This window comes from Xenorhabdus sp. PR6a (assembly GCF_028599065.1).
GTDB classification, from domain to species: Bacteria; Pseudomonadota; Gammaproteobacteria; order Enterobacterales; family Enterobacteriaceae; genus Xenorhabdus; species Xenorhabdus doucetiae.
Window position 1 is genome coordinate 1 of record NZ_JAQRFJ010000013.1, and the last position, 57,671, is coordinate 57,671.

Annotated in this window: 56 protein-coding genes (1 of these 56 running past the window's edge); 47 read left to right on the top strand and 9 right to left on the bottom strand. The window is 44.2% G+C overall.

The window, feature by feature from the left end:
- From PSI15_RS05395 to PSI15_RS05410, 4 genes are all read right to left on the bottom strand, one after another.
- Positions 1-1,683: fatty acyl-AMP ligase (locus PSI15_RS05395; protein ID WP_273582630.1), on the bottom strand; the 1,683-nt coding region annotated here is incomplete at its 3' end.
- On the bottom strand, positions 1,680-2,861 hold the full coding sequence (locus PSI15_RS05400; RefSeq protein ID WP_273582631.1) for a cysteine desulfurase family protein: 1,182 nt from the start codon (positions 2,859-2,861) through the stop codon (positions 1,680-1,682). The genes PSI15_RS05395 and PSI15_RS05400, both read right to left, overlap by 4 nt.
- Positions 2,858-3,214, bottom strand: coding sequence for an iron-sulfur cluster assembly scaffold protein (locus PSI15_RS05405; protein ID WP_273582632.1), 357 nt, complete (start codon positions 3,212-3,214; stop codon positions 2,858-2,860). The genes PSI15_RS05400 and PSI15_RS05405 overlap by 4 nt, the downstream gene beginning before the upstream one ends.
- A gap of 9 nt (positions 3,215-3,223) precedes the next feature.
- The gene (locus tag PSI15_RS05410) at positions 3,224-4,405 is read right to left on the bottom strand and encodes a LuxE/PaaK family acyltransferase (protein ID WP_273582633.1); all 1,182 of its coding nucleotides are present in this window, start codon (positions 4,403-4,405) and stop codon (positions 3,224-3,226) included.
- A gap of 447 nt (positions 4,406-4,852) precedes the next feature.
- Between PSI15_RS05410 and emrA the strand changes: the two genes are divergently transcribed.
- Both emrA and PSI15_RS05420 read left to right on the top strand, forming a co-directional pair.
- On the top strand, positions 4,853-6,040 hold the full coding sequence (gene emrA / locus PSI15_RS05415; protein ID WP_273582634.1) for a multidrug efflux MFS transporter periplasmic adaptor subunit EmrA: 1,188 nt from the start codon (positions 4,853-4,855) through the stop codon (positions 6,038-6,040).
- Complete coding sequence (locus PSI15_RS05420; RefSeq protein ID WP_443256070.1) at positions 6,030-7,562, top strand: DHA2 family efflux MFS transporter permease subunit; 1,533 nt, start codon at positions 6,030-6,032, stop codon at positions 7,560-7,562. Before emrA ends, PSI15_RS05420 begins: the two co-directional genes overlap by 11 nt.
- Here PSI15_RS05420 and PSI15_RS05425 read toward each other — a convergent pair.
- Positions 7,551-8,438, bottom strand: a complete 888-nt coding sequence (locus PSI15_RS05425) for a helix-turn-helix transcriptional regulator (protein WP_273582636.1) — start codon at positions 8,436-8,438, stop codon at positions 7,551-7,553. The two genes, PSI15_RS05420 and PSI15_RS05425, sit on opposite strands and share 12 nt — an antisense overlap.
- Before the next feature lie 389 nt (positions 8,439-8,827).
- On the opposite strand from PSI15_RS05425, the gene PSI15_RS05430 reads away from it, so the two are divergent.
- Positions 8,828-9,271, top strand: coding sequence for an OsmC family protein (locus PSI15_RS05430; protein ID WP_273582637.1), 444 nt, complete (start codon positions 8,828-8,830; stop codon positions 9,269-9,271).
- Between the two features lie 55 nt (positions 9,272-9,326).
- Here the strand turns inward: PSI15_RS05430 and bioH are convergent, their stop codons facing one another.
- Positions 9,327-10,100, bottom strand: a complete 774-nt coding sequence (gene bioH, locus PSI15_RS05435) for a pimeloyl-ACP methyl ester esterase BioH (RefSeq protein ID WP_273582638.1) — start codon at positions 10,098-10,100, stop codon at positions 9,327-9,329.
- A 43-nt stretch (positions 10,101-10,143) separates the two neighbouring features.
- On the opposite strand from bioH, the gene gntX reads away from it, so the two are divergent.
- The 6 genes from gntX to glpD all read left to right on the top strand — a co-directional run bounded on the left by gntX (position 10,144) and on the right by glpD (position 15,482).
- Positions 10,144-10,827 carry a DNA utilization protein GntX gene (gene gntX, locus PSI15_RS05440; protein ID WP_273582639.1) on the top strand — a complete coding sequence of 228 codons (684 nt, stop codon included), beginning with the start codon at positions 10,144-10,146 and terminating at the stop codon, positions 10,825-10,827.
- Between the two features lie 59 nt (positions 10,828-10,886).
- A complete protein-coding gene (gene nfuA / locus PSI15_RS05445) occupies positions 10,887-11,462 on the top strand; it encodes a Fe-S biogenesis protein NfuA (protein WP_273582640.1) in 576 nt (191 codons plus the stop codon).
- A 190-nt stretch (positions 11,463-11,652) separates the two neighbouring features.
- Positions 11,653-11,976, top strand: a complete 324-nt coding sequence (gene glpE, locus PSI15_RS05450; protein WP_273582641.1) for a thiosulfate sulfurtransferase GlpE — start codon at positions 11,653-11,655, stop codon at positions 11,974-11,976.
- A gap of 66 nt (positions 11,977-12,042) precedes the next feature.
- Complete coding sequence (gene glpG / locus PSI15_RS05455) at positions 12,043-12,891, top strand: rhomboid family intramembrane serine protease GlpG (protein ID WP_273582642.1); 849 nt, start codon at positions 12,043-12,045, stop codon at positions 12,889-12,891.
- 85 nt (positions 12,892-12,976) lie between these two features.
- Complete coding sequence (locus tag PSI15_RS05460) at positions 12,977-13,735, top strand: DeoR/GlpR family transcriptional regulator (RefSeq protein WP_273582643.1); 759 nt, start codon at positions 12,977-12,979, stop codon at positions 13,733-13,735.
- Positions 13,736-13,988: 253 nt separating this feature from the next.
- Positions 13,989-15,482 carry a glycerol-3-phosphate dehydrogenase gene (gene glpD / locus PSI15_RS05465; protein WP_273582644.1) on the top strand — a complete coding sequence of 498 codons (1,494 nt, stop codon included), beginning with the start codon at positions 13,989-13,991 and terminating at the stop codon, positions 15,480-15,482.
- 160 nt (positions 15,483-15,642) lie between these two features.
- Here the strand turns inward: glpD and PSI15_RS05470 are convergent, their stop codons facing one another.
- Complete coding sequence (locus tag PSI15_RS05470; RefSeq protein WP_273582645.1) at positions 15,643-17,202, bottom strand: adenosine deaminase family protein; 1,560 nt, start codon at positions 17,200-17,202, stop codon at positions 15,643-15,645.
- A 344-nt stretch (positions 17,203-17,546) separates the two neighbouring features.
- Between PSI15_RS05470 and PSI15_RS05475 the strand changes: the two genes are divergently transcribed.
- The 14 genes from PSI15_RS05475 to PSI15_RS05540 all read left to right on the top strand — a co-directional run bounded on the left by PSI15_RS05475 (position 17,547) and on the right by PSI15_RS05540 (position 28,798).
- Positions 17,547-18,437, top strand: a complete 891-nt coding sequence (locus tag PSI15_RS05475) for a lipase family protein (protein WP_273582646.1) — start codon at positions 17,547-17,549, stop codon at positions 18,435-18,437.
- 532 nt (positions 18,438-18,969) lie between these two features.
- The gene (gene yhfZ, locus PSI15_RS05480) at positions 18,970-19,875 is read left to right on the top strand and encodes a GntR family transcriptional regulator YhfZ (protein ID WP_273582698.1); all 906 of its coding nucleotides are present in this window, start codon (positions 18,970-18,972) and stop codon (positions 19,873-19,875) included.
- A gap of 54 nt (positions 19,876-19,929) precedes the next feature.
- A complete protein-coding gene (locus PSI15_RS05485; RefSeq protein ID WP_273582647.1) occupies positions 19,930-20,292 on the top strand; it encodes a PRD domain-containing protein in 363 nt (120 codons plus the stop codon).
- Positions 20,293-20,393: 101 nt separating this feature from the next.
- Positions 20,394-21,584: a YhfX family PLP-dependent enzyme gene (locus PSI15_RS05490; RefSeq protein ID WP_273582648.1), complete on the top strand. Its 1,191-nt coding sequence runs from the start codon at positions 20,394-20,396 to the stop codon at positions 21,582-21,584.
- 126 nt (positions 21,585-21,710) lie between these two features.
- Positions 21,711-22,661, top strand: coding sequence for a phosphotriesterase-related protein (locus tag PSI15_RS05495; RefSeq protein WP_443256071.1), 951 nt, complete (start codon positions 21,711-21,713; stop codon positions 22,659-22,661).
- 16 nt (positions 22,662-22,677) lie between these two features.
- Complete coding sequence (locus tag PSI15_RS05500) at positions 22,678-23,055, top strand: DUF2620 domain-containing protein (protein WP_273582650.1); 378 nt, start codon at positions 22,678-22,680, stop codon at positions 23,053-23,055.
- 10 nt (positions 23,056-23,065) lie between these two features.
- Positions 23,066-24,415: a YhfT family protein gene (locus PSI15_RS05505; RefSeq protein WP_273582651.1), complete on the top strand. Its 1,350-nt coding sequence runs from the start codon at positions 23,066-23,068 to the stop codon at positions 24,413-24,415.
- A gap of 34 nt (positions 24,416-24,449) precedes the next feature.
- Positions 24,450-25,535 (top strand): aminotransferase class V-fold PLP-dependent enzyme, encoded by a 1,086-nt coding sequence (locus PSI15_RS05510; RefSeq protein WP_273582699.1) that lies wholly within the window; start codon positions 24,450-24,452, stop codon positions 25,533-25,535.
- 339 nt (positions 25,536-25,874) lie between these two features.
- Complete coding sequence (locus tag PSI15_RS05515; RefSeq protein ID WP_273582652.1) at positions 25,875-26,312, top strand: DUF1240 domain-containing protein; 438 nt, start codon at positions 25,875-25,877, stop codon at positions 26,310-26,312.
- A 281-nt stretch (positions 26,313-26,593) separates the two neighbouring features.
- A complete protein-coding gene (locus PSI15_RS18555; RefSeq protein WP_443256072.1) occupies positions 26,594-26,824 on the top strand; it encodes a DUF1240 domain-containing protein in 231 nt (76 codons plus the stop codon).
- Between the two features lie 410 nt (positions 26,825-27,234).
- The gene (locus tag PSI15_RS05525; RefSeq protein ID WP_273582654.1) at positions 27,235-27,435 is read left to right on the top strand and encodes a hypothetical protein; all 201 of its coding nucleotides are present in this window, start codon (positions 27,235-27,237) and stop codon (positions 27,433-27,435) included.
- A gap of 22 nt (positions 27,436-27,457) precedes the next feature.
- Complete coding sequence (locus PSI15_RS05530) at positions 27,458-27,640, top strand: hypothetical protein (protein ID WP_273582655.1); 183 nt, start codon at positions 27,458-27,460, stop codon at positions 27,638-27,640.
- The gene (locus PSI15_RS05535; RefSeq protein ID WP_273582656.1) at positions 27,637-28,350 is read left to right on the top strand and encodes a hypothetical protein; all 714 of its coding nucleotides are present in this window, start codon (positions 27,637-27,639) and stop codon (positions 28,348-28,350) included. The genes PSI15_RS05530 and PSI15_RS05535 overlap by 4 nt, the downstream gene beginning before the upstream one ends.
- Positions 28,351-28,396: 46 nt before the next feature.
- Entirely contained in the window at positions 28,397-28,798 is a 402-nt protein-coding gene (locus tag PSI15_RS05540; RefSeq protein ID WP_273582657.1) for a DUF1240 domain-containing protein, read from the top strand.
- Positions 28,799-28,831: 33 nt separating this feature from the next.
- On the opposite strand, the gene PSI15_RS05545 is transcribed toward PSI15_RS05540, so the two are convergent.
- Positions 28,832-29,311, bottom strand: coding sequence for an Hcp family type VI secretion system effector (locus tag PSI15_RS05545; protein WP_273582658.1), 480 nt, complete (start codon positions 29,309-29,311; stop codon positions 28,832-28,834).
- Positions 29,312-29,697: 386 nt separating this feature from the next.
- On the opposite strand from PSI15_RS05545, the gene PSI15_RS05550 reads away from it, so the two are divergent.
- Entirely contained in the window at positions 29,698-30,849 is a 1,152-nt protein-coding gene (locus PSI15_RS05550; RefSeq protein ID WP_273582659.1) for a glycosyltransferase, read from the top strand.
- Between the two features lie 114 nt (positions 30,850-30,963).
- On the opposite strand, the gene paaZ is transcribed toward PSI15_RS05550, so the two are convergent.
- Entirely contained in the window at positions 30,964-33,036 is a 2,073-nt protein-coding gene (gene paaZ, locus PSI15_RS05555) for a phenylacetic acid degradation bifunctional protein PaaZ (RefSeq protein WP_273582660.1), read from the bottom strand.
- 327 nt (positions 33,037-33,363) lie between these two features.
- On the opposite strand from paaZ, the gene paaA reads away from it, so the two are divergent.
- From paaA to PSI15_RS05670, 23 genes are all read left to right on the top strand, one after another.
- A complete protein-coding gene (paaA, locus tag PSI15_RS05560; RefSeq protein WP_273582661.1) occupies positions 33,364-34,323 on the top strand; it encodes a 1,2-phenylacetyl-CoA epoxidase subunit PaaA in 960 nt (319 codons plus the stop codon).
- A 12-nt stretch (positions 34,324-34,335) separates the two neighbouring features.
- Positions 34,336-34,623: a 1,2-phenylacetyl-CoA epoxidase subunit PaaB gene (paaB, locus tag PSI15_RS05565; protein ID WP_273582662.1), complete on the top strand. Its 288-nt coding sequence runs from the start codon at positions 34,336-34,338 to the stop codon at positions 34,621-34,623.
- An 11-nt stretch (positions 34,624-34,634) separates the two neighbouring features.
- Positions 34,635-35,411, top strand: coding sequence for a 1,2-phenylacetyl-CoA epoxidase subunit PaaC (gene paaC / locus PSI15_RS05570; protein ID WP_273582663.1), 777 nt, complete (start codon positions 34,635-34,637; stop codon positions 35,409-35,411).
- A 28-nt stretch (positions 35,412-35,439) separates the two neighbouring features.
- Positions 35,440-35,973: a 1,2-phenylacetyl-CoA epoxidase subunit PaaD gene (gene paaD, locus PSI15_RS05575; RefSeq protein ID WP_273582664.1), complete on the top strand. Its 534-nt coding sequence runs from the start codon at positions 35,440-35,442 to the stop codon at positions 35,971-35,973.
- A 17-nt stretch (positions 35,974-35,990) separates the two neighbouring features.
- Positions 35,991-37,094 carry a 1,2-phenylacetyl-CoA epoxidase subunit PaaE gene (paaE, locus tag PSI15_RS05580; RefSeq protein WP_273582665.1) on the top strand — a complete coding sequence of 368 codons (1,104 nt, stop codon included), beginning with the start codon at positions 35,991-35,993 and terminating at the stop codon, positions 37,092-37,094.
- Between the two features lie 19 nt (positions 37,095-37,113).
- Positions 37,114-37,887 (top strand): 2,3-dehydroadipyl-CoA hydratase PaaF, encoded by a 774-nt coding sequence (paaF, locus tag PSI15_RS05585; protein WP_273582666.1) that lies wholly within the window; start codon positions 37,114-37,116, stop codon positions 37,885-37,887.
- Positions 37,888-37,890: 3 nt separating this feature from the next.
- The gene (gene paaG / locus PSI15_RS05590) at positions 37,891-38,688 is read left to right on the top strand and encodes a 2-(1,2-epoxy-1,2-dihydrophenyl)acetyl-CoA isomerase PaaG (protein ID WP_273582667.1); all 798 of its coding nucleotides are present in this window, start codon (positions 37,891-37,893) and stop codon (positions 38,686-38,688) included.
- A gap of 2 nt (positions 38,689-38,690) precedes the next feature.
- Positions 38,691-40,334, top strand: a complete 1,644-nt coding sequence (locus PSI15_RS05595) for a 3-hydroxyacyl-CoA dehydrogenase (RefSeq protein WP_273582668.1) — start codon at positions 38,691-38,693, stop codon at positions 40,332-40,334.
- On the top strand, positions 40,324-40,785 hold the full coding sequence (gene paaI / locus PSI15_RS05600) for a hydroxyphenylacetyl-CoA thioesterase PaaI (protein WP_273582669.1): 462 nt from the start codon (positions 40,324-40,326) through the stop codon (positions 40,783-40,785). Before PSI15_RS05595 ends, paaI begins: the two co-directional genes overlap by 11 nt.
- Positions 40,782-41,996 (top strand): 3-oxoadipyl-CoA thiolase, encoded by a 1,215-nt coding sequence (pcaF, locus tag PSI15_RS05605; protein ID WP_273582670.1) that lies wholly within the window; start codon positions 40,782-40,784, stop codon positions 41,994-41,996. Before paaI ends, pcaF begins: the two co-directional genes overlap by 4 nt.
- 118 nt (positions 41,997-42,114) lie before the next feature.
- Entirely contained in the window at positions 42,115-43,443 is a 1,329-nt protein-coding gene (gene paaK, locus PSI15_RS05610; protein WP_273582671.1) for a phenylacetate--CoA ligase PaaK, read from the top strand.
- Between the two features lie 88 nt (positions 43,444-43,531).
- Positions 43,532-44,479 carry a phenylacetic acid degradation operon negative regulatory protein PaaX gene (paaX, locus tag PSI15_RS05615; RefSeq protein ID WP_273582672.1) on the top strand — a complete coding sequence of 316 codons (948 nt, stop codon included), beginning with the start codon at positions 43,532-43,534 and terminating at the stop codon, positions 44,477-44,479.
- Positions 44,480-44,530: 51 nt separating this feature from the next.
- On the top strand, positions 44,531-44,911 hold the full coding sequence (locus PSI15_RS05620; protein ID WP_273582673.1) for a dihydrofolate reductase family protein: 381 nt from the start codon (positions 44,531-44,533) through the stop codon (positions 44,909-44,911).
- A 348-nt stretch (positions 44,912-45,259) separates the two neighbouring features.
- A complete protein-coding gene (gene tssI, locus PSI15_RS05625) occupies positions 45,260-47,272 on the top strand; it encodes a type VI secretion system Vgr family protein (RefSeq protein ID WP_273582674.1) in 2,013 nt (670 codons plus the stop codon).
- On the top strand, positions 47,269-48,099 hold the full coding sequence (locus PSI15_RS05630; RefSeq protein WP_273582675.1) for a DUF4123 domain-containing protein: 831 nt from the start codon (positions 47,269-47,271) through the stop codon (positions 48,097-48,099). Before tssI ends, PSI15_RS05630 begins: the two co-directional genes overlap by 4 nt.
- Positions 48,100-48,116: 17 nt before the next feature.
- The gene (locus PSI15_RS05635; protein ID WP_273582676.1) at positions 48,117-48,386 is read left to right on the top strand and encodes a type VI secretion system PAAR protein; all 270 of its coding nucleotides are present in this window, start codon (positions 48,117-48,119) and stop codon (positions 48,384-48,386) included.
- A 10-nt stretch (positions 48,387-48,396) separates the two neighbouring features.
- Entirely contained in the window at positions 48,397-49,980 is a 1,584-nt protein-coding gene (locus PSI15_RS05640; protein WP_273582677.1) for a hypothetical protein, read from the top strand.
- Positions 49,901-50,872 (top strand): hypothetical protein, encoded by a 972-nt coding sequence (locus tag PSI15_RS05645; RefSeq protein WP_273582678.1) that lies wholly within the window; start codon positions 49,901-49,903, stop codon positions 50,870-50,872. Before PSI15_RS05640 ends, PSI15_RS05645 begins: the two co-directional genes overlap by 80 nt.
- A gap of 98 nt (positions 50,873-50,970) precedes the next feature.
- A complete protein-coding gene (locus PSI15_RS05650; RefSeq protein ID WP_273582679.1) occupies positions 50,971-51,939 on the top strand; it encodes a hypothetical protein in 969 nt (322 codons plus the stop codon).
- A gap of 216 nt (positions 51,940-52,155) precedes the next feature.
- Complete coding sequence (locus PSI15_RS05655; RefSeq protein WP_273582680.1) at positions 52,156-53,007, top strand: hypothetical protein; 852 nt, start codon at positions 52,156-52,158, stop codon at positions 53,005-53,007.
- Between the two features lie 486 nt (positions 53,008-53,493).
- Positions 53,494-54,927 (top strand): PTS trehalose transporter subunit IIBC, encoded by a 1,434-nt coding sequence (gene treB / locus PSI15_RS05660; RefSeq protein ID WP_273582681.1) that lies wholly within the window; start codon positions 53,494-53,496, stop codon positions 54,925-54,927.
- Positions 54,928-54,962: 35 nt separating this feature from the next.
- Complete coding sequence (gene treC / locus PSI15_RS05665) at positions 54,963-56,624, top strand: alpha,alpha-phosphotrehalase (RefSeq protein ID WP_273582700.1); 1,662 nt, start codon at positions 54,963-54,965, stop codon at positions 56,622-56,624.
- A gap of 439 nt (positions 56,625-57,063) precedes the next feature.
- Positions 57,064-57,671: the 5' portion of a hypothetical protein gene (locus PSI15_RS05670; protein WP_273582682.1), read on the top strand. Its footprint extends 529 nt past the window's final position; 608 of the gene's 1,137 nt are visible here — the first part of the coding sequence; it begins with the start codon at positions 57,064-57,066; its stop codon lies beyond the right edge, outside the window.

Genomic DNA, 57,671 nt, shown 5'->3' on the forward strand with positions numbered 1-57,671 from the left:
GGTTTCGGTGGTAGACAGTACATCGGCCAACTGTAATCTGCCCTGCAAGTAGAGTGAATGGCAGAGTTTTCGTTGTACTTTTCCGCTGCTGGTAGTAGGCAATTTATTGGTTTGGATAAAGACTACATCAGCGACATCAATATCGAATGCTGAATTAAGAGCTTGGATGACATTACGCCTTAATTCTCTGAAATCATGTTGCTGCTCTGCATGCTTTTGCAGTTCTATGGCGACGACAATCCGTTGCTCCAACTCAAAAGCGATTGCTTTTCCTGAACGGAAGGCGGTGGACTGCATCGTTGCTGTGTATTCAATGTCTTGCGGGTAGATATTCCGCCCACGGATAATAATCAGATCTTTCAGACGCCCCGTAATCAATAAATGACGTTCATATAGACAACCGAGATCACCCGTACGGAGGAAAGGTCCTTCACCCGTGGTGGTATAGGCCATGAAGTTTTGCTGGGTTTTTTCCGGGTTATTCCAATACCCTATGGCAATACTTGGACCTCGAACCCAAATCTCACCGACTTTATCGGAGTCACACAATTCTTTTGTGTCTGGGTTAACAATCACAACTTGGTGGCCTGGTGCAACTTCACCGCAGGCTTGCATGACAACCCCATCGGGTTTTAAGACAATGTTTCCTTCCTCCAGGCTGCTGCTGCAAAGTGTTAAACTAAATGGCGTATCTTCACTGGTGGATGAACTGATGACTAATGTTGCTTCAGCCATGCCGTAGCAGGGTATTTGGCTTTGATAAATAAACCCGTATTCTTTAACTACTTGATAAAAACGCATCAGCGTTTCATTTCTAACGGGTTCAGCACCATTACCGGCCCAACGCCAGCGAGACAGATCCAAATTAAGCCCAGAGCAATCTTGGTCAGCACAGAGGTCATACGCAAAATTAGGGGCACAGCAGAATTCTGCACCATAATCATGCATTAGTTGTAACCAGCGTAGTGGTTGCTGGATAAATGACAATGGCGACATGAAGTTATATTGTCCTCCTAACGCCATGGTCATTAAGATATGACCTACCAGTCCCATATCATGGAACTGAGGTATCCAGCCCCCGATAATTAATCCTTCATGCAAGCCAAAAGTATCATTCATCGCCCGTAAGCTATGGATTAAGTTATTGTGAGTGACCATCACGCCTTTGGGGATATCCGTAGAACCGGAAGTATATTGCAGGAAGGCCAATTGCTCTGGAGAGATTAAAGGAAGTTCGATATTCTCATCTACTGGCCGATTTTCCACATAGTGCATAATCTCTAGATTGGAGAATTCATGCGATAAAACGCTACTTAATCCCGCTGTCGTCAGTATCACACTGGCTTTTGAGTCATCCAAAATCTGATTTAATCTTTGCAGATGACGACTTCCCCGAACCACATTAGACGGAACAGCAATTGCCCCTGCTTTAAAACAGGCGATTAAACCAACAATAAACTCCAGACCAGCGGGATACATTAAAATAACTGCTTTCTCTTGTTGCCCAGCAGCAACAAGTGCGCAGGCAAGTTGGTGAGAGCGTTGATCCAGTTCCTGCCAAGTCAAAGTGGTAACCGTATCTGAATCTCCCGAAGGTAAAAAACGGTACACAATTTGATTTGGCTGCTGTGAAACATAATGTTTAAAACAACATAATAGTGTTTGTGCATGCTCTAACATCATACTTTTCGTTCTCCCGCAATAGACAACAAATACTGTGTTTCCTGCTGTAAAGCATTAGCCAGAGCGTTGATTGCTTGCCGCTCAGTAACGTGACCAAAACTGATTCGCAGTGTGCTGTCGATATAATCATGAGGAACTTGCATCGCAAGCAAGACATGTGAACGTTTGGGTGCCTGTGAGTTATTGCTGCAAGCAGAACCCAGCGAAACAGAAATACCGTGACACAAGTCCAATCGGCTTGCTAACGCCTCTGCCCTGATACCAGGGAAAGTGATACTTAATGTCCATGGTGCCTGATATTCAGGCGTTTTCTCACCGTTTACATGATAATTCACCCTCAACTTATCCAGTTGAGCAAACAGGTAAGCCCTCATTTCCTGACAGTAGTCAAAGCGTCGTGCCAGTGCTTCATGAGCTTCTGTTGCAGCGGCAGCTAATCCCGCAATTCCTAATGTGTTTTCTGTACCACTGCGTAATCCCTGCTCTTGTCCTCCGCCATGCAACAAAGGGCAAATTTTCACTTGCGGGCTGTAATACAAGCCACCTATCCCTTTAGGAGCATAAAATTTGTGCCCGGAAAAAGAGAGGGTTAACGGGATATCATCAAAGCTGTGTATGGGCCATTTTCCTACTGCTTGTATGGCATCGAAATGAAGATGGATACCTTTCCCTTTCAGCCTAGAAGCCAGTGCATCAAAAGGTTGGACAACACCCGTTTCATTGTTAATCGCCATCAGTGCAATAAAACAAGTTTGGGGTGTAATAGCATTACACAATGTATCCAGATCAATTCTGCCTGTTTTATTAGGTTCAATAATCGTGAGTTGCAAGCCCTTTTCCTGATACCAGCGCAGGGGTTCTAGAATTGAAGAGTGTTCAATTGCAGAACTGATGGCATGGTAACGAGATAACTGGCCAGCTGGGAGCTGGCCGAATACACTGTGCAAGGCGAGGTTGTTACTCTCTGTGCCGCCAGAAGTAAAAATGATCCTTTCTGGTGAACCTCCCACTAACTGAGCCACGGACTCTTTAGCCTGATGAATTAACGTAATTAAGTTATTACTCAAGCGATATCTGCTGGAAGGATTGGCAAATTGATCCAACCCCCCTTGAATTGCCATCTTTGATTTATGACTCAGTGGTGTTGTCGCATTGAAATCAAAGTACAACATCGTCATATGTGCATCCTTACTTGCTGAAAGAGAGCATGCAGCATCTCTAGGCAATGCTTTTGCGAAGGTTGTAGTCTGCCTAACATCGCGTCGATCTCTTGAGTGTCTAATTTACTAAGCTCCGTCAGTGTTCTTCCTTGAATCTGGCGGCAAAACTGATTGGCCATGGCTAAAGAAGTTGTACATCCCCAAGCCTGAAACCGGGCTTTACTGATGCGTCTTTCTTCGTCCAATGACAAATCAATATCCACTTTGTCTCCACATACAGGATTACCCAACTTAAGCTGAATATCTGGATTCGTTAGACTTCCCTGTAAATCAGGATTGCAAAAGTTATCAGTGATAATTTCATTAAACATGATTAAACCTCACTGAGTAACGGGACACGCATCCCTTTGTTCACCAACAGACATCTTACTTTCCAGATTAACGGCACAGCAGCCGAATTCTGTTGCTGAAGGTGCCCGCATAACATATTGCATACGTTGGGAGTTACGGCCTGAAGGATCATTGTCGGTACGCAGATAAATCATATCCTCAGTCAGCAACATGCCTGGTGTTGAACGTGCTATCGGATCAAAAATAACAAGCTGTCCGGTCTCACCGTCCGCAACTTCTTGGGATAAGTTTTCCGGATCGCGCACAGAGAAGTGAATATAAGGAGGGATATGTTTCTGGTTGAATTCATCCTCTATCGCCAAAAAATTCGCTTCAACAAGCCCATACATGTCACGACTCCGACTGGCAGGAATACCTAACCAAGTTTCCAGTTCCTGATTAAACTCAGTACGGGAAATCATGGCACCCGTGAAACGTTTCCACCCACCGAGTGTAATGACCATACTTCCTCTATCCAGCTCTAACTTGGTATTAGTGGCTTTCAAGAAACTGATAAAGCGATGAATAAGGAATGGGGGGCCTATCAAATGACGAGTAAATTTTCCTTCCCATTCTTTTAATTGACTGACGGCGTCTTCTGGAACAAAACGTTCCTCCTTAACCATAAAACGATTCGTATCCAGCAATCCAGACAGCCAATTAAATGCTTTTATCATTCCCATTTCAGGGATTTCCTCCGTTGAAGGACATAAACAGAGTCCTGCACCGCTGGAAAGTTTTAACATGTCGCGAAATGAGTTATAGAGACCGATGGTGGTATAGTTCATTGTTTCATCACATCGACGGGCAACACTCGGGATACCACTCGTACCTGTCGAACGCATCTCATGCTCTATGCTGGAAAGGGGTTTACTTAAAAGGCGATGGCTATTTGCAGATTTAAACGTAGAGACAGGAATAACAGGTATCTTTATCAAATCAGCATAATTTTTAATATCTCTGGGGTTTATCCCTTTGCTTTCACATTGTTCGCGGTAGTAAGCATTATTTTCAAAATGATATTTAAAGGCATCTCGAATAATATGAGTTTTGAGTTCTTGCTGTTCTTCAGTTGAAAGGCTATAGATCAAGTTACTATTTGTAATTAACCATTTTATAGCGTCACCATTTACTTCCTTTATTTTTTCATACAACTCTGTTGATTTGAACATGTAATCCATCCTAATAGTTATTATATATTTTGAAATCACTTTTCTTTCAGGCCATATGTATAAGCAATTCGTGTAAGCACTTTTTGCAAAAACAAATGTAACTTATGGGGTTTTTATTTTGCTTGAATAAACTAGCTATTTTTATTTACTCCATAAATTACTTGTATATATTCTCTGTCCAATCAATGATGACACGTAAATTTTACTTAACATTACATTCCATCTAATCCCCAACCTTAGCCAGATTATTCAATCCAATCACGTCATTAAGTTATACAGTAAAATACTGAACATCTGCGGGGATTAGCAAGCAGACTCCCTGAATATGAAACGCACTTCATATAAGGATAACTTCATGTAAATCATGTAGAAACTATGAAGTTGGAAGATGACAAGCATTGATTTCTCATTAGAGAAACGGGGTAAACCTGAATATTGGAGTCGAACATGGGAAATAATCAAGTTGAAGTAATGCCAGAGAAACCACAAGGAGGAAAAAATAATAAAAAACGGAAGATAATACTTTCTGTCATTGTATTACTTTTTTTGTTTGCTGGTGTAGCTTATTTAACTTACTGGTACATGGTATTGCGCTTCTATCAATCAACAGATAATGCTTATGTTGCAGGTAATCAAGTTCAAGTTATGTCACAAACCCACGGTAGTGTAAAAAATATTTATGTTGATAATACTGATTTTGTTCAACAAGGGGATCTTTTATTAACGTTGGACAGCACTGACGCTGAAAATGCCTTTGAGAAGAGCAAGCATGCGTTAGCTCAAGCCGTGCGTGAAACACAAGAAACCATCCTCAGTAACCCCAAACTTCTAGCCAATGTGGAACTAAAACAACTTACCTTGGACAAGTTAAAAAACGATCTGGCACGACGGGAAAGGCTAAGTAAGGTCAATGTCATTGCTGTTGAAGAGTTAGAACATGCCCGTAAGGCAGTTGATATTGCTAAAGCAGATCTCAAGGTCGCTATACAACAACATAAAATTAATCAGGCTTTGGTTATGGAAACACCTCTGGAGAAGCTGCCTAACATAGAAAAAGCTGCATCCAATTTACGCGAAGCTTGGCTGTCTCTGCAACGTACCAAGATTTACGCTCCGGTAAGTGGGTATATCTCACGTCGCAGTGTTCAAGTCGGAGCCAGAATCAGCCAAACTACACCATTAATGATAATCGTCCCTTCTGATCAGTTATGGGTCGAGGCGAATTTTAAAGAAGTACAGTTCGCTGATATGCGTCTGGGTCAATCCGTCGAATTAGTCAGTGACTTTTATGGTGATAGTATTATTTATCAAGGCCGTATTATTGGCATGGATATGGGAACTGGCAGCGCTTTTTCTATCCTTCCCGCTCAGAATGCGACCGGTAACTGGATTAAAGTGGTGCAGCGCCTCCCTGTACGCATTGAATTAAAACCGGAACAAGTTGCCCTCAATCCGTTACGAATTGGTTTATCTATGCATGCAACAGTTGATACCAGAGATACAGAAGGTACAACTCTGGCGACCAAAGCTCCACAACGGATTATTTATCAAACTGACGTTCTCTCATTCAATAGTAATGAGATAGATGAAATCATTGAGCAGATCATAAAACGCAATACAAGTCATGAAAATTAAGGATCACACAGCTATGGAACCTTTATCAGTCGGCCAGCGCTGGTGGTTAATCCTGGCTCTGGCGGTAATCGCTTTTCTGCAAATATTGGATTTGACGATTGCTAACGTGGCATTGTCAACCATTGCAGGTGATCTTGGATCATCCGTGTCACAAGGCACTTGGGTTATAACATCATTCGGTGTTGCTAATGCGATTTCTATCCCTTTGACGGGTTGGCTGGCAAAACGCATAGGGGAAGTACGGCTGTTTGTGATTTCTACCCTACTTTTTATTATTTCTTCCTGGCTATGTGGTATCTCCAATAGCCTTGAAATGCTCATTATTACCAGAATCATGCAGGGTGCTGTTGCTGGCCCCATCATCCCGTTATCACAAAGTCTGCTGTTGGCAAATTTTCCTAAATCCCAGCACAGTATGGCGTTGGCTATTTGGTCGATGACTGTCATTATTGCCCCTGTTTGTGGCCCAATTCTGGGAGGATGGATTAGCGATAACTTCCACTGGGGATGGATCTTCTTGATCAACGTTCCTATCGGTTTGGTCGCCATTTTTATCACTTATTTACTGTTAAATAAACGCGAAACAAAAACTGAGATTATCCCAGTTGATAAAGTGGGCTTAGTTCTGCTGGTTGTCGGTATTGGTTGCTTACAACTTATGTTGGACAGAGGGAAGGAACTCGATTGGTTTAATTCCAATGAGATCATCGTACTGGCTATCATTGCAACGATAGGTATTGTCCTGTTTGTCATTTGGGAAATGACTGATGATAACCCAATTGTTGATTTATCTCTGTTCAAATCACGTAATTTTACAGTGGGTACGATTTGTATTAGTTTGGCATTTTTATTGCACATTGGTGTCCTAGTCTTACAACCTCAGTTATTACAGACAGTTTTTGGCTATACCGCTACCTGGGCTGGGCTAGCATTAGCTCCTCTTGGCATTCTTCCTATTATTCTGGCTCCAGTTATCGGCCGATTTGGCGCTAAAATTGATATGCGCTATTTAGTGACCATCAGCTTTATTGTCTTCTCTTTCTGCTTCTTTTGGCGGGCATATACTTTTGAGTCTGGAATGGATTTTTCCAGCGCATCATGGCCACAGTTTGTACAAGGGATAGCGATTGCCTGTTTCATCATGCCACTCAATGTGATTATTTTATCTGATATCCCCCAGGAAAAGGTCGCTTCAGCGGGGAGTTTGTTTAATTTCTTTCGAACCTTGGCCATATCGATAGGTACATCGTTAACCAATACATTATGGTCTCAACGTGAAGCAGTCCATCATTCACAACTGACTGAAAATATTACACAAAATAACATCCTTGTTGATTTGGCTTATCAGGATATCAAGCTACTGGGATTATCTGATCTACAGGCAACTGTTTTTCTGGCGAAGAAAATTACCGACCAGAGTTTAATTCTGGCAGCCAATGAAATTTTCTGGCTCTTTGGTTTTATTTTTCTATCACTCATTTTGATTCTTTGGTTAGCCAGATCGAGTTTATCATCTACATAACCTGAGAATTGACCTCTTTTTCATGAGGAAACTGCTCTTGGGTAAAATACCATGTATGTTCTGTTTATTCGTGTTATAGAGGCATTGAGACGCTTCACAGTTGAACTGTAAATTTTGCTGAATGATATGCTTAAGATCGGAAGGACGTATTCCATAGGCCATTTTACATGTCCGGCTAAAATGAGCAGTATCAGAAAAGCCACAGTTATTAGCGATCAACGTTAAGGAGTCAGTCATATGAATTTCCCCAATAGCATCACTTAAGCGTAACCATAACAAGTAAGCACGAAAATTAATCCCCAATTGATCACGGAAAAGATGTAAGAAACGGCTTTCAGAAAGGTAAATTTTATCGGCAACTTGACGGGATGAAATTCGCTTTACTGATAGCGATTCGATAAACGAAACTGCTTTCAAAATACGTTTATCAAACTGACAGTGGCATGGCAGGTATGGTCTAAGCAACAAGTAAACAGTGAAGGTATCCGGTTTTTCACCACAAAGAAACGACTTAACCAGATAATCTGTTATTGCCACAATGTCAGCATGCTCCAACAAAATTACAGCCAGCCCTTCTGTGAGATGGCTAAATAAATGATAGTGTTCATCAATCGGTTCAATGAGCAATGTAATGCTACAGGTATTAGATGAATCCAACTTATGCACTACATTTGAGCGAATCAGAAAACCATGAGTAGAGTGAGCTTCATTCTGTACTGATAAGGTTAACAACTCATGGCTGTGTAAAGATAAGCTGAGTTGAATACAGGGATGTTGATGCCACTCAGTTGATATATTGTAAAGAAAGTTTAATTCACTAGTAGCATGTTTGTATTGCTGGATAAACTTAGGGGTAGTCGGAACATTTGATAGCATAGTTTCAATCCTTATCAACTAAGCAGTAAGTGAATGTAGTCTACCTTAACTTGCAATCGTACCTACATTAATCTCTTAGCTGATACATAGTCAATAAACAACAGTATGAAGATCCAACAATTCTACATCAAATAGAATTAATTTTTGTTTACAATGTGCAATATTATTATGCTAATTATTTAGCAATGAAAACAAATAAAAGTTTCATGCTTTAACCTTGGTAAACCATTTATGTTAGAACAAATTTATTCACTATATTAATATTAATGCAACTCCCATTATTATCTGGAACTAAATTTTATTTCTTTCATTAAAATTGAAAAACAAAAAATAGCTACTTATTATTTGATTTGTACCTCTATCATTATTAATAACATAAGGATACGAATATGTCTAAAGAGTTATTTACCACAACTGTAGAGTCCGTAGGGCCTCTGAAAATGAAATGTTCCTCACGAAATTTTTCCTTCTATCTAGACGAACCAGAGCACTTGGGAGGGAAAAATGAAGCAATGACGCCTGTAGAAGCCCTACTGTCTGCTTTCGGTGCTTGTCAAAGTATGGTGGCAAAATTCTTTGCCAGTGCACATAAAATTAATCTGATTGATATTAAAATAGAACTAGAAGGTGAATTAGATCTTGATGGTATAAAAGGCATAAATAAAAATGCCAAAATTGGTTTTTCCAAAATTACATCCAAATTCTATATCAAAGCAGATAATACTGAACAAGAAATCCGAGACTTTATTGATTTTGTTGAAAGAAACTGCCCAATCCGTGACACTATAGTTAATACACCAGAAATTGTGACTGAGGTTTATTCGGATAAATAAACATTTTTCATTACCCATAACTTGTCATGTTATGGGTAATATTTGGCCTGAATTACTATCTAATAGCAGAAGTAAAACCCGTTAATACCTCAACAAACTCATCGGGATGGGAAATAAAAGGCGCGTGGGCAGCGTTGCGCATCATAACGGAATGTGACTGTGGCCATGCCCTGTCAAGCTGCGAAGCGATCTTACGCGGCACCAAACCATCAAGATGACCATAAAGGCGCAGGAAAGGTAATGGAAGCTGGGACAATTCCGCCCTTAAATCCTCCGTGCGCAGGGTTTCCAAACCGGCATTAAGCACATCGACGGTCGGCATCGGCTGGTTGAGGATGACTGATTTCAGTACACGGGCATCCTGGCGTGCGCTGTCTGTTCCCAAGGTCTGCAAAGCCAGAAAACGTTCGACCGTCTTCTGAAAATCGGCACTCAATTGATGTTCAAATGCTGCCAAAACCTCCGGCTTAATCCCCGGCCAATCACCATCGGCACTAAATTTCGGTGAAGAAGCCACGGTGACCAAACCCGCGACGTGTGCCGAGTGATCCAACGCAATCCGGCTGGCGACCAATCCTCCCAAAGACCAGCCGAGCCACAAGGCATTTTCCGGTGCCTGCTGCCATACAATATCAGCCATGTCCGCCAATGACATGGCCGGATACGGTTGGCTGCGTCCATAGCCCGGTAAGTCCACCAGATGCAAACGAAAATGCGAAGCCAATCGCGTTTCCACTGAACGCCAAACCTCGGCGTTTAACCCCCATCCGTGCAGCATCACAAGATCACGCGGTGCTTCACCAATTGTCTGCCAAAACAACTGATCCATTGTTATTCTCTCTTTTATTTATGTGTCACCAAGGAAGGGAACTATGCTAACAATGGTTGGCTACTGTTGGCTATGCCATCAAAATTTGTATTTTGCCCATCACGGAATCTGCCACATCTGCCTCCGTCACTTAAAGCGGCTGCAACAGGTCTGTCCGCGCTGTGCACTGCCCTCTGAATCCGGCAACCTTCCCTGTGGCCGCTGCGTGAAAAATCCCCCGCCGTGGCAATATTTGATCGCCATTACGGATTACACCCCACCATTAAGTCAGCTTATCCGACGGTATAAATATCACAGTACCCCACAACTTGCGCCAGTGCTGGCGCGCATGTTCCTGCTGCATTGGTTGAAAGGCTATCGTGAAGGCCGCTGGCCTAAGCCGGACAGCATACTAGGCATTCCCCTGCACCGCAGAAAACGCTGGCAACGCGGGTTCGATCAGATTGAGCTGATTACCCGTCCCCTGTCACGTTGGCTGCAATGCCCGTATCAATCCGGTTTTTTGCGCCGTTCACGTGCTACACTCACGCAACGCGGGTTATCCGCCGCCCAAAGGAGAACTAATCTTAAGCAAGCCTTTCAGTTGCAGGGCGATTTTACCGATCAACATGTCGCGATTTTCGATGATGTGATCACCACAGGCACAACGCTGCATGAGGCCTCACAGTTGTTGATTCGTGCTGGCGCCCGCTCTGTACAGGCCTGGGCAATATGCCGAACCTTGTAGTTCCTTTATAAATGGGCGTATTATAACCAACTAGAACAGTCAACTATTGAGCAAATGCCATGATTAATATTACTGAAGCAGCGCAAGCACATTTTGCCAAGCTACTGGCAAATCAAGAACCGGGCACCCAGATCCGCGTTTTTGTCATTAATCCGGGAACCCCGACCGCTGAATGCGGCGTTTCCTATTGCCCACCGGATGCTGTTGAAGCCACTGACACCGAATTGAAGTTCGATCAACTCTCTGCCTATGTTGATGAAATGAGTGCCCCTTTTCTGGAAGAAGCCGTTATTGATTTTGTCACCGATCAACTGGGTTCTCAACTGACCCTTAAAGCCCCGAACGCCAAGATGCGTAAAGTGGAGGATGATGCACCACTGATTGATCGTGTTGAATATGTCCTGCAATCGCAGATCAATCCACAGTTGGCCGGGCATGGTGGCCGTGTCAGCTTGATGGAAATCACCGATAATGGTTATGCTATTTTGCAATTCGGAGGCGGATGCAACGGCTGTTCAATGGTCGATGTCACGCTGAAAGAAGGAATTGAAAAGCAGTTATTACAGCTATTCCCTGAATTAAAAGGCGTGAAAGATCTGACTGAACACCAGCGCGGTGAGCATTCATATTACTGATTTTTATTCTTGTTTTAACAATTGTTTAATCGTAATAATTTTTTAACCTTTTTTCTGTTTCCAACATTTTCTATCTGTATTTCTACGCCTTCCCAATGCTGATATTGGGAAGGCAGTCAGGTATGACCTGACTGCGATTAAGAAATGAATAGATTGAAAATGAAAATTTGAGAAACGACGTTGAGTATTTATGGATCATTTTCAAACAATAACGCCTGAACAAGCTTACCAACATTGGCTCGATAAAACCGCAGTCATGGTTGATATCCGCGACCCACAAAGTTTCCATGCCGGGCACGTAACCGGGGCGTTTCATCTCACCAATGAAACGCTCAATGGTTTTCTACAGGGGGCAGATTTTGACCAACCCGTTATGGTGATGTGCTACCACGGGCATAGCAGTCAGGGAGCGGCACAATACCTGATCAATATGGGTTTTGAGACGGTTTACAGTGTCAATGGCGGTTTTGACGTCTGGCAAAGGGACTATCCTCACGCTGTCCATGCTCAATGAATATTTAATATACTGAATTTAACCCTGTGCAATTCATTTCAACTTAAGGCAGAGATAAGACGAGTCATGATCCATATAACCTCAGTATCTAACCCTCGACTGGCTCAGGCCTTTATTGATTATATGGCGACGCAGGGCATTCATTTGACCATGCGCCCCACCAATGAACCTCCCTTAGTTGAACTCTGGTTAGAAGATGCCAGCCAACTCAGTCTGGTCGAACTGGAACTTCGCTACTTTGCCCATGACCCGCTCAATAAACGCTATCAGGCTGCCAGTTGGCAAACGGGTAAATCTGTCAGTCCCTTCAACTATCGCAACAACCTTAACTTAAGTACGCTCAAAAACCAGTCTGGTCCGCTGACGATTGCCACAACCCTGCTGTGTATCCTCGTTTATCTGTGGATAGCGATGACGGATGCACTAGATGTCATGAAATGGCTGGCGTGGCCGGCTCACAGCGATCAGTATCTGGAGTTATGGCGCTACTTAAGCCCTGCCCTGCTGCATTTCTCCCTGACCCATCTCCTGTTTAATCTTGCATTGTGGTGGTATTTCGGCAGTCAGGTTGAGCGGAAGATTGGCGGAGGCAAACTGTTTGAAATCACGATAGTCTCCGCCATTTTCAGCGGTTGGGCGCAATCCTTGTTCAGTGGCTCTCATTTCGGCGGGCTGTCCGGTGTCGTCTACGCCCTGATCGGGTATGTTTGGCTAACCGGTGAAATATCACCCAAACGCGGGATCAGCGCGCCCAGAGGATTAATCGCTATCTCTGTCATTTGGTTATTGGTGGGTCATTTCAATCTATTTTCATTAAAGATCGCCAATGCTGCCCACGTTTCAGGATTAATTCTCGGGTTATTAATGGGGTTATGGGATAATTTGCGTAAACAAAAAAGCAATAAATACCAATAGATTTCAAGTTTCGGCATCGGCTTGAAATAGAAAGGGATAATTTTGGTCAACGATAATCCATCTATGCAAATATTAGGGGAATTTTGTGAAGCAAACTCAGCGACATGATGCAATAATCGAGCTAGTGCGCCTTCAAGGTTATGTCAGCACGGAGGAGTTGGTTGAACATTTTGATGTTAGCCCGCAAACTATCCGACGTGACTTAAATGATCTCGCCGATAAGAATAAAATCCAGCGTCATCACGGCGGTGCCACGTTGCCCTCCAGCTCCGTCAACACCGCTTACCATGACCGTAAAATCATGTGGTCGGATGAAAAAGCCCGCATTGCACAACAAGTTGCCAGCCAGATTCCAAACGGCGCAACCCTATTTATCGATATTGGAACCACGCCAGAGGCCGTGGCACATGCCCTGCTCAACCATAGCGATTTACGGATTGTCACCAACAATCTCAATGTCGCCACGCTGTTTATGGGCAAAGAAGACTTCCGTCTGATTTTAGCTGGTGGTGAAGTACGTTCCCGCGATGGCGGTATCATTGGTGAGGCTACACTGGATTTCATTTCCCAGTTCCGCCTTGATTTTGGCATCCTTGGGATCAGCGGCATCGATAATGATGGCTCACTGCTGGAATTCGATTACCACGAAGTGCGTACCAAACGCGCCATTATCGAAAACTCCCGCTGTGTCATGTTGGTTGCCGACCATTCAAAATTCGGCCGCAGTGCCATGGTTAATCTCGGTAACATGAACCTGATTGATTTTTTATTCACCGATAAAGCACCACCTGCCGGCATCCAGAAAATTATCGAGCAGCACAGCGTTAAGCTGGAGTTGTGCTAAACGCTTTTAACGTAATCGTTACGTATCATGCCCCATCGAAGATTCAGTTGGGGCTCTTTCTCATCAATATTCCCGCTCAAATTTGTATCCTACAAAATCCTTATTAATCTTATAGATAAAATAATATTTTGTTACCTATATCACATGAAGATGTTTTTTCTGCGTTAATAGTTGGCGATTGATGAATTTTTGATTACAATCCTTGAGCGAAAACGAACATTAAAGAACTATTTCGAACATTTCAGAGGGTGCGATGGAAACCAAAGACTTGATTATCATCGGCGGCGGCATTAACGGCGCTGGTATTGCAGCAGATGCTGCTGGACGGGGACTTTCTGTCCTTTTGTTGGAAGGTCAAGATTTGGCCAGCGCAACTTCGTCTGCCAGCTCCAAGCTGATCCACGGTGGCTTACGCTATCTGGAACATTATGAATTTCGTTTGGTCAGTGAAGCACTGGCAGAGCGTGAAGTGCTTTTGAAACTGGCTCCCCATATTGCATTCCCGATGCGTTTTCGTCTGCCACATCAACCTCACCTGCGCCCAGCCTGGATGATCCGCATTGGCCTGTTCCTGTACGATAACTTAGGCAAACGCGTCAGCTTGCCAGGCAGTAAGGGGCTGAAATTTGGTGCCAACTCAGTATTGAACCCTTCTATCACCCGTGGTTTTGAATACTCCGACTGTTGGGTTGACGATGCGCGTCTGGTTGTTCTGAATGCACAGGAAGTGCAAAAACACGGCGGCGAAGTCCGAACCCGCACCCAAGTCACCCGCGCATGGCGTGAAAATGGTCACTGGATGGTTGAAGCCAGAGACCTTAAGACCGGTGAAACCCACACCTGGCGCGCCAAAGGTTTAGTCAATGCAACGGGTCCGTGGGTGAAAAATTTCTTTGATAACGGCCTGCAACTAAAATCACCTTACGGCATCCGTCTGATCAAAGGCAGCCATATTGTTGTGCCGCGTGTTCACGATGAACCGCAGGCGTATATTCTGCAAAATGAAGATCATCGCATTGTGTTTGTGATCCCATGGAATGACGAATTTTCCATCATCGGCACGACGGATGTTGAATATGAAGGCGATCCAAAAGAAGTCCGAATCGACGATAACGAGATAGGCTATTTACTGAAAGTCTATAACGACCACTTCAAGAAACAACTTACCCGCAATGATGTTGTCTGGACTTACTCTGGTGTCCGTCCTCTGTGTGATGATGAATCTGATTCACCACAAGCGATCACCCGTGACTACACACTGGATGTGCAGGATGAACAAGGTCAGACACCATTGCTGTCTGTATTTGGCGGTAAGCTAACGACTTATCGTAAATTGGCTGAACACGCCATGGATAAACTGACCCAGTACTACCCCAATGCGGGCAAGGCATGGACTAAAAATGGCAAATTACCGGGTGGTGAGCTGGAAGGCTGTGATCGCGATGGTTATGCGCGTCTGCTGCGTCAGTATCACAACTGGTTGCCAGAAGGTACGGCACGGCGTTACGCCCGTACTTACGGCAGCAATAGCCAAATCATCCTGAAAAACGCCGAAGCATTGACCGATCTCGGCGAATGCTTCGGCCACGGCTTGTATGAAGCTGAACTACGTTATTTGGTTGAGCACGAATGGGTGACGCAGTTAGATGATGCTATCTGGCGCCGTACCAAACTGGGCATGTGGCTCACCGATGAACAGAAACAGCGTGTAACGGACTGGCTGGCACAAAACGTCAAGGCCGCTTAATCGTAAAATTCATTTCGTGAAAAACGGCGATAGAAATTATCGTCGTTTTCCATTTCGCTTTATTCCTGCCATAAATTTTCGAAATCAACCATCCCTATTTTCTATTAAAATTTGCTTATTTTTTCCCAAAAAAAACAGCCAGGCACAAGGCATATCCTGTCTAAGGACTTATCCGATTAAGCGATGGTTCCTGCTTTGCCAGCGTATGTGCACTCCCGTGCACCGTTTTTTCTATTCTCGCCATCTCTGATTCGTAAATCAAAAATCGAGACCGTAGATCCTGTAATGCTGCCCATTTATCTTCTGGAGATAGAAACGCGTATCGGATGCTATTAAACACCGTTTTTTTGATATCTGTATATGATGGCTTGTAGTTTGTGACAAAAATTAAAAATTCATGCGTTAAGTCACTACGAGAAACACCTGGATCATCACTTGATATCACAAAAGGCACGCCATAACGTTGATAAAGTTTTATCGGGTGCGCGTTCCCTCTAACGCCCAGAATAAAGTCATTACTCGTCAGGTTAATTTCAATAGGGATGTCCTTTTCTCTCAATTCTTGCAGTAAGGTTAATGCGTTCACTTCCATAGCAATATCAACACCGTGGCCGATTCGATTTGCCCCTGCGATATCTACCGCATATCGAATATGATTTGCCAGATTTTCTGGCGGAACCATGCCGCTAGCCAATTCCCCCGCATGCAAAGATAAGTGAACATCCGGGAAAAGCCTTTTTAGATAGCGAAACATCAGCATGTACAGCTTATAGTCACGAATTGCAATATCACCGTTTTCCGGCCCGACAATATTCACACCGACAATTTTTTTGCTGCCGTGCGATGCAGAAAATGCCGAATATAAACTTGAGAATACCGCAGCGCGGGGCGTATTACGAACGGCATAGGATTGGAGCCGAATACGAAATTTATCATCGTCCATCCCTGAGATTGCAGCTTCTTCAGTTTGGATATAATCAGAGATGCCCTTCGTAACAAATGGATCCTTAGCCATAAAGTCCGCATAAGGTGCCAGTGCTGCGAAAACGCGATTTTCATCAGCATCCGAATCTAACGCATCAAGTGCTTTAGCCAGATTGGGATACTCAAAAGAAGGAGCCTTTTTTAACATTATTTCCAGGTACTGAACATTTTCATGTTTGGCACGATTTTTTAATTTCGCAAGCCCATCCTTTAAAATTTGATGCGATAACGGTCTGAAATAATTAAAGGTATCAAAAAACTGCTGATCCGGCGCCTTTTGCGGGTGATAATGGTTATGGAAGTCTTTGTCTGACCACGCTTTCAACCATTTTCGATAGAAAGCATTATTTGCGATGACCGCACGCTTATCGAGACAAAATGGCTGATTTTTCTGGGGAAGCTGATTTTTCTGACGTGTTTCTATTTGATAAATTTCGATGTCAAGTGTTGGATCAGATCGATCATAAATGCAGTATCCCTTATCACCAACCCAGTCAAGATAGGTTTCTGCATATATTGCACCAGAATAATGAATATGGATATCTCCGCCTTTGGGCATCATTTTCAATGCCATCGTTAACTCTGCAATATCCGGATCCTTACTTTCAACCAGCCGATTAAAGAAGTGTGCAGTCGCTGTCTCATTTTCCTTGGCTAAAGCGGTAGTTAATTCACCAGTATTGAGCTGACAAGGAAATAACATCAACAAAATGATGACAATAGGTAAAGCGTTCATAACCTTTTTCCTGATCTTAATATTTGTTGAACATTATGCGGATCCAGGCACTTTAAATTCCAGCTCGCATGTTGTGCGAAACGTTTACTCTATGTTAATTTCATTATGGCCTGATACGAAATATTCCCTCACTCAATTATACATTAATATCCATGATAACTACCTTAACCAATTTATTATATTAGCTAAATAAAACCAAGCTACCACACTTAACTAAATACAGTAATATATAAACAAATAAAAACAAAAAATAGCCACCTGAATTTCAGGCAAATTTTAAAATACAAAATATACTTTAATTATCTCTTTAATTTTTAACAACACCAAGAAAAAGGAGATATAAAATGTTCACATTAAATTATTTTGATACGTTTGCAGCATTAGATCTATACGCAGCAACTATGTATGACCAATATCCGAATGACATTATGCCGCCGCCAGATCCACGCATAGAAAGAGATGGTTGGAAACTGAAATGTTATATTTCTTGTAATTATTATTACACCTTTATGAATACCAAAACAAATAAGAAAGAATTAATATTCTCTGATGATAGAGTGAATCATGGATATATCGTTGAGAGAATACGAAATCCTGGCGAATACGTCCTTGCCCTCCGAGGAACCAAAACCTTTGAAGAAGCTCTAGAGGACATCAATGTAGGATATATACAGCCTTGGCCTGATACACCGGATCAATCAGTCATTGAAGGTTTTTATTCTATGTATAAATCGCTGGATCTGATTGTTCCTGAAAATACAACTGGTGTTGATTACTCCCAACTCGAACTCGCAGATGCCATCGCACAATTTATCGGCGTAGATGGCTATTGTACGCTATCAGGTCATAGCCTTGGCGCTGCGATGGTAGCTTATCTCATGAGAGATATCTACAATAAAGTCCCTCATTGTCGAGCTTGCTCATTTGCCAGCCCAAGAGTAGGAAATTATGAATTTGTCAGATATGTTGCTGAACACTTTAAGGATTATAACGTTATTAATTATATAAATGATCTCATTCCTGCACTCCCAATTTTTTCTGAACAACTACCCAATGTCGTTACCTTGTATCCGAGAGACGATGTGATAATTAATGATTCAATAAGTTGCAAACACACTATACTGACGTACCTTGCTTTAATAAATAAATCCAAATTTTTCGACGTGCTTGATGGCGATTACCCGATAGAGCATAAAACATGGAATGAGTGTCTACAGGTGTCATTACAGGACTGAATATTAAAAGATAGTGAATATAATCTTTATTTATGAGGCCTACTTACTCCTCGAGTTGCGAGGAGTAAGTGAACCATGATGTTGAAATGTGATATATAAATAAGTAATTGAAAATATAAACCAGATTTATTATTAGGTATGACAACTAAAAACCCAAAATTGATCCTTTTAAATAAGATCCACCCTATAATATATTTTATTGATTTAAGTAATAGTAAGGGTCAAAATGTAGCCTAATGATTGTATAGCGTGATAAATAGCACAGAAAAAATCACTAATAATACAGAAAAATACAGTGAGCAAACAGAGATAATCCCTCCAGCTTCCCTATACTCTCCCATAACAGCAAATTTTATATATTCAATAAAAAATTGAAATATATATTCAAAATATTGATAATATTAGACTTTATTATTTTTTAAATTTTCATTTTTTTCTCAATTGTGATATTAATCCCCTTTCTTTAATTCGCTTATTGCGATTTATGTTCAAATTTATGAAAATAAACAGCAATGGATAAATACTTGTAATGATGAGTCAAACATTCATTAAGAAAGAGGGGATCGCACAGTCGTTTCTGGCACGTTATCTCCTCTCGGAACAATGTGGTAACCGCCTAAAAACCATAGAATTACTCTCTAAAGAATGTGGATTGTCGGTGGGCTTAATGCAAGCAGCATTAAAATCTCTTGAACAAGCACAGGCGGTTGGTATTAAGCGTCGTGGCCGTAATGGTAGCTTTCTTGCGCAGATAAACCACAAATTACTCTTGGCGTATGCCGATATTGGCAACGTGGTCTGTGCAATGCCGCTCCCTTATACCCGCGCTTATGAAGGGCTGGCAAGTGGTTTAAAAGCATTGTGTGCAAGTATTCCTTTTTACTTTGCACATATGCGAGGCTCGGATATCCGCATAGAATGTTTACTGAAAGGCGTTTACGACCTGGCAGTCACATCAAGGCTTGCCGCAGAGCAGCACCCAGAACATAAAGATCTATATATTGCGCTTTCACTAGGGACACAAAGTTATACAGACAGGCATCGGTTAATCTTTCGTCATGGCGAAATGAACACTATTCGCCGCGTTGGGTTAGATAGTACCTCAGCAGACCAAAAAATAATGACAAAGCAATATTTTGCGGGAAAAGAGATTGAAATGGTCGAGGTCTCCTATCATGAATGCCTAAATCAAATTATAAAAGGCCACATTGATGCAGCCATCTGGAACGTTGGACAAGGCCATGAACTCATCGCACAGGGTCTGATGACCCAGCTTCCCGATGACAATGAATGTTTTATTAAAGCATCTGAAGCCGTTATCCTTGTCCGCAAGGACAATATTCCTATCCAGCAACTCCTGCATACTATGGTTGATCGGGATCTGTTGCTGACTCATCAACAAAACGTCGTAGCTGGTATTATCGAGCCTGTTTATTGACACTCGATCAGCCAAAAAAACTTATTGATTAACACCGACACATAACAAAAAGCAATGATAGAACAACGGTTAACTATCCTGCTACAAGGTGGCGTTATCGATCAAGATATCTACGATAGCATGCTGGATGTTGTGCATGTTTTGGAAGATATCTGGCTTATCCCTGTCCGTCATCCGCAAGGTGAAATGGCGCTTACCCATATGGCAAGTGCTTTTATGCGCTCACGCCGTGGCGAAATAGTTTTTCCGTTGGATAAAGAAATATTGGCAAGACTTAAGCAATCTGAATACTACGATCAATTACTCACCGCTCATCGCTCCCTCATCGAAAAATTTACCGTTGCTTTACATCCCAATGAAGAAGGCTATCTGTTAGCCAATTTATATGGTTTAATGTTTTCACTCGAAAGAGATTAGTTTTTGATTCTTATATAAATATTCAAAAAAATGAAGATTTATACCAGCAAAATTTTGCGTTTCACACAGCCTTGCTGCTTTGCAGACATGAAGGGAGCCCTATGTTTATTGAGGCATTAAAGAAACAAAACCCCAAATTGATTGAAGTTGCAAAAGATCTTTGGCAACAAGGTGCCATCTTACCAGATACCTACCTCATTGATGTCGATCAGGTTTTGAATAATGGTCGGCGTTTGCTGCAAACCGCAAAACAGTACGGCATTGAGCTCTATTTGATGACCAAACAATTTGGTCGTAACCCGTGGCTGACACAAAAATTGATTGAACTAGGTTATCGCGGCGTTGTAGCGGTCGATTTCAGGGAAGCCTATAGTTTGAGTCAGCAGGGTATACCACTGTGCCATATCGGTCACCTGGTGCAAACCCCAACCCATTTAATCGAGACCATGCTCAAGCGGGAGCCGAACATCATCACCGTATTTTCCCTTGAAAAAGCCCAGGCGATTTCAGATATCGCGGAGAAATTGGGGCAAATTCAGCCCATCATGCTGAAAATATTTGATAAACGAGACATCGCCTTTCCCGGCCAGGAAGCAGGAATTCCCTTTCATGAACTCGATACCGTCGTGGATGCCTTAAAGAAAATGCCAGGCATCCAATTGAGCGGACTGACGCATTTTCCTTGTCTGTCATGGGATCCTCGCTACCAGATAACCTTACCCACTATCAATTTGCTCACTCTCATTCGTGCGCGAAACCGACTGGAACAGCTCGGCATCAAACTTTCGCAAATCAATGCGCCGGCCGCCTCAAGCTGCAATACCATACCGTTATTAGCCAAATACGGCGCCACCCATCTGGAACCCGGCCATGCTTTGAGCGGAACCATTCCCGCCAACTTCTGCGGTCGGGAGCCGGAACAAATTGCGATGGTCTATCTCACCGAGATATCTCATCACCACGATGGCAATAGTTACTGCTATGGTGGCGGCTACTATAAACGCGGGCATATGAAACATGCGTTGGTTTTTCCTGAACGTCCTCTATCTTCTGTCATCATCCCCGCTAAAAAAGCACGCATACTGCGCTTGGGTGAGTCCTGCATTGACTACCACCTCCCATTGTCAGGCATTCATCCTATTGGCAGCCCAGTACTCATGTGTTTTCGTGCCCAAATTTTCACAACGCGCAGTGATGTAGCCCTTGTTTCAGGTATTCAGTCTGGATCTCCAAAACTTGAAGGTATTTATGACAGTCAAGGCAATTGGAAAATTGCGAGCTATGTTAAATAATCCCTCAACAAGGGTATTACAAATAATATTATTCCAGCATTAAATAATGTTATTTTCGCTATCGTGGATTTACCGCATTATCCGGTGAACCCTATTTTATGGAATACTAAACCTCATCCGGCATTGATGCCGTTGAAGGTGAATTATCACTTGAACGTAAAAGCAAATAACTTGATTGACGTTTCAGGCTACACCTATGTTCATGAACATTTGCATATCGATCTCTCTGATGCGAAAGGAAGTCTTGATTGTCGGTTGGATCAATACGAGCTAATCGCAGAAGAGCTTCGTCATCTCTACACCCTTGGGGTAAGAAACATCGTGGAGATGACCAACCGTTATATGGGGCGCAATGCGGCTTTTCTACTGGATCTGATGCGTGATACCCACATTAATATCATTGCCTCGACCGGCTACTATAAACAACCCTTCTTCCCTGCCCATTTCAGCGAATTAAGTGTACAGGCCATCGCCGATGACATGATCGCGGAAATCGAAACGGGTATTGATGGCACCGAATTAAAAGCCGGGGTGATTGCAGAAATTGGCTCCAGCCTCGATCAAATCACGGAAGATGAGCAGAAAGTGTTTGCGGCAGCCGCATTGGCACATCAGACGACAGGCTGTCCCATCTCCACCCATACCACATTAAGCACCATGGGGCGTGAACAGTTGGCACTGTTGAAAGCGTTTGGCGTTTCCCCCGAATATGTGGCGATCGGCCACTGTGATCTGAGAGATAACCTGAACACCATTATTCCGCTGCTGGAAGCCGGAGCATGGGTGCAATTCGATACGATCGGCAAGAATAATTACTATCCCGATAGCCGACGCATTACCATGTTACAAGAAGTCGCCAGGCGTGGGTTGCTCGATCGGGTGATGCTTTCCCAAGATATCACCCGCCGATCACATCTGAAAAGCAATGGGGGCAATGGCTTCGATTATCTGTTAACCGTATTCGTTCCCAGGTTACTGGAAGCGGGTTTTTCCCAAAAACAGACAGACCAAATGCTGCGTGATAATCCTGCCCGATTTTTCCAAATTTTCAAAAAGCAATCCGATATGAAGAGATAAAAAGAGGGATAACAACATGAAATTTGTCGTTGGTGGACAAATAGAAAAAGAGGCAATAGCCGGGGAAATTCGGCGATTGGCAGGCAACAAAGCCACTTCTGTGACAATAATGAATGACACTGAAGCGGCAATGGCAATCAAAAATGGCGAAGCAGATTATTATCTCGGTGCCTGCAATACCGGTGGCGGAGGTGCTCTGGCCATGGCCATTGCCCTTATCGGATTAGATCAATGTGCGACCATCGGCATGCCGGGAAAAATCCTGTCTAATGATGAGATCATTGCCCATGTGAAAGCCGGTAAGAAGGCATTTGGTTTCACCGGTCAGGATATTGATATCGTCCTGCCGGTGATCATCAACACAATCCTCTCACAGACCATCATCTCACGGTAAGGAGGCTGTCATGCAACATTTCCATGATTTCCTGCTGAGATTGGTGGAAGTCGATCCGTTTAAAGCCGGATTATTGGCCGTCATTGGCGCCATTGCCGCGATGATGGCAAACCGTGGGATCGCCGTTTTCCATGATGGACTGCGCCCACTGTTGCCGGAATACCTTGAAGGCCGCATGAGCCGCAAAGCACTCGCCGCCACCAGTTTCGCCCTGAGCATCGGCTTGGTGGTCGGTTTCGGCATTCCCTTTTCACTTACCGCCCCCATTGTCTTGGTTCACAGCCTGTTACTCGGCACAGACATGATCGGGATTTGGTGTGCCAACAGCCGGAGAGGCTTTATCGCCTCCGGCATCATTGGTGCCCTCTATGCCATCGCCTTGCTGGCCGGCCTGCGTTCCGTGGTAGAACTGTTTGCCATGCTGCCCGTCAATTTCACTGATGACCTCAAGAAAGTCGGCGATCCGATTGTGGCCTGTTTTGCCCTGTTTCCTGCGATGGTCGTCGGCTACCAATATGGCTATCGCAAAGGGCTTTTGGTCATGTTCACCGCGCTGGCCGGCTATCTGGCAACTAAAGCCATTGGCCCATTGAGCTTTGGCGGCATGATCGAAAAACCCGTCAGCGTTGACCCTAACGGTGCCGCACTCTTGCTGTCGATGATTGCCATGTTCTATTTTGCCATGCGTGAACGCCCAACGCAGCCAGCGGAGCAAAAAGGCGCCAATGAAGTCTTAGTCGGCCTGTTTTCCACCCGCATAGAACGCATCCAGAAAAACAAATGGTTGCTGATCCTGTGCGGCGGCCTGACCGCCAGTGCGGCAACCATGTCTTTTAGCTTGCTGGCGGAAGGCCCTGTCTCCCTCCAACTGATGGCGCAAGGTGAGCAGACCAATGCCTTACTGGTTGCACTGGCACGTGCCATCAGCTTTATCCCATTAGTGGGTACGACGGCGATAGCCACCGGCGTTTATAGCCCAAATGGCATGAAATTTGTGTTTGTGGCCGGGCTGGCAACTCACAACCCGTGGATTGCCTTTGTCGCGGGCGGTATCACCATGTTTATTGAAATTCAGCTACTGGCAAAAATCGCCATCTGGCTGGATAAATACCCTGGAGTGAAGGCGTGCAGCGGGCATATTCGTACTGCTATCACCAAAATGCTCGAAGTTGCCTTGCTGGTTGGTGCCATGATTGCTTCCAACGCGATCCTGCCGGGGATGGGCTTTATGATCGTGGCGGGTATCTACCTGCTTAACCGTACATCCAAGCGTCCTTTAGTCAAAATGGCGATCAGCCCAATCGCAACCATCATGGTGGGCATTCTTGCCAACATGCTCTTTTTGCTGGGAATCAAATAAGAAAATGCAAATCGGTCCATTGCAAAGCTATTCATTGCAAACCTATCCATTGCAAAGTATGACGATGGCACAAGCGCAGCAGCAACAGTTTAAGCTGGTGGATATCATCTGTCGTCACTTTCCGGGGGCTGATTTTCTTTCGCAAGGTGATCTGGGCTTGGTCCCAGATCTACACCAACCGCGAATGACCCGACGCATTGAGGCGGTAATTGCAGAATTTTTTGGCGCTGAAACCGCCGCTTTTGTCAATGGAGCCGGAACAGGCGCATTGCGCGCGGGGCTGGCCGCTTTGGTCAGTCCCACTGCAACATTACTGGTGCATAACGCACCGATTTATCCCACAACCAAAACATCCATTGAACAAATGGGACTTCGTGTCATTCGGGCAGATTTCAACCATCCAGAACAAATGGTGGCAGCCATTCAGCAATACCAACCCGCCGCCAGCCTAGTGCAACACACACGCCAACAGATCTCTGACCGCTATTCCCTGCAAGCCGTGATCGACACCCTGACTCAACATGGCATTCCTTCATTGATCGATGACAACTACGCCGCCATGAAAGTGGCACACATTGGCTGTCAGTACGGCGCGACCCTTTCCACCTTCTCGTGTTTCAAGCTATTGGGGCCACAAGGCGTTGGAATGGTGGTGGGAAAACAAGCCGCCATTGATAACCTGCGCCACAGCATGTACTCCGGCGGCTGTCAGATACAAGGTTATCAGGCAATGGAAGCCTTGCGGGGGATGGTATTCGCGCCGGTTATGCACGCCGTACAAGCGCAAGTGGCTGACGAACTGATGACCCGTTTAAATCAAGGGGAGTTACCCCCCGTAAAACATGCTTTTCTCGCTAATGCGCAATCAAAAGTGTTATTAGTCGAATTTCACGAACCGATTGCAGAAAAAGTTCTCACCACAGCCCATATACTGGGAGCACTGCCTTATCCGGTTGGTGCAGAATCAAAGTTTGAAATCCCTCCGCTGTTTTACCGCATTTCCGGCACCTTCCGCCAAACCGATCCCACTCTGGAACAACGTATGATCCGCATCAACCCCAACCGTAGCGGCGCAGATACTGTTATGCGTATTTTACGGGAAAGTTGTTTGCCGGAATAAAAACGGTCAAGTCGAAATATAAATAATTAAATAGATAAATTATCTATTCACGTTACTTAATTTCTGTTGTTTTCTGGTAGGTAAGATTAAAGGTCTTTTTATTTAAAATTACGCGTTATTGATGAGTTATTAGGGATTTATGCTTTTTATTATGTGATTGAGATGGACATTTTTTATGTAAAATTGTCATATAATAACCTAATGATTAACAATAAGGTTTTTTCGTATGGATGACAAAGTTGTAGAGAAATTTAAAAATGAAGAAAATCAAAAAAAGATAAAAGATAATTTAATCAAAGGTTTTAGCATGGGTATTTTTAGATAAATTAAGGTTTATATATGTCAAATAAAATTAAAAACAATGGAATTACTTTAATTCCTTTCTGGAAGAAAATACTTTATTCATTAATATCATTACTTTGTTTGTTTATCATGATGTTTGTGGTTTTTCTTTCATGGCGTGATTTTATGTCACTAGTTAATTTAAAAGAAAAAGTGTATTTTTCTTGGCGAGTGTTTTTTATTTCCTTTGGATTTCCGATAAGTTTTCATTTGTTGTTTTCTATTATGTATGCTTGTTTTTCAGATAGTCCTCGTCCATATAGGGGTCGTGTCGTTAATTTTTTGGCATGGATATTTTTTGTGGCTTTATTATTGAGTGTTCCTGTGTCTTTATATGTTGATAATAAATTAAAATATTCTGGCTATATAACGTGCAGTAAAAAGTCTTTAATTGCACCAAATGAATATGTAAAAAACTCAAAATTATGTAACTAAAATATATATTTAGTTTTCAACTTGAAATAGCGTTTGTAGATTAACATGATATTTATAATTTTTTGTAATATTACTATGAATGTAGAAAAAACCGTTGTTAAAGAGGTAAGTGTGGACAATAAAAACAAATTCATTATCACAATAAGTTCATTGTTTTTATTTTTAATAATGAATGCGGTGCTCTTTTTCGTTATTGATGATTTTTTATCTGTGTATAATCTTTCGGATGTTGTTGTATTTTCATGGAGGATGTTTGCAATATTGTTTGCTTATCCTTTGATATGTTATTTTTGCATTGCCCCAATTTATTATTTGTTTTTTTAAAAATGCCAAAAAACAATAATTCAATTTTTAAGATCCTCACTTTTATTGGAATTTTAGGTTTTGTCATTAGTTTCCCTGTGTCTTGGCATGCTGATTATAAATTAAAAATCATAGGATATTCAACCTGTTATAAATTATCATGGAATGCACCGAGTAAATATGTAAAAAAACCAAGGTTATGTCACTAATTATATATATGCTTGGTAATATTTCTTAATAAACCCGGCCTTCCCATATACTATATGCGGAAATTCCCGCTGTTACATGATTCCATGAAATGGATTTATAATTAAGGACAACTTTTTCATAAGGCATCATATCATGATCATTGATAGAATTCTGATAGATACAAGACATATTAATGATAGTTTTCTATGTTATTTTTACTTGATAAAATAGTTCTAGCAATGGATTAATGCCATTATAAATCCATATCTGGGAGTGTGTTGCTTATTAGTTGAATCCAACCTTAGTTCCTTTCCTAAACGAAGTTCAGGTTAATTATGGATTTATGCTTTTTATTATGTGATTGAGATAGACATTTTTTGTGTAAAATTGTCATATAATAACCCAATGATTAACAATAAGGTTTTTTCGTATGGATGACAAAGAAGAATTTATGCAGAAAATAAGTAACGTATTAACCAATAGCCCGACCAGATCAGAAGATAAACTGGCTGTGATGATGATGTTTTGTTTTCAACTATTGTCATCAGCTCAGGCTGACGGGATAAATATGCGGGTTTCGGATGGCAGGGTTTTATCATTAAAGTTTGAATCAGGTAATTTAACACATTAAATTTAGCTTATAGGAAAGTGAAATGGATAAATTTTCAAATATGTTTGTTGATGGGGTCATGGTTTATGATGGAGAATTAAAACCATTATCTCAAACGGATGAGTACAGAAGAAAAAAATATTCTGACATTGAAAGAAAATACTTTAATATGACATCTGTTATTGAAAAAAATTATGTGAAGATGAAGAGCTTTATGTTCTATTGACTCATGAGGAAGCTATTGATGCCGTAAAAAATTATTGTGGCACTAATCCTAACTCATCATGGAAAGATAAATTTTTTTCATTTTCAGATTTTGCAACATCGTTTACAGGTAATATATTAGATGCCTATGCCTTTGGTCGATTGGCAAATGAGTTAAGTAGTAATTTTGGTGTAAGAGTAACTGAATATGTCGATAGATATGGGAATAGAAGTATAAGGTTGACAGGACGTCCAGGGGTTAGACGATTCTTAACCGCTGCAAAATATGGGGTGAATCATTGGAAAATGATAGATATGGGAATAGGAACACAAGGAATCCATGATGGAATAATGACTGTATCCAGAAGAGTTGTTGTTGTTTCAGCGGCGTACAGATTATTTGAATTAGCATTTAAAGATGAATATGATGTTTATGATTTTTTTGGCAATATTACTATGGATGCAGCAAAAACAGCCGTTGGGATTCTTGCAGGAATGGCCGCGGGCGCTATTGCTGGAGTGGTTTTAACTGCTGGTACCTATGCCCTCGCTGTAGCCGTTGGGGTTGTTCTGGTTGGCGTTATTGTCAGTGGTGTATTATATTATCTTGATAATAAATATGATGTAAGTAAAAATCTGATAGCATATATGCGCGAAAAAGAGCTAAGTGAAGCCGATAAGTTGGATTATCATAAGCATTCACATGGTTACCCTTATCCGTGGATAAAGTAGTTATTTCATCTATTCTGTTGGTTTTTGATATAACAAAGGAGTTAATGTGGATAATAAAAAAAGATTTATTGTTATAATAAGCTCATTGTTTTTGATTTTAATTATGTCGCTAGGTATGTTTTTTATTTTTGAGGATATAATATCAATTATAAAGATGGGAGACGAGATAATTTTTTCTTGGAAATTATTTTTATTTTTCTTTGCATCCCCTTTACCTTTTTATATGTGTGTCTATGCCATTTATTTTTGCGTCACACAAAAACCAGCAAAGATTAATAATAAGATAATAAAATACCTTACCATAAACTTTTTTGTTTTTTTGTTTTTTTGTTTCCCTTTGTCTTGGTACTTAGATTCAAAACTTAAAATGGAAGGATATTTTGTTTGTGAAAAAATATCATTTAGCTCACCAACCAAATATGTTAAATACCCTAATTTATGTCACTAAGCATATATTAGATATATGCTTAGAAATATTTTTTTAATAAACTCGGTCTTCCCATATGCTATAGGCAGATGTACCTGCCGTCACATGGTTCCATGAGATTGATTTATAGTTAAGTATAACTCTTTCATATGGCATGGCATCAAAATCATTTATAGAGTTCGGATAAGTACAGGAAATTTCCGTGATAGTTGCTTCCGTAATTTTTACTTCATAAAATAGTTCTAACTGTCCTGTTTGACTGGTTCTGTAAAAAACAAATTTACCATCTAGCGATTCATTAGAATCAATGGCCATTTCTAATAGTGGAGAAGATTTGTCTACAGGTTTGATAAACTGTATGGGTTGATGGCTTACATTCTGCTGACGCGATATTGAGTGATTTAGACTAAGTACCTGTATTTGGTCTTCGTGTCCTTTTTGGTATCGGTTTCCTATCGAATCGAGAGTTGAACACCCTGCTGATATTAAACCTTGCTTCTTACCATTTAACGATAAATAAATCATATATGACATAATATCACCATCCTAGTTTTTATTTAAACGCAACGGCTTAAGTCTCTAAGCCAGAAAAAGCAATTTATCATATAAAAAATATATTAATAGCATTAATAAGATAAAAAATAGCTAGTTAAATCATCTTTTAACCCTGACCGTGGTCACACCGATGCCACACCCACTCACCAGTGTCAGAATGCGATAATGCGCAGATTTTCCATACCGTAGTTGTACTGAAAGTTGTATTGAAAAATGAAACATACAAGTTTTGATGACAATTTTGTCATAAAGCATCAATAACATTGATAATTTATAATGTGATAAATATCACAATAATATAATGACATTACAATAATATGCATCATGGGATTTTTCCTAAACTTAGGATAATTAGGAGGTAACTTATGGATATCCCTAAAAAAATCCATTATTTCTGGGCTGGTAATAACATACCAGAAGAAGATTTGAAAAAGATTATCACCATCAAATGTGCCAATCCAGGTTTTGAAGTCAATATTTGGGGAGAAAACGATAGCAACGCATTAATCATTAATACATTAAGGAAAATAAAACTTGGATATCATGGAACTGAATTTGATATTGGTGAAATACCCATTAATTTCAATTATAAAAATGTTGACGTTGCTTTCAAATTTCTATCCAGGCAAGCCCATCACTTGGGTTCCATTCAAGATCCCATGTTAAACTGTTTCAGTTATTTTACTAAAATGAAGAAGAAAAGTGATAACGCCAGGCGCTATGGGGAATATGTTGATTTAATGAATTATCTGCAACATATATATCGTATTAATCTGAAAGGTAATTATCATAATTATGCCTCATCCAGTGATATTGCCCGCTTAGTTATCTTATATATGGAAGGAGGAATATATCTGGATGCTGATGTCGAATTGAGTGATACAAGCATAAAAAATATGCTTGACAGAGGAAGCGCTAGATTTGCCGATTTACGCCTTAAGTCTGATATAGGAATTGGTGATTGTAGTGGGCAAGGCTGGCAGTTTTTTGGTGCGCCATATAATAGGTTTGGCAATGCCATTATTGCCTCCCTTGCTCAATCAAAAGAGATTTTTAAAATTTTATTAAAAATGGCGATTCAGATAAAAAAACATCATCTGTCTATTCAAATGTATGAATCACCTAAAGCGGATGAAATCTGTAGAGTCAAAAGATTCAATAAATATCATGAGGTCGATAAGAGGGTCGATTTGGCACTGAAATTAAACAACGCTAACCAAATCAATCTGGATACAAGATGCGGTATACAAGATCCTGTATGGAGAACAGGCATTGATCCTCATCAACGTAATGTTGTATATAGTCGTGAGATTAGGCGAATTGATTATACGACTGACATGACAGGGCCTGATTTTATTGATAATCATCTTAACCCTCAACAAAACATAAACTTTCCCGGAAAATATCAACTAAGATCTAAAAATAAAAACGATGGCATGTTTAAAAATGTCAAGGATGATGCAGATTGGTCTTCTATTATAAAGAAAAAATACTCAGATGAAGATCCATTCACTTAGCATCTGATGGGAGTAAACAGCCTGAGGATTACCGCAACCCTTAATATCCCCAGGCTCTTCTGTTCCTTCGGCTTAACAAATCTCAATGGGTTTATCCTAAACCTATGACCGTAGTTACACCGACGCCACAAAATCCCCCTGTTGCCGCTCCACCAGTGTCAGAATGCTGTAAAGCGCCACCGGCTGTTGCTCCTGATTCAATACCTGTACATCCCACATGACAACACCATGTGGCTTATCTTCCGGGGTTTTCTGAACTTTCTTGACCTTCTTCTTGCACGTCAAACGAACCTGAATGGTATCACCGATTTTGACCGGCTCAATAAAGCGCAGATTCTCCATCCCATAGTTGGCAAGCACCGGCCCAACCGCACCATCAACAAACAAGCCCGCCGCTGCCGATACGATAAAATAACCATGTGCGACACGTTCACCAAACAGGGATTGCGCCGCACCGATTTTATCCATATGGGCATAAAAATGATCGCCACTCAGGCAGGCGAAATTCACAATATCCGCTTCCGTCACCGTCCGGCGGGCAGTCAGCAAACTTTCACCAATGTCAATCTGTTCAAAATATTTGCGGAATGGGTGTATCGGCTCTTCTTTCACTTTTGCGCCACGAACCCACTCACGGCCAATCGCAGCCAGCATACTTGGGCTGCCCTGGATCGCGGTGCGCTGCATATAATGTTTCACGGCACGCAAGCCACCCAACTCTTCTCCGCCACCGGCACGCCCCGGCCCACCATGTACCAGCATAGGCAGCGGAGAACCGTGCCCCGTGGACTCCGCAGACGCCGCTTCATCCAACACCAACATACGTCCATGAGCGCACGCTGTCGCACGGATCACCTGTAGCGCAATCTGCTCATCTGCCGTCACCAATGAACCCACCAAACTCCCCTGTCCCATCATCGCCAAGGCAATCGCCTGCCCGGTATCCTGATACGCCATTAATGTGGAAACCGGCCCAAAGGCTTCCGTGCTGTGTACCGCCTGATTTGTCATGGGATCAGCACAATAGAGCAACGTGGGCGGGTAAAATGCCCCATTGCGGTTGCTATTGCCTGTCAGCACCAATTTATCCAGTGAACCGCCACACAAAACCTCGCAGCCACTATCGCGCAACTCGTTAACCCTCGCCTGCACCTCATCACGCTGTTCTACATTAATCAACGCCCCCATGCGCACTTCCGGCAAGGTGGGATCACCGACTGTCACGCCTGCCAGTCGTTTGAGCAGCGCTTGTTTGACCGCTTCCATTTGGTTCGCGGGCACAATAATACGCCGGATAGCGGTACATTTCTGACCCGCCTTCACGGTCATTTCGCGGGTAACTTCCTTGATGAAAACACCAAATTCCGGCATATCAGGCGTCACATCCTCGCCTAAAATGCAGCAGTTGAGCGAATCCGCTTCCATCGTAAAAGAGATGGATTTTTCTATCAGCCGGGGATGGGCACGCAACTTTAATCCTGTCTGTGCCGAGCCGGTAAATGTCACGGCGTCCTGATAATCGAGATGATCGAACAGATCACCAATACCCCCGCAGATCAATTGCAATGCCCCTTCCGGTACCAGACCGCTGTCGATGATCATTTTCACCATCGCCTGTGTCAGTTGGGCGGATGCCGTCGCGGGTTTGATAATCGCCGGCATACCGGCCATCCACGTGGGCGCCAATTTTTCCAGCATCCCCCAACACGGAAAGTTAAACGCATTGATATGCAGTGCCACACCGGGACGGGAAGTCAGCACATGACGCGCCACAAACTGAGACTGCTTAGACAGCGGAATCATCTCATCCTCCGGCCACAGAGTATCATCCGGCAATTCACGCCCAGCTAATCCGGCATAAGAGAACAGTGTCGCGACGCCTCCCTCAATATCCACCCAACTATCCGCACGGGTTGCGCCCGTTTCTGTAGAAAGGGCATACAGCACTTCTTTGTTGGCGAGCAAGTGCTTTGCCACTGCTTTCATCATCTGTGCGCGTTGCTGGAATGTCATCGCAGCCAGCGCTTTTCCCCCCTTTTTACGGGCGTATTCTAAACTTTCGACCAAGGGTAAGCCTTCCGAAGAGACCTGATACAAGGCTTCTCCGCTGACTGCATGATGGATCGTTCTGGTATTGCCTTGCCCATCAGCCCAAGCGCCACAAAGGTAACTCGTTAACTGTTGCATTTTCTTCTCCATCGATTTAACCAATGAAACAATTTTGAAGTAACAGAATGCCATTTATGTATCACATATAGGATTGACAAAACCACTCATAAAATTAACAAAATAAAAACATCTTCGGCTGATCACTCATTAATATTCTTCCCATCATCCAATAAAAATAATTAACTCATTGTTTTTAAACGTAAATACATTCATATTGTGACATAAACAACAAATACACAGTTTTAATGTTTGCTATTTTTGTTACTAATTTGTAGATTTATGGTTACATAAGTGATTCGTTTTTATTTTTCATATCAATAATTAAGAATCATAATGGAGCCACCCATGACAACTGTTCCACTTCAGGAAGACCTTAATACAAAGAGCCTTGATGCACAGCGTTTTGACGCCAAAATAGCCGCAGATCTTTCGATTGAAGCCAAAGATTGGATGCCGGAAGCCTATCGCCAAAATCTGATACGCCAGATCGGCCAACACGCACACTCGGAAGTAGTCGGCATGTTACCGGAAGCCAACTGGATCACCCGCGCCCCGACACTGCGCCGCAAGGCGGTATTGCTGGCGAAAGTACAAGATGAAGCCGGGCACGGGCTGTATCTCTATAGCGCCGCCGAAACACTCGGCTGTTCCCGACAGGATCTCTACCAAAACCTGTTAGATGGCAAGATGAAATATTCCTCAATCTTTAACTATCCCACCCTCAGTTGGGCGGATGTTGGGGTGATTGGCTGGCTGGTGGATGGCGCCGCGATTGTTAATCAGGTTGCTTTGTGCCGTGCCTCTTACGGTCCCTACGCCCGCGCGATGGTAAAAATCTGCAAGGAAGAAAGTTTCCACCAGCGGCAAGGTTATGAGGCGGTAACCGTGCTGGCAAAAGGCAGTGAAGCCCAACGCGCCATGTTGCAGGATGCCATTAACCGCTTCTGGTGGCCGACCTTGATGATGTTTGGCCCCAATGACAGTGATTCCCCCAACAGCGTCCAGAGCATGGCATGGAAAATCAAGCGATCCAGCAATGATGAACTGCGGCAAAAATTCATCGATAACACCGTACCTCAGTTGGAAACCTTGGGCATGACAGCTCCCGATCCGGATCTGGCCTGGGATGAAGCAACGGGGCATTACCGTTTTGGTGAAATCAATTGGGACGAATTTTATCACGTGCTGAAAGGACAAGGGATCTGCAATCACGAACGTCTGGAATCCAAACGCCGAGCCTGGGAAAACGGGAGTTGGGTACGTGAAGCGGCTTTTGTTCACGCCCTGAAACGGCGTCGGAATTAGGAGAGTCATCCAATGAACGATACCAATTGGCCACTGTATGAAGTGTTTGTCCGTAGTAAACAAGGACTAGCGCACCGTCATGTCGGCAGTCTTCATGCGGCAGATGATCGAATGGCGCTGGAAAACGCACGCGATGCCTACACCCGGCGCAATGAAGGCTGCTCCATTTGGGTAGTGAAATCCCGCTATCTGGTGGCTTCACAACCGGAAGATCGCGGCGCTTTTTTCGAACCCTCGGAGGACAAGATTTACCGTCATCCGACTTTCTACGCCATTCCTGACAGCATCAAGAATATGTAGGGGGTGAGAATATGAAGATACTCAGCGTTTCATCCCCCAAACAGGCTCTGTTCAACTATGTTCTCCGTCAGGGAGATACGCCGCTGGTTCTGGCACAACGTCTGTGTGAGTGGTGTGGACATGCGCCAGAGCTGGAAATTGACCTCGCCCTGTCCAATATCGGCCTCGACCTGTTGGGGCAAGCCCGCCATTTCCTCAGCTACGCCGCCACCCTTGCTGGAACCGGGCGGGATGAAGATCATCTGGCGTTTGGGCGTAATGAGCGCGAATTCCTCAACCTGCTGCTGGTGGAACAGCCCAATGGCGGCTTTAACGACACACTGGTACGCCAGTTTTTTATCGATGCCTATCACGTCCTGCTGCATCAGGCGCTAAGCCAAAGCCGTGATCCCCAGTTGGCGGCGATCAGCGCCAAGTCGTTGAAGGAAGTGGAATATCACCTGAGATTCAGCCGGGGCTGGATGATCAGATTGGGGGATGGCACCGTACTGAGCCACGAAAAAATCCAGCAATCTGTCAATCAACTGTGGCGCTTTACCGGTGAACTCTTCCAGTGCGACGAAATTGAGCAACAACTGGCAGAAGAAGGGGTTGCCGTTGATCCCGGCACCCTGCATGAACCGTGGCGGCAAATCATCAACGAAACGTTCGCCGCAGCCGCGTTAGCCGTGCCACAGGCATCGCCCTATCGACAAGGCGGCAAACAAGGGTTGCATACGGAACATTTTGGCTACCTGTTGGCGGAAATGCAGTACCTGCAACGCACCTACCCCAACTGCAATTGGTGACAAAAACAGAGACTAATGGGAGGCGATCATGGCACAGCAAGGCAACACACGCTTTCATTCGGCAATTTTGCATTCAGCAATACAGCCGCCGGAAATTCATCAAATCTGGCAATGTCTCCAGCAAATTGCTGATCCTGAACTGCCTGCGCTCTCCATTACCGATCTCGGCATGATACGGGCGGTGACGCCGTTACAAAACGGCTGGCAGGTGACCTTGACTCCAACCTATTCCGGCTGTCCCGCGACGGAATACCTGATCGGGATCATTCAGGAAACCCTGGCGCAAGCCGGCTTTTCTCCGGTGCGTATTGAAGTCAGCCTAACCCCTGCGTGGACCACAGACTGGATAAATGCAGAGGCCAAACAACGCTTGCGTGTATCCGGCATAGCCCCGCCTCAGGGGTTGGTTTGTGAAAAAACGGCGGACATAGAACCTATCACCTGTCCGTACTGTGGCAGCCATGTAACAGAAAAAATCAGCGAATTCAGTTCCACAGCCTGCAAAGCGCTCTATCGCTGTCGCGATTGTTTGGAACCGTTTGATTATTTCAAATGTCTCTAACGAAGGAGTAGAGGAAAATGTCTGTTTTTCATAGACACAGATTTCATCGATTAACGATTGCTGCCATCGAACGAGAAACACCGGATGCCGTGACCGTCACCCTGTATGTTCCCGATGCGTTGAAAAACCATTTCTGCTACCACGCCGGCCAACACCTGACACTCAAGGCGACCGTCAATAACGAAGAACTACGCCGTTGCTACTCCATCTGTAGCTCACCGCTGGAGGGCGTATTACAAATTGGCGTCAAGGCTATCTCTCAGGGCCGTTTTTCAACCTTTATCAACCAGCAACTCAAAGTCGGGGATGAGCTGGACGTCATGCCGCCACAGGGCAGTTTCGGCCATCACCCCCATAGCCATCCCCCCAACACAGGCCAACCGGGGCATTATCTGGCTGTCGCCGCCGGTTCGGGTATCACCCCTATTTTATCAATCATCAAAAGTACGCTGGCACTGAAACCCGATAGCACTTTTACCCTGATTTATGGCAATCGCACCAGCCGCTCCGTGATGTTCAAAGAAGCGCTGGCCGATCTCAAAAATCGCTACCTGTGCCGTTTTCAGGTGCTGTACCTATTCAGTCAGGAAGCCACCGACAGCCCGCTGTTTAACGGACGCATTGATACGGAACACCTGAACCGCATCGGCAAAACCTTGCTCAATTTTGCCCAATTTGATCAGGCTTTTCTTTGTGGGCCAGAAGCCATGTTAGACCATGCCCATTCTGCGCTGGAGCTGGCGGGAATACCTGCCGGACACATTCATAGTGAACGTTTCAATACCGAACAAGCCCAAAAAACCGCGATGGGTTCCCCTCCTGCCAATCTTGCAGGACGCAGTGAAACCTGCGTTGAGATCCATCTGGATGGCCGCACCCTCAACATTGTCATGCACGCTGACGACGACAGCATTCTTGATGCCGCACTGCGCCAGGGGGCAGACTTGCCCTACGCCTGCAAAGGAGGAGTATGCGCAACCTGTAAATGCCAACTTAAATCCGGCGAAGTGAACATGAGAGTGAACTACAGCCTTGAGCCAGAACAATTGGCGGCTGGCTATATCTTAAGTTGCCAGTCATGGCCGAAAGGTGATGGCGTCATTGTGGATTTCGATGTCTAGTCAAAAGTGAGGAGCCACCATGAATCAGGAATGGATTTTATGCCACCAGCAGCAAAGAGTACGTACATTAACCCTAAACCGGCCAGAAGTCCGCAATGCCCTCAGCAATGACTGCCTGGAACAACTCGTGCAGCAATTGGAACACACGGAGGCGGATAACGAAACAGGCGCCATTGTTATCACGGGATCATCACACTGTTTTGCGGCAGGTGCCGATCTGAGAGAACTGCAACAACAAAGCGTTGCAACCACCATGACGGATCGCCGTCCCCAGCTCTGGCAACGCTTAAACAATATCAGCAAACCGCTGATTGCCGCCGTCAATGGCTACGCACTGGGCGCTGGCTGCGAACTGGCGTTGGCGTGTGATCTGGTGATTTGTGGCGAAAACGCCCGCTTTGGCCTGCCAGAAATCACTCTGGGGCTGATACCGGGGGCGGGGGGAACGCAGCGCCTCATTCGCAGCGTCGGTAAGGCACTGGCTTACCAGATGGTACTGACTGGCGAGGCTATCCAGGCTCAACTGGCCCAAGAGGCGGGGCTGGTCAGCGAAGTGTGCCCTGATGCCCTGACATTAGAACGTGCAGAACAGATTGCCCAACGCATCAGTGAATTTTCCCCTCTGGCACTGCGGGCGGCCAAAGCTGCCCTCAAAACCGCACACGAAACCAGCCTGTCACAAGGGCTACTCACCGAACGCCAACATTTTGTTGCCCTCGCGGGCACAACCGATCGTCAGGAAGGCATCACCGCTTTTCTGGAAAAACGTAAACCAACATTCAAAGGGTTCTGACCGATGGAAAACATGTCAATGGTACTCACTGATATTACAGCAGGTGTCCTGAGCATTACTCTCAACCGTCCAGAATGCCTCAATAGCTTTAACGAGGAACTGCATCAACAATTAAGTCAGGCCATGAACATTGCCGAACAGGATGAATCAGTACGCGGTGTCCTGCTCACCGGCGCCGGACGCGGCTTCTGTGCCGGACAAGATTTAAATGATCGCAATGCTATCATTTCGGATGGGGGTATCCCCGATCTCAGCCAATCCATTGAACGCTACTACAATCCGCTCATCCGGCGCATGACTTCCTTACCTAAGCCCATTATCTGCGCCGTCAACGGCGTAGCCGCCGGTGCCGGTGTCTCCCTTGCTCTGGCCTGTGACATTGTCATCGCCTCCCGTACAGCCAGCTTTATTCAAGCTTTCTGTCGCATTGGCCTGATGCCCGATTCTGGCGGTAGCTGGTTCCTGCCTCATAAGATTGGGCACGCACGGGCAATGGGAATGGCGCTCCTGAGCGACAAAATCAGCGCCGAACAGGCACTGGACTGGGGGATGATCTGGCAGGTCGTTGAGCCGGAAGAGTTGGAAGATAAAAGCCGGCAACTGGCACAACACCTTGCCACCCAACCGACCATCGCTCTTGGCTGCATCAAGCAAGCCACTTATGCTGCGGCAACGCATTCACTGGAACAACAGCTTAATCTCGAACGTGATTTACAACAGCTGTGCGGGCATAGCGAAGATTTCCGCGAAGGGGTGAATGCGTTCATTGAAAAACGCCAGCCAACGTTCAAGGGGAAATGATCATGAACACGCCTCACCTCCACGGCCCCATCGCCGTCATTGGGGCGGGCACAATGGGTATCGGCATTGCTCAGGTCGCCGCGCAAGCAGGACATTCCATCCTGCTGTTTGATGCCAATCGCGAGGCGGCAGATCAGGCACTGGATAATTTGCGCGACCGACTGCATCACCGCGTGGAAGCAGGCAAAGCAGACGCCAGTGCAACAAAAGCCCTGTTACGGCGCATCACACCGGTGAATTCGTTACATGCACTGGCACCGAGTGATCTGGTCATTGAAGCGATTGTCGAACAATTGGACGCCAAACAGCATCTTTTCCAACAACTGGAAGCTATCTGTTCACATCAAACCCTGTTTACCAGCAACACCTCATCATTATCGATTACCGCCATTGCCGGTGTTCTGTCGGCACCACAGCGCATGGCAGGGCTACACTTTTTCAACCCCGCCCCACTGATGAAGCTGGTGGAAATTGTGCAGGGGCTGGAAACCTCGCTGCAAACCGTGGCGACGCTTACTACCCTCATGGCCGACTGGCAAAAACAGCCCGTGATTTGCCGTTCTACACCCGGGTTTATCGTCAACCGTATCGCCCGCCCATTCTATGCTGAAGCCCTGCGCGCACTGGAAGAGCAGATTGCCGCTCCCGCTACGCTGGATGCTGTTCTCAAAGAATCCGGGGGGTTCGCGATGGGACCATTACAACTGATGGATTTGATAGGCCATGACGTTAATTACACCGTCACGGAATCCCTGTTCCATGCTTTCTATTGCGATCCCCGCTTCCAGCCTTCACTGCGGCAGAAAGAACTGGTGGAGGCCAATCATCTCGGACGAAAACGCGGCCGTGGTTTTTACCGCTATGACATAAAAGGCAACAAAGGAAAAAAAGAGACTCAGCGGCAACCCCAAATAGCACTGAAACATTTTCATGCCAAAGCCGATGTCAAAGAAAGCAAAGCACAAAAGCAGCCCATGCGGATCAAGGCGACCGGCCATTGGACAGTCTTGCCGCACTTCGTTGCCCTGTTACAACAACCTGAGTTGCAGCAGCAATATGGGATCACTTTCGAAGAAAGCCAAAATGACCGATTCCACTCCCCGACGTTGCAGATTGATGACATTCAATTGACACTGACCAAAGGGAGAAGTTGTTCCCAAATTGCGGATGAAGTCAGATCACCCGTGATGCAGTTTGATCTTTCTGCCAATCATCAATCGGCTTCCATCATCACGCTCAGTGCCGCCTGCCAGAATACGCCCCAACAGACAGCAAAGGTGATCAGTTTCCTGCAATCCCTCGGCAAGCAAGTGATCCTCCTGCCGGATTACCCCGCCCTGTTAACAATGCGTACTGTCGCCATGCTGTGCAATGAAGCGCTGGATGCCGTCAACAAAGGCATTGCCAGTGCCGAAGATATCGATCTGGCGATGCGCTACGGTATGAACTATCCCATCGGCCCACTGGCATGGGGAAAACAATTGGGCTGGAAGCACATTCTTACCACACTGGAAAACTTACAAAAATTCTACGGTGAGCCTCGTTACCGCCCTGCGCCCTTGCTGCGCCAGCTCGCGGCGGGACATACCCAACGCCTCCACCAGCAGACCCAAAAACACCAGAAAGGGAGCGACCATGCAAGATAGCGATAATAACGATAACACGGCAAGTCAACGGGCTCGCCGCCATATTGAAGCCATGTATGCCCAAGATGCCTGCGCTCAAGAGATGGGAATGCACATCGAGCGTATCGATGTCGGATTCGCCCAGCTCAGCATGCAGATCATGCCCAACATGCTCAATGGCCATCAAAGTTGTCACGGTGGCATTCTGTTCAGCCTGGCGGATACCGCGTTTGCCTACGCCTGCAACAGCGAGGGGCTGGCCGCCGTCGCGTCCAGTGGCAGCATTGATTTTATTCGTCCGGCCTTAGCGGGCGATCACCTTACGGCTACCGCTTCCGTGCAGTATCAGGGGAAAACCACGGGCTTGTACGATGTGGAAATCACCAATCAAAACGGCAAGCCGGTGGCTTTTTTTCGCGGCCATTCCCATCGCCTCAGTCAGCCTATTTTGACCAAGGGAGCACAATCATGAGCCACGCATTTATCTGTGATGGGATACGCACCCCTATCGGGCGTTATGGCGGGGCGCTGGCCGGCCTGCGGGCTGACGATCTGGCCGCCTTGCCGCTGCGGGCATTGATGGCGCGTTATCCGGCACTGGATTCGGCGCAAATTGATGACGTGATCCTCGGCTGCGCCAATCAGGCCGGGGAAGATAACCGCAACGTCGCACGCATGGCCGTATTGCTGGCGGGATTACCCGATTCGGTCTCCGGCACCACCATCAACCGGTTGTGCGGCTCCGGTTTGGATGCACTGGCTTTCGCCGCGCGCAGCATTAAATCCGGCGATGCCCAATTGATTTTGGCCGGTGGCGTTGAATCCATGACCCGTGCCCCTTTTGTGATGAGCAAAGCAGACAGTGCATTCAGCCGACAGGCTGAGATCTTTGATACCACGCTGGGCTGGCGATTTATTAACCCGTTGATACAGCAGCAATTCGGCACAGACTCCATGCCAGAAACAGCAGAAAACGTCGCTGCCAGGTTTCAAATTAGCCGTGATGACCAGGATGCCTTCGCCCTGCGCAGCCAGCTGCGTGCCACCAGCGCCCAACAGCGCGGTAGACTAGCCGAGGAAATCCTCCCTGTGACTCTGCCATCAATCAACAAAAACAGCGTAGCTACGGTCATCTCACAGGATGAACATCCCCGGCCAGAAACAACGCTCGCACAACTGCAACAACTCAAAACCCCATTCCGAGAGGGCGGCACCATTACCGCCGGCAATGCTTCCGGCGTCAACGATGGCGCGGCGGCACTGATTATCGCCTCAGAAACGGCGGTAGTACGCCAAGGGCTGACACCACGGGCACGCATCGTCGCAACCGCAACCTGTGGCGTAGAACCACGCATCATGGGGATCGGGCCACTGCCTGCGACCCGCAAGGTGCTGGAACTCACCGGCTTAACCCTAAACCAAATGGATATTATTGAGCTGAACGAGGCATTCGCCGCGCAGTCACTGGCGGTCATGCGCCAACTGGGACTGCCGGATGATGCCGAACACGTCAACCCGAACGGAGGCGCAATTGCCTTGGGGCATCCTCTGGGGATGAGCGGCGCCCGCCTCGCACTGACCGCCACCCTTGAACTGGAGCGCCGCGCCGGACGCTACGCCTTGTGCACCATGTGTATTGGCGTAGGGCAAGGCATTGCCATGATTATTGAACGCATTAACTGATACGCACTGATCTGACTTCACCAACACCGGCAATAACGACCTATGACGACCGACAACGACGTGCACATAACGACAAAAGCCACCTGTTACAAACAAATCAACAAAAGGACAGGAAACGATGAGCAACCGCGTACAAAATCTAAAAAAATCCTCTGAACACCCTGATTCCATTGAGTTTGCTTCACGTGATGAGCTTCAGGCATGGCAACTTCAACAAATAAAATGGACTCTCAACCACGCTTACAATAACGTCCCCATGTACCGCCACAAGTTTGATGCGGCGGGTATCCATCCGAGTGATTTCAGGCAACTCGATGACATCAGCCAATTTCCTTACACCACCAAACAAGATCTGCGGGAACATTATCCTTTTGGCACCTTCGCCGTCCCGATGGAGCAAGTAGTACGCATTCACGCCTCATCCGGCACCACAGGAAAACCGACTGTCGTCGGTTATACCCAACGGGATATCGACAATTGGGCGAACATCATCGCCCGTTGCCTGCGCTGTGCCGGTGCCAGTGCCAAAGACAAAGTTCACATCGCCTACGGTTACGGATTGTTCACGGGGGGCTTAGGCGCACACTATGGTGCCGAACGACTGGGAGCGACAGTCATTCCGGTGTCCAGTGGTAACACCGTAAGACAGGCGCAACTGATTATGGATTTCAAGCCTGATGTTATCATGATGACACCCTCTTACTGTCTGACCTTACTGGATGAGCTGGAGCGACAAATGGGTGGAGATGCCAGCCCATGCTCCTTACGGGTGGGTATCTTTGGCGCAGAACCCTGGACAACCGCTCTGCGTACTGAAATTGAAACACGTATGGGCATCAAGGCGCTGGATATCTACGGCCTGTCCGAAGTCATCGGGCCGGGCGTTGCGATGGAATCACAGGAACACGCTGACGGCTCTACGATTTGGGAAGATCATTTCTACCCTGAAGTGATTCATCCTGACCACCTGAGTAATCTGGCGGATGGCGAAACGGGAGAACTGGTTCTCACGACGCTGACCAAAGAAGCCATGCCGATAATCCGTTACCGCACCCGCGATCTGACCCGCTTATTGCCCGGTACGGTACATAATATGCGCCGCATAGCCCGGATCACTGGACGTTCCGATGACATGCTGATTATCCGTGGCATCAACCTATTTCCATCACAGGTAGAAGAACAGATCATGCGCATCAAAGCGCTATCACCGCACTATCAATTAGAAATAAACCGTGTCGGCAATTATGATCAATTATCCATCAAGGTCGAACTGAAAGAACCCGACCGGTTGAACCATCAACAACGCAGCGACATCTGTCAGCAGTTGCGCCATAACATTAAATCCATGACAGGACTCAATACCGACGTCAGCCTTGTCAACCGCGGAGAGATTCCCCGTTCAGAAGGGAAAGCGGTGCGGGTGATTGATAATCGGCCACGCGAATAGCCTTTGTTTTTTCTAAGTGTATCGATTAAGCCCATTTATACCGTTATGCTAATGTCATGACACACTTTATGAGCAAATTACAGAAACTATGGCACACAAACTTGACGACTTTATTCGGCACGCCCTCAATGCACAGCCCATCAGCGGGACATCGCTGATCATCTCCTTATACGGCGATGCACTCAGCCACCGTGGCGGTGAAGTCTGGCTCGGCAGCTTAAGTCGCTTGCTGGAACCGATGGGGTTTAGTGACCGTTTCGTGAGGACATCCGTATTCAGGCTGCAAAAAGAGGGATGGCTTACTGTGGAAAAATTGGGGCGACGCAGTTATTACCATATCGCCGAACGGGGCATAAATCAGTTTCGTCATGCAGAGGACAAAATCTATCTCAGTGAGCAACCGGAATGGGATGGCAAATGGGATCTACTCCTCCTGGAAGGCGTCGCTAAGAACGCGCGTACCCGCCTGAAAAAAGCGCTAGGCTGGCTTGGGTTCGCCCAATTTAACAGTAGCCTGATGGCCGCCCCAGGCAGTCCGCAAAGAGACATTCCCACGCTATTGGGGGAACTCAATGCCAGCGATTCAGTCATCTATTTCCGGGCTGATTATCCTTACCCGCGTTCGGAACAGAGCCTGAAAGAACTTGTCTCTGTCAATTGGTCACTGGAACAGGTATCACAGCACTATCACGAATTTATCGTTTTCTTCCGCCCGTTGATGGCACTGCTGCGGGATTGCCATGAAGGCGACCTGACACCAGAGCGCTGTTTCCAGCTACGCCTGTTACTCATCCACTTTTACCGCCGCATCGTCCTGCGTGATCCCCTGCTGCCGAATGCCCTGCTACCCGCACAATGGGAAGGGCAGATTGCCCGTAATTTGTGTATCAATATTTATCAGCGTATTGACCTTGCCGCGACACGCTATGTCAGTGAATGTTGCGAAACCACCATTGGTCAATTACCTCAGCCCACTGCGGCGTATTATCGACGTTTTGGTGGTTTACACAGTGAAATGAACATCTATTCCCAGTAGATTTCGAGAGGAAAAACCATATCGAAGCTCATCTATTATGTCGCCGCCACAATGGATGGTTATATTGCGACTGAAAACCATGAATTAGATTGGTTATATGATTGTCCACCCGGTGATGATGCCACGCCTTATAATGCGTTTTATCAGAATATCGGTGTCACAATTATGGGAGCTGGCACCTATGAGTGGATAATAAAAAATGCCGCAGCCAAAGGAAAAGATGTTTGGGTGATTGGAGGAGGCAAAACTGCCGCCAGTTTTGCCGATGCAGGAGAGTTACAACAACTGTTTATTACCACCATTCAGGTAGTTTTAGGCTCTGGCCTTCCTGTCCTGCCCGTGAGTCAAACGGTTTATGTAACGCCGAATAAGCAGCGATGTTTACGCAATGGTGCAATTGAAACCATCATGGATATTACAGTAACGAAATAGATAACCACCTGTATTCCAATCCTTATTTTTTGGCGATAACCGTCTGCGGGTTGGAACGCAAATATTTATCAATCTTGTAACGCATTAATTATTTCGCATCCAGTACGGGAATATTATCCGGTCGCGATATTATTTCATTTCCGACAGAATAAAAATTTAAATAACAAGATATATAAAAAATAAAACGGTGAAATAAACAACTTTCTTCAATTAACGGTCTTACATATAGAAGTTGTTTAAATATCGCGCTAAAATTATTAAATTTCTTTAATTATTAACTTATTATCGTTATACCACCCTTGCTAGCCGATATATTCGTCGTTTAGCCAGAACACAGGAAGGAAACGAATGAACAGGGTAATGAATACCATCAATCAATTGTTTGATCGTTCAGGTCTGGTCTTTACACTTATTACCGAAAACTTACCTGAACAAACCTTTGCTGTCGTGGATTTTTCCCTTACCGAATCGCTGTCATCCCCCTTTCGGTTGGAAGCCACGCTAACCTGTCAAACTCCTGAGATTGACTTTGCCGATGTCCTCGACCGGGATGCCGCTTTTGCCGTGCATCGCAATGGGCAAATTGAGCGGCAAGTCACCGGAATGGTGACACAGTTTTCCCTGCTTTCCACGGGACGTCACTGTAGCCACTATCATATGACTATTCAGCCGCCGTTATGGCGTGCCTCCTTACGGGTCAATAGCCGAATTTTCCAAAATCAATCGGTTATGGATATTGTAGAGACGCTGCTCAAGGAAAACGGCATCAGTCGTTTTTTCTTTGCATTCGGCTACAAACATCCACCACGGGAGTTTTGCGTTCAATACGATGAAAGTGATCTGGCCTTTATCCAGCGCTTGCTGGCTGATGAAGGTTTTTTTTACTACTTTGTTTTCGATCAGGATCAACATGAGCAACGCATTGTCTTTCATGACTCCTGCCTGTCCCTGAATCAAGTGATTACCGTTCCCTACCGCCCTGAAACCGATACAACGGGTGAAACAACCTGCATTCGTCAGTTCCAATGGTCGGAAAAAGTCGGCGTTGCCAGTATTACGACCAAAGACCGCACCTTCAAGAATCCACGCTGGAATCGGGAATTTTGGTATGAAGGCCGTAATCTGCAACATCAGCGACGGCTGACCAGCTATCACTATTACGATTTCCCCAGCCGTTTTAAAGATGATGATTTAGGGCAACGGGCGAGCCAATACCGTCTGGAATACCTGCGGCGGGATACCCAGCGTGGCAGCGGTCAGGGCGATTGCTTCGCTATGTGGCCGGGGCAGTTGTTTGTTCTGACTGACCATCCCAGAGACGCCTTTAACGATCAGTGGCAGCTTATCCAAATCACCCATTCAGGACGACAATCACAGGCGGACGCAACCCAGTCCGGCGATAGCGGTACGTGGCTGTCCAATCAATTTACCTTCACCAGCCGGAAAACCTCTTATCGCCCTTCTCCCTATCCTAAGCCTAAGATGGAAGGCCCGCATATCGCAACAGTGGTCGGGCCGGAAGGGGAAGAAATCTTTTGCGACGAATATGGGCGTGTCCGTATTCAGTTTGACTGGGACAGATACGGCGAATTTGATGACCGTAGCTCTTGCTGGGTCAGGGTCAGCCAGGCCTGGGCCGGGCAACTGATGGGCATGATTGCCATTCCCCGTATTGGTCACGAAGTATTGGTGGATTTTGTCCACGGTGATCCTGACCAACCCATTATTGTCGGGCGCGCTTACCACGCGCTCAACATTCCCCCCAATCGCCTGCCAATGGCAAAAACGCAAATGTCGATCCGCTCCAAGACCCACAAAGGAGAAGGATTTAACGAGTTGCGCTTTGAAGATGAAAAAGATCGCGAAGAGATTTTTATCCACGCCCAAAAGAATCTGTCCATTCAGGTACGCAATTCACGTGGGGAACGCATTAACTATGACCGCACCACCAGTATCGGTCATGACGATGAACTGGTCATCGCCAATAACCGTAAAGTCACCGTAGAAGGGCAACAAGATCATAAAACCACGGGCAACTATCTTGAGCAGATAGACGGTGATCGATCACTGCACGTCAAAGGCGACCTGATTGAGAAAATTCAGGGGGTGATCAGTGTGGATGCCCAAGGTGATATCACGCTGCAAAGTGGCAGTAAAATTACGCTGGGCGTCGGCGGGAATTTTATCGTACTGCACGCAGGCGGTATTGATATCAAAGGTGCCGCCATCAACCTCAATTCTGGCGGCAGCCCCGGTGATTTACTGGCACCCGCTAATCCTGCCATCCTGCTTGCGGCGGCAAGCGAAGGTTCGATGTTTGTCGCTCACTGCCCAATGAAAGAGGAGGAGAAACAGGAATGAGTCAGGAAATACTTTACGCCATTATTGATGGTGCAGCAGAAGCGGATCTGTTTTTGACGCTGGAGCGTTATGATCCTCCTTCTGCCTGCCTGTATGGCGAACCGCTCCAGCCAGAACTGGTTAAAATAGCGCCTTATCTGGTACAGGTGGATGAGAAAGTCAAAATCTGGCTGGAATGCCGCAAAACACCGTGGGGAATTTTCGTCCACAGTGCAGCAGATATGAAAACCCTGCGCCAGCATTTAAGGAAATACCTGCAAGTGCTGCTTCCTCAGCAGGAAAAGCCGGTATTTTTTCGCTTTTATGATCCGCGCAATATCTGGGATTTTCTCGGCGTGCTAAGTGATTGGGAAGTGCATTGCTTTTTGGGGCCGATTACGCGTATCACCACACTCTATCTTGAAACAGAGCGCACAGATAACTTTGCCAAGATGAGAGAACCTTTTCCTATCGGTGCAACCAGCAAGCGTAAAATGCTTGCCATTTTGCAGGTTCAATTAGATCAAATCCAGTCACTTTTTACTGAGCGTTATATTGAGAAATTAGCCAACCTGATCCCTGACTGGCTGGAAAAAGCGCCTTTTGATTTTATTCCTCATATCGATACCGTGGAATGCGCCCGGCATTTTTTTGAGTGGTTCAATCAAATTGATATTACGGATGATCGCAACGTGCGCGGATTACTCCAGCTCTTTATCACGCGGCACTACTTTTCTATTGATGACCTGCCGGCGGCCATCTATTCCCGCCTGACCGAATACAACCAGTCAGGGCATATGCGGGCAGAAAGTTTGCTCATTCAGGAACTGGGGCAAGTTCCCCTTTAAAAAACGGAGAAAACAGCATGGGAAATGCAGTCAAAATTGGTGATATCGGTACAGAACATGGGAATTGTTCAGCCACCCCCGTGATTAGCGGTGCCAGCACGGTTAAGGTTGACGGCGCTTATCTGGCAAGGCAGGGCGATGCACTCGCCCCTCATTCATCACACTCAAGATCGATAGCAGGCGGCTCCGGCTCCGTGTTTATCGAGGGAAAACCCGCCGCCAGAACCGGTGATGCGGTTGATTGCGGTGGCGTGGTGATCGGTGGCGGCAGCGTCAATATTGGTTAAGGAGATAAAAATGACGTCAACAAAAGCGGGTTCAGCAATATGTGGTTGTGATAATCCGGATGATTGTACTCATCGGATTGATATTACCTTGGGTGATAAGACGATGAGTTATCAGCAGTTCTTATTTCCATATCAGCTTGATTATGTTATTGATAAGCCGGAGAAAGATAAGGTATCGCAAGTCCCTGTCACATTAAATTCTGTCAGCAAAGGCTGCATATCCAATAATTCAGATTGCCCAATCGGAAACTTATTCGATGAAAAAAATCAGCCAATTGCACAATTTTCCCCCAAAAAATCGTATACAGGGAACTTAATCTACTCAAAGAAAACTGACGCTTTTTCTGTTATTGATAATAGCCCTATCGTTCTTTTACGTCGTTTTCTCGAAAGGGATTTTTACTCGCATACAGAAAAGGAAAGTTATTATGTTCGGGTGGATGAATGTGCCGGAAAGCCCTTAGTCGATAAAACCATCAATATACCTGAAAGTATTCGAAGAATGACTTTGGGAAATAAGACCATCTTAGGCACAAACATTCATTTATATCTTAATGAAAAACAGGAAATTAACGTTACTCTCGGGGCAGCAGAAGAAATTGAAAAATTTACCGACGAACAAAGGAGGCAACAGCAAAAAGAGGTTAATAAACAGAACGGACTGCGGCATAGAGGGTCACATGGATGGCGCAGAAACACCAATCCTTATGAGGTTCGTAATTCATTAACGATTACGGGGGAAATTACGGCCGAAAAAGGGGCAGAAACCCGTAGCTGGTCAAAAGAGCTTGAGTTTGAGTTCAAAAAAGGCACAAAGAAATTAGGTCCAATAGATAGCGCCATTGATGGCATCGGCAAAATTAATAGCATGCTTGCATTTGGACATGATCAAAGTAAGTTTCGGGTGGTTAACTTAGATCTTATCTATCCTGCAATTAACATTCGTGGAAGCTATGAACTTTCACATAGCGATAAATATAAACTCTTCTATAAATTTAATGCTGATATTACTGCTACACCATTAATAGGCTTAGAGCTACGAGCTGATGTTCTGCAAATATTTGCAGCCTATTTTAAACTCGATAAAATTGTTGCTGATATACGCGAAGCAGGAGAAACCTTCGAGCAAGAGGTCAAAAAAGATAAGAATGGTGCATTTTATGGTGTGCAGTTGGATCTGATTCTCAGCGGTGACCTGAGCGTTATGTTTGGTTGGGAGTCTGACGATAAAGGAGAGTGGTCTTTTAAAAAAGACACCGTATTAGAAGCCGGATTTGGTATTAGGGCTGAAACGAATATTCGCGGTGGTGTGCGTTATTATGCTGTTTATGGGTATTTTGATGCATCTGCACAAATTTCAGCTAAAGTCAATGTCGCTCTAGAGTCGACAGAAAAGAGCATGGAGTTAGTATTTTATCATGATGGGATTAAGGCATCGGCGAGTGTGAAATATGGGGCAAGCATTAAACCAGGAAAAGATGATGATGAATGGGAAGTACCTATAGGAAATGAAGATGAACCAATTGAAAAAGACTGGATATTTCAAGAACCACTGCCAAAAGAAAAATCAACTTACAGGATCTCTTTGGAATAGTTTATTATTTTTTTTATTTCTAATGACAATAAAAACAGCATCAGGTAAATCAAACATGGAACATAAATATCTCGTCTCATTTAATACACAGCGTAGCCTGTGTGTTCTAAAGGTAAATGGGATGTTAATGCTAGAAAATACATCTTCACGAACCGGTACAGAATCCAGTGGTTATAATATATCCGCATTTTTGGAAAATGGTTATAATACTTTGGAATTACTAATGGGGCGTATACCCGCTGATAGACATACAGATAAATTTCATCCAGAATCATGGTGTGAAGCAACAATCAGAAAACTTTCTTCACATGATGAAAAAGGAGAAATGATTAGTAATATAAAATTAAATGTGGATGATAATGGAAATGTCGTAACTAAAAACTCAATAAATTCAAATGAGAAATTTGATTACGCAAATATTTCAATGAAGAAAGGAGAAAAAAACATATTCGTAGCTCAAAAAACGTTTTCAGTAAATAACTTACCAAATTGGATGTGGACAAAGGCTACACCTGTTACTGAGAATGACTTACCCTCTATAAAAGCAATATATCAGGAAATCAGTAATACTTTTTCTAGCCGTAATTTGGATAAAATATGGAAAATGAGCCAACCAGCTTGGGAAGAGTGGGCTATAGCAGATAATAGTAGCGCTAAAATATTTTTTGATTCTATGGGTTTTGAAGAAGACATAAGTGGTAATTCTGTTATTAAAGAACCTGATTGGGATAAATATAAATTGGTTAGTTATAAAAATGGCCGATTATTCCGTCTTGAAAAAGGTGTGAGAGGCTCTTCACCCATTATTTTTCACAACAAGAAAAACGGAGGAGATACTACTTATAGTCCTTATTTATCCATTATTAACGGAAAAATTGTTATAGCAAGGTAATTAACTGAGTTGGCTAATTAGGTTCTGTTATTAAATAATCTGATTGGCCAAATATCAAAGTCTCCTGATGATATAGAAATAAAATGGAGAAATAAAAAATGAATAGATACTTTGAAAAGCACAGTATAAAAACAAATCATACTATCAAGTTTCTTTGGGTTAGTGTTTTATTTTTTGCATGTACTTTATCAAATAATGCATTAGGGAAATCTAAAATGGACTATAAATATTTACTCTCAATGAACACAAGTAAGAGTTTTTGCTATTTAAGCGTAAATGGTATGCCGGCTATGGATAATCGCGGTGCGGGTACACATGGTGTTCAATCCAGTGGTCTAAATGCAACTGCTTTTCTGGAAAATGGTAAGAATACCATAGAATTACTTTTTAAGGATAGAACATCTGAAAAATCAAATAAATTTGATCCCAACGCCCGGTGTGAAACCACATTAAAAAAAGTATCCGCTTTCGGTGACGAGGAAATAATCAGTCATATCAAATTGACTGTCGATAAGGAGGGCAACCCCCTAACATCAGAGTCACTTAATCAAATAGAAAGAACAGGATCAGAGTTTGCATTCACGGGGATGGCAACCACTCCTGGTGATGAAGGCTTTTACAAGGCAAGAAAATCATTTAACCTGAATGGATTACCCGACTGGATGTGGACGAAAGCGCGTCCGGTGACAGAAAATGACCTCCCTGAAATTAAAAATTTCTATCAAGAAATTCTCAATACTCTTGCACATAAGGATCTCGATAAATTATGGAAAATAAGTCAACCAGCATGGGAAGAATGGGCAATGGCGGATAATAGCAATCCCAGAGTATTTTTTGATTCAATGAATTTTGAAAGATTGACTGATAGCAAGATATATACCCCAAGACTGTTTCCTAAATGGCAAGATTACAGATTAGTCAAGTATAAAGAAGGGCGGCTATTTCGTTTAGAAAAAGGGAATTTCGGCCGCTCTCCAATAATAATGGATAAGAATGGAACTGAGTATATTTATACATATGACCCATATCTGTCCATTATTGATGGCAAGGTTGTTATAGCAAGATAATTAATTGAGTTGGCTAATTAGGCTATTTCCTTAAACAACTTGATTAGCCAAACATCACCCCCCTGATGATATAGAAATAAAATGGAGAAGTAAAAAATGAATAGATATTTTGAAAATCACAGTATAAAAACAAATCATACTATCAGGTTTCTTTGGGTTGGTTTTTTATTATGTCTATCTATGATATTTACTACCTCGGCATCAGGGAAAACAAACATGGACTATAAATATTTACTTTCACTGAATTCCTATAAAAGCCTTTGTTTCGTAAGAACCAATAGCATGCCTGCGATGGATAATATAAAATCCCATAATGGAACTCAATCCAGCGGTTTAAATTCATCCGCCTTTTTGGAAAATGGTTCCAATACTATGGAGTTACTTTTTAGTGATCTATCTTCTGAACTAGAGTCAAATAAATTTGATCCTCAATCTTGGTGTGAGGCAACCTTAAAGAAGGTTTCAGCTACGGGTAATAGTAAATTAATCAGTCATATAAAACTAACTGTTGATAAAAATGGTAATACAATAACATCAGAATCAATCAACCAAAAAACTGAAGGAAAGCCAGAGTTTGATTTCTCAGGAATGTCCTCAATTCCAGCAGAAAAAGGCTTATTTAAAGCACAAAAAACATTCTATATAAATGGATTACCCGATTGGAAGTGGACAAGTGCACGCCCTGTATCAGAAAATGATACACCTGCAATCAAATTATTCTATCAAGAAGTTATCAATACTTTTTCACATAAGGACTTAGATAAAATATGGCAAATGAGTAAACCAGCTTGGGAAGAATGGGCAATGGCTGATAACAGTAACCCCAGAGTATTTTTCGACTCAATGAGATTTGAAGATAAAATAGATAGCAATAAATTTACAGTTAGAACAATACCAGAATGGAAAAAGTTCAAACTGGTCAGTTATAAGAATGGTCGTCTATTTCGCTTAGAAGCTGGTGCACATGGCCGCTCCCCCATTTTATTCGATAACAAAAAAACTGGAAAAACAGCCACCTATAGCCCTTATTTATCCATTATTAATGGCAAGGTTGTTATTGCCAGATAATAACTATCAAGTTACAGTCAAGGTTAAAAAAATAACTTTAACCTTGGCTTATCCTTTAAATAATATTGGCAAACCCGATTAATAGGTGGAATTTCAAACAAGTTCAATATGAAGCGACGAAATAACGCTCAAAAATCAAACTAAAAACCACTCACCCAAACCGCCGCTCGATAGAACGCAAACCTTTCTTCGCTTTACCAAGTGATGGATGAATTTATAACCCGTACCCATTAATCACCAACGCAACTAAGTCCCCAATAATAATAAGTATCACAAATGTAAAAAATCCTTTAATTTCAAATCAATGGCCTAAAATGTGATCTAAAACTCAAACAAAACATCTTTTCATATTCAAAATATAAAAATCTGTCTAGGATTGAGTTGCTATTATTTCAGTCTATTCATTATCTCATCACGATAGTAATCATTCTGTTAATCGCAAGACCCCGTTTATTTATCACTCCTGCCATACAAAGGAGAACAGGCATGAAGAAAAAACAAATAAATCAAAAGGATATTGATAACCTTATTACCTTGATTGGTGGTAAAGAGAATATCGCTTCCGTCAGTCATTGTATCACCCGCCTCAGATTCGTTCTTAATACACCAGAAAATGCCGATGCCAAAGCCATTGAAGAGTTACCCATGGTTAAGGGGTGCTTCACCAATGCGGGGCAATTTCAGGTGGTGATTGGGACGAATGTGGATGTTTATTATAAAGCGCTGCTTGAAACCACAGGAAAACAATCTGTTAATAAAGAAGAAGTTAAACAAGCTGCTCGCCAAAATATGAAATGGTATGAAAATGCAATTTCACATTTTGCTGAGATCTTCTTCCCACTATTGCCGGCTCTGATCAGCGGCGGTTTAATCCTCGGTTTTCGTAACCTGATCGGGGATATTCCCTTTAGTGACGGGAAATCACTCGCACAACTTCACCCTGTCTGGCAGAGTATCTATGATTTTCTCTGGCTGATCGGTGAAGCGATATTCTTCTACCTGCCTGTGGGGATTTGTTGGTCTGCCGTCAAAAAGATGGGCGGAACCCCTATTCTTGGGATTATTCTGGGGATTACGCTGGTTTCCCCGCAATTGATGAATGCTTATCTGCTTGGGCAACAAACGCCCGAAGTCTGGAATTTCGGCTGGTTTACCATTTCGAAAGTCGGTTATCAGGCTCAGGTCATTCCTTCCTTGTTAGCCGGCCTGACATTGGGATGGATTGAAACCCGGCTGAAAAAATGGGTGCCGGATTACCTCTATCTGGTTATTGTCCCAGTGACTTCTTTGCTGCTGGCGGTTTTCCTTGCCCATGCCCTGATCGGCCCTGCCGGACGCGCTATCGGGGATGGTGTGGCCTGGGCGGTCAAAGGGCTGATGACAGGTAGCTTTGCGCCTGTCGGGGCGGCTTTGTTTGGTTTCTTCTACGCCCCGCTGGTGATCACCGGTGTCCATCAAACCACGCTGGCCATCGACCTGCAAATGATCCAGAGCACCGGCGGAACCCCGATCTGGCCGATTATTGCGCTATCTAATATCGCCCAAGGTTCTGCTGTTGCCGGCATTGTCTGGGCCAGCAAGAAGCAACAAGAACGCGAAGTTTCTATTCCTGCGGCAATTTCAGCCTATCTGGGTGTCACTGAACCCGCCATGTACGGCATCAACCTGAAATATCGTTACCCCATGTTTTGTGCAATGGTGGGTTCTGCTATCGCTGGGCTGATTTGTGGGCTCAATCATGTGACGGCCAATGGCATCGGCGTTGGCGGCATTCCGGGCATTCTCTCTATCAAGCCGCAATTCTGGATGGTTTACTTTATTGCCATGATCGTCGCGATTATTGTGCCGTTACTACTGACCATTCTGGTTTATCGTAGAAATGAACGCAAAGCAATCTTACCCAATGAACTCGCTAATTAATTTTGCAAGTCTCTATTTATGGCGGAACAAAAATGATGACGGAACAAAAACCCTGGTGGATGGATAGCGTTATCTACCAAATTTATCCAAAGAGTTTTCAGGATAGTACCGGTAGCGGCACGGGCGATATCAACGGGATCACCCAACGACTCGATTACCTACAGCGACTCGGTGTTGGAGCCATTTGGATCACCCCCATTTATCCCTCCCCACAAGTTGATAATGGTTATGATGTCGCCGATTACTGCGCTATCAATCCTGATTACGGCACCATGGAGGACTTTGATAATTTGGTGCAAAATGCCCATCGCCGGGGCATTCGCATTATTTTGGATATGGTTTTCAATCATACTTCAACCCAACACCCGTGGTTCCAGGCGGCACAGACGATTGATAGCCCTTACCGCCAGTTTTATATCTGGCGGGATGGTGCTGAAGGTTCTCATCCCAATAACTGGAAATCCAAATTCGGCGGTAATGCGTGGCAATGGCATACAGAGAGCCAACAATATTACCTCCACCTGTTTGCGGTAGAACAAGCTGATTTAAATTGGGAGCATGAGCCAGTTCGTGCCGAATTGAAGAAAATTTGTGAGTTCTGGGCTGACCGTGGTGTTGATGGCTTGCGTTTAGATGTCATTAACCTTGTCTCAAAACAGCAAGATTATCCTAATGATGATCACGGCGATGGCCGCCGATTTTATACTGATGGCCCGCGGATACATGAGTTTTTGCAAGAGATGAGCCGTGATGTTTTTCAGCCCAAGGGATTGATGACTGTGGGTGAAATGTCCTCCACTGGCCTTGAGCACTGCCAACGTTATGGTGCTCTGGACGGAACGGCGCTCTCCATGACGTTTAATTTTCACCACCTTAAAGTTGATTATCCAAATGGCGAAAAATGGACGCTCGCAAAACCAGATTATGTTGAACTGAAAAAGATTTTCTCAACCTGGCAGCAAGGGATGCACCAAAAGGCCTGGAATGCGCTCTTCTGGTGTAATCATGATCAGCCCCGCATTGTTTCCCGATTTGGCGATGAATATCAGTATCACAACATATCCGCTAAAATGCTGGCAATGGTGCTGCATGGTATGCAAGGTACGCCTTATATTTATCAGGGTGAAGAGTTGGGTATGACAAACCCTCACTTTACACGTATTGAAGATTATCGGGATATTGAAAGCCTGAATATGTATCAAGAGCGTATTGAAAAAGGCATGCAACCAGAGGATATACTGGCAATTTTGGCGCAGAAATCCCGCGACAACAGTCGAACACCCATGCAGTGGAATGATTCAGCAAACGCGGGTTTTACCACGGGAACGCCGTGGATTGCACCTTGCCGTAATGACTCAGCGATCAACGCTGAAACTGCCTTGCAGGATGAAGATTCCGTTTTCTATTGCTACCACAATTTGATTAACTTGAGAAAGCAACACCCCATTCTGACATACGGTGACTATCTGGATCTGCTGCCAGAGCACCCGTCACTGTGGTGTTATCTGCGTCGTTGGCAGGAGCAAACCTTACTGGTCATTGCAAACCTGAGCGGTGAAACACAACGTTGGTCTCCGGAATCCTCTCTTTTAAACAAAGAATGGCAGGTATTGATAAGCAATTACCCATCTCCGGCCAAGGCAGAGCATGAAATTAAGCTTAAACCTTATGAGTCAATATACTTAATATCTAAATGACAATGTGATTGATCTATTTTCATTTATCATAATAAGTTGTTTATAAAAGCCGTTTAAGCAACCATACCTCGCTAAAAATCAGGCAAGGTATGGTTGCTTATTTCAAAAGCATAATAAAATTTTATATTTATTCGATATAACAAACATTGTTTAACTCCAACTTGATATTTGATAATCCTTGCTATACTTAAAAGTAACATATAGAAACAATAACATGTTGTTACATTTAATAAGGAGAGATAATCATGTTTCAAATTGCAGATTTCATGTCAGTTAATGGCACAGATTTCGCCTGGAAAAAAATATCCGAAACGTCTCAAAATGTAGATACCACTGTCTTCCCTGATTTAATTAAACCTCATGGGAATAAACATTTTTTATTTTCGGATCTGATGAGAATAACATAGTAAATTGTTATTTTGATGTACAATACCAAATAATGGATTCAAAAAAAAGTTGTTTTAGAATACTTGGGAGGTATCAAATTGAGACTGGAGGATTAGGTTTAGAAATCTATTTGGAAAATATAGAAACACTCAATCATAAAAAAGGGGATACAGTCAGCCTTGATTGGCAATCAAATAAATTAACTTATTTATTTCTTATTGGTGATGCTGGTTATTATATAGGGCCAGATATAAATGCTGAATCTTGGATACAAGACCACCTTCATCTTTTAGGGAATCACTCACTAAAAGAGATCTGTATCCCAGGCTCTCACGATGCAGGCATGAGTGTCGTTACATGGAAAACCCTGTTAGCTTCCGAATGTAACACATTAACTCAAACAAATAATATTTTAGGGCAGTTGAAATCAGGCATAAGATATTTTGATATCAGACCCGCCCTTAGTGATGGGAATTTTTTTACTGAGCATTTTAGTAAAGTGGGTATTTGGGAAGGCGCCCTTGGTGAATCCATTGAATCTATTATTAATGGCATTAATCAATTTACGAAATACAATAATGAATTGATTATGATAAAACTTTCCCATTCCCTTAATTTAGATGTCGGTTTTTTTGAGACATATCGTCATTTTAACAAAGA

Excerpts from the sequence above, each read along its gene's own strand:
- treC (WP_273582700.1), top strand. The coding sequence starts at position 54,963 with ATGACGGAACAAAAACCCTGGTGGATGGATAGCGTTATCTACCAAATT.
- glpG (WP_273582642.1), top strand. The coding sequence starts at position 12,043 with ATGATCCATATAACCTCAGTATCTAACCCTCGACTGGCTCAGGCCTTT.
- PSI15_RS05490 (WP_273582648.1), top strand. The coding sequence starts at position 20,394 with ATGTTTATTGAGGCATTAAAGAAACAAAACCCCAAATTGATTGAAGTT.
- PSI15_RS05495 (WP_443256071.1), top strand. The coding sequence starts at position 21,711 with ATGCCGTTGAAGGTGAATTATCACTTGAACGTAAAAGCAAATAACTTG.
- PSI15_RS05525 (WP_273582654.1), top strand. The coding sequence starts at position 27,235 with ATGGATGACAAAGAAGAATTTATGCAGAAAATAAGTAACGTATTAACC.
- gntX (WP_273582639.1), top strand. The coding sequence starts at position 10,144 with ATGCTAACAATGGTTGGCTACTGTTGGCTATGCCATCAAAATTTGTAT.
- PSI15_RS05505 (WP_273582651.1), top strand. The coding sequence starts at position 23,066 with ATGCAACATTTCCATGATTTCCTGCTGAGATTGGTGGAAGTCGATCCG.
- paaB (WP_273582662.1), top strand. The coding sequence starts at position 34,336 with ATGAACGATACCAATTGGCCACTGTATGAAGTGTTTGTCCGTAGTAAA.
- pcaF (WP_273582670.1), top strand. The coding sequence starts at position 40,782 with ATGAGCCACGCATTTATCTGTGATGGGATACGCACCCCTATCGGGCGT.
- paaF (WP_273582666.1), top strand. The coding sequence starts at position 37,114 with ATGAATCAGGAATGGATTTTATGCCACCAGCAGCAAAGAGTACGTACA.
- bioH (WP_273582638.1), bottom strand. The coding sequence starts at position 10,100 with ATGGATCAGTTGTTTTGGCAGACAATTGGTGAAGCACCGCGTGATCTT.
- PSI15_RS05550 (WP_273582659.1), top strand. The coding sequence starts at position 29,698 with ATGGATATCCCTAAAAAAATCCATTATTTCTGGGCTGGTAATAACATA.
- glpD (WP_273582644.1), top strand. The coding sequence starts at position 13,989 with ATGGAAACCAAAGACTTGATTATCATCGGCGGCGGCATTAACGGCGCT.
- PSI15_RS05470 (WP_273582645.1), bottom strand. The coding sequence starts at position 17,202 with ATGAACGCTTTACCTATTGTCATCATTTTGTTGATGTTATTTCCTTGT.
- glpE (WP_273582641.1), top strand. The coding sequence starts at position 11,653 with ATGGATCATTTTCAAACAATAACGCCTGAACAAGCTTACCAACATTGG.
- PSI15_RS05430 (WP_273582637.1), top strand. The coding sequence starts at position 8,828 with ATGTCTAAAGAGTTATTTACCACAACTGTAGAGTCCGTAGGGCCTCTG.
- PSI15_RS05410 (WP_273582633.1), bottom strand. The coding sequence starts at position 4,405 with ATGTTCAAATCAACAGAGTTGTATGAAAAAATAAAGGAAGTAAATGGT.
- PSI15_RS18555 (WP_443256072.1), top strand. The coding sequence starts at position 26,594 with ATGTTATTTTTGCATTGCCCCAATTTATTATTTGTTTTTTTAAAAATG.
- PSI15_RS05425 (WP_273582636.1), bottom strand. The coding sequence starts at position 8,438 with ATGCTATCAAATGTTCCGACTACCCCTAAGTTTATCCAGCAATACAAA.
- nfuA (WP_273582640.1), top strand. The coding sequence starts at position 10,887 with ATGATTAATATTACTGAAGCAGCGCAAGCACATTTTGCCAAGCTACTG.
- PSI15_RS05640 (WP_273582677.1), top strand. The coding sequence starts at position 48,397 with ATGACGTCAACAAAAGCGGGTTCAGCAATATGTGGTTGTGATAATCCG.
- paaZ (WP_273582660.1), bottom strand. The coding sequence starts at position 33,036 with ATGCAACAGTTAACGAGTTACCTTTGTGGCGCTTGGGCTGATGGGCAA.
- PSI15_RS05635 (WP_273582676.1), top strand. The coding sequence starts at position 48,117 with ATGGGAAATGCAGTCAAAATTGGTGATATCGGTACAGAACATGGGAAT.
- treB (WP_273582681.1), top strand. The coding sequence starts at position 53,494 with ATGAAGAAAAAACAAATAAATCAAAAGGATATTGATAACCTTATTACC.
- PSI15_RS05630 (WP_273582675.1), top strand. The coding sequence starts at position 47,269 with ATGAGTCAGGAAATACTTTACGCCATTATTGATGGTGCAGCAGAAGCG.
- paaC (WP_273582663.1), top strand. The coding sequence starts at position 34,635 with ATGAAGATACTCAGCGTTTCATCCCCCAAACAGGCTCTGTTCAACTAT.
- paaE (WP_273582665.1), top strand. The coding sequence starts at position 35,991 with ATGTCTGTTTTTCATAGACACAGATTTCATCGATTAACGATTGCTGCC.
- PSI15_RS05655 (WP_273582680.1), top strand. The coding sequence starts at position 52,156 with ATGGACTATAAATATTTACTTTCACTGAATTCCTATAAAAGCCTTTGT.
- paaX (WP_273582672.1), top strand. The coding sequence starts at position 43,532 with ATGGCACACAAACTTGACGACTTTATTCGGCACGCCCTCAATGCACAG.
- PSI15_RS05545 (WP_273582658.1), bottom strand. The coding sequence starts at position 29,311 with ATGTCATATATGATTTATTTATCGTTAAATGGTAAGAAGCAAGGTTTA.
- paaK (WP_273582671.1), top strand. The coding sequence starts at position 42,115 with ATGAGCAACCGCGTACAAAATCTAAAAAAATCCTCTGAACACCCTGAT.
- paaD (WP_273582664.1), top strand. The coding sequence starts at position 35,440 with ATGGCACAGCAAGGCAACACACGCTTTCATTCGGCAATTTTGCATTCA.
- yhfZ (WP_273582698.1), top strand. The coding sequence starts at position 18,970 with ATGAGTCAAACATTCATTAAGAAAGAGGGGATCGCACAGTCGTTTCTG.
- PSI15_RS05485 (WP_273582647.1), top strand. The coding sequence starts at position 19,930 with ATGATAGAACAACGGTTAACTATCCTGCTACAAGGTGGCGTTATCGAT.
- PSI15_RS05650 (WP_273582679.1), top strand. The coding sequence starts at position 50,971 with ATGAATAGATACTTTGAAAAGCACAGTATAAAAACAAATCATACTATC.
- paaI (WP_273582669.1), top strand. The coding sequence starts at position 40,324 with ATGCAAGATAGCGATAATAACGATAACACGGCAAGTCAACGGGCTCGC.
- tssI (WP_273582674.1), top strand. The coding sequence starts at position 45,260 with ATGAACAGGGTAATGAATACCATCAATCAATTGTTTGATCGTTCAGGT.
- PSI15_RS05515 (WP_273582652.1), top strand. The coding sequence starts at position 25,875 with ATGTCAAATAAAATTAAAAACAATGGAATTACTTTAATTCCTTTCTGG.
- PSI15_RS05500 (WP_273582650.1), top strand. The coding sequence starts at position 22,678 with ATGAAATTTGTCGTTGGTGGACAAATAGAAAAAGAGGCAATAGCCGGG.
- PSI15_RS05530 (WP_273582655.1), top strand. The coding sequence starts at position 27,458 with ATGGATAAATTTTCAAATATGTTTGTTGATGGGGTCATGGTTTATGAT.
- PSI15_RS05620 (WP_273582673.1), top strand. The coding sequence starts at position 44,531 with ATGGATGGTTATATTGCGACTGAAAACCATGAATTAGATTGGTTATAT.
- PSI15_RS05595 (WP_273582668.1), top strand. The coding sequence starts at position 38,691 with ATGAACACGCCTCACCTCCACGGCCCCATCGCCGTCATTGGGGCGGGC.
- paaG (WP_273582667.1), top strand. The coding sequence starts at position 37,891 with ATGGAAAACATGTCAATGGTACTCACTGATATTACAGCAGGTGTCCTG.
- PSI15_RS05420 (WP_443256070.1), top strand. The coding sequence starts at position 6,030 with ATGAAAATTAAGGATCACACAGCTATGGAACCTTTATCAGTCGGCCAG.
- paaA (WP_273582661.1), top strand. The coding sequence starts at position 33,364 with ATGACAACTGTTCCACTTCAGGAAGACCTTAATACAAAGAGCCTTGAT.
- PSI15_RS05400 (WP_273582631.1), bottom strand. The coding sequence starts at position 2,861 with ATGACGATGTTGTACTTTGATTTCAATGCGACAACACCACTGAGTCAT.
- emrA (WP_273582634.1), top strand. The coding sequence starts at position 4,853 with ATGGGAAATAATCAAGTTGAAGTAATGCCAGAGAAACCACAAGGAGGA.
- PSI15_RS05475 (WP_273582646.1), top strand. The coding sequence starts at position 17,547 with ATGTTCACATTAAATTATTTTGATACGTTTGCAGCATTAGATCTATAC.
- PSI15_RS05645 (WP_273582678.1), top strand. The coding sequence starts at position 49,901 with ATGAACCAATTGAAAAAGACTGGATATTTCAAGAACCACTGCCAAAAG.
- PSI15_RS05405 (WP_273582632.1), bottom strand. The coding sequence starts at position 3,214 with ATGTTTAATGAAATTATCACTGATAACTTTTGCAATCCTGATTTACAG.